The 56,463-nt window shown below is 72.7% G+C and carries 51 protein-coding genes and 1 riboswitch (1 of these 52 only partly in view); of the genes, 25 read left to right on the top strand and 26 right to left on the bottom strand.

The window, feature by feature from the left end:
- Positions 1–1,248, top strand: partial view of an NAD(P)/FAD-dependent oxidoreductase gene (locus ACFW6B_RS18400; protein ID WP_386597222.1) — the 3' portion only. Its footprint begins 159 nt before the window's first position; the window shows 1,248 of its 1,407 coding nt (coding positions 160–1,407); its start codon lies beyond the left edge, outside the window; its stop codon occupies positions 1,246–1,248.
- A 51-nt stretch (positions 1,249–1,299) separates the two neighbouring features.
- Here the strand turns inward: ACFW6B_RS18400 and ACFW6B_RS18395 are convergent, their stop codons facing one another.
- The 3 genes from ACFW6B_RS18395 to ACFW6B_RS18385 all read right to left on the bottom strand — a co-directional run bounded on the left by ACFW6B_RS18395 (position 1,300) and on the right by ACFW6B_RS18385 (position 5,161).
- A complete protein-coding gene (locus ACFW6B_RS18395; protein ID WP_386597220.1) occupies positions 1,300–2,799 on the bottom strand; it encodes an MFS transporter in 1,500 nt (499 codons plus the stop codon).
- A 146-nt stretch (positions 2,800–2,945) separates the two neighbouring features.
- On the bottom strand, positions 2,946–3,926 hold the full coding sequence (locus ACFW6B_RS18390) for a zinc-binding dehydrogenase (protein ID WP_386597218.1): 981 nt from the start codon (positions 3,924–3,926) through the stop codon (positions 2,946–2,948).
- Between the two features lie 68 nt (positions 3,927–3,994).
- Complete coding sequence (locus ACFW6B_RS18385) at positions 3,995–5,161, bottom strand: FAD-dependent oxidoreductase (RefSeq protein WP_386597216.1); 1,167 nt, start codon at positions 5,159–5,161, stop codon at positions 3,995–3,997.
- A 251-nt stretch (positions 5,162–5,412) separates the two neighbouring features.
- Here ACFW6B_RS18385 and ACFW6B_RS18380 point away from each other — a divergent pair, with 251 nt between their 5' ends.
- On the top strand, positions 5,413–6,075 hold the full coding sequence (locus ACFW6B_RS18380) for a pentapeptide repeat-containing protein (RefSeq protein ID WP_386597214.1): 663 nt from the start codon (positions 5,413–5,415) through the stop codon (positions 6,073–6,075).
- Between the two features lie 105 nt (positions 6,076–6,180).
- Here the strand turns inward: ACFW6B_RS18380 and ACFW6B_RS18375 are convergent, their stop codons facing one another.
- On the bottom strand, positions 6,181–6,681 hold the full coding sequence (locus ACFW6B_RS18375; protein WP_386597212.1) for a hypothetical protein: 501 nt from the start codon (positions 6,679–6,681) through the stop codon (positions 6,181–6,183).
- A gap of 118 nt (positions 6,682–6,799) precedes the next feature.
- Between ACFW6B_RS18375 and ACFW6B_RS18370 the strand changes: the two genes are divergently transcribed.
- Positions 6,800–8,209, top strand: coding sequence for a M1 family metallopeptidase (locus ACFW6B_RS18370; RefSeq protein ID WP_386597210.1), 1,410 nt, complete (start codon positions 6,800–6,802; stop codon positions 8,207–8,209).
- Between the two features lie 127 nt (positions 8,210–8,336).
- On the opposite strand, the gene ACFW6B_RS18365 is transcribed toward ACFW6B_RS18370, so the two are convergent.
- Entirely contained in the window at positions 8,337–8,912 is a 576-nt protein-coding gene (locus ACFW6B_RS18365) for a TerD family protein (RefSeq protein ID WP_386597208.1), read from the bottom strand.
- 193 nt (positions 8,913–9,105) lie between these two features.
- Here ACFW6B_RS18365 and arfB point away from each other — a divergent pair, with 193 nt between their 5' ends.
- A complete protein-coding gene (arfB, locus tag ACFW6B_RS18360; protein WP_386597206.1) occupies positions 9,106–9,534 on the top strand; it encodes an alternative ribosome rescue aminoacyl-tRNA hydrolase ArfB in 429 nt (142 codons plus the stop codon).
- A gap of 90 nt (positions 9,535–9,624) precedes the next feature.
- Here arfB and ACFW6B_RS18355 read toward each other — a convergent pair whose 3' ends face one another.
- A complete protein-coding gene (locus ACFW6B_RS18355) occupies positions 9,625–10,107 on the bottom strand; it encodes a flavin reductase family protein (RefSeq protein WP_386597400.1) in 483 nt (160 codons plus the stop codon).
- Positions 10,108–10,685: 578 nt separating this feature from the next.
- Here ACFW6B_RS18355 and cdgB point away from each other — a divergent pair.
- A complete protein-coding gene (gene cdgB, locus ACFW6B_RS18350) occupies positions 10,686–12,407 on the top strand; it encodes a diguanylate cyclase CdgB (RefSeq protein ID WP_386597204.1) in 1,722 nt (573 codons plus the stop codon).
- A gap of 117 nt (positions 12,408–12,524) precedes the next feature.
- Positions 12,525–13,472: a carbohydrate-binding protein gene (locus tag ACFW6B_RS18345; protein WP_386597202.1), complete on the top strand. Its 948-nt coding sequence runs from the start codon at positions 12,525–12,527 to the stop codon at positions 13,470–13,472.
- A gap of 31 nt (positions 13,473–13,503) precedes the next feature.
- Here ACFW6B_RS18345 and ACFW6B_RS18340 read toward each other — a convergent pair whose 3' ends face one another.
- From ACFW6B_RS18340 to ACFW6B_RS18330, 3 genes are all read right to left on the bottom strand, one after another.
- Positions 13,504–14,433, bottom strand: a complete 930-nt coding sequence (locus ACFW6B_RS18340) for a 1-phosphofructokinase family hexose kinase (RefSeq protein ID WP_386597200.1) — start codon at positions 14,431–14,433, stop codon at positions 13,504–13,506.
- Between the two features lie 144 nt (positions 14,434–14,577).
- Complete coding sequence (gene nagA / locus ACFW6B_RS18335; RefSeq protein ID WP_386597197.1) at positions 14,578–15,762, bottom strand: N-acetylglucosamine-6-phosphate deacetylase; 1,185 nt, start codon at positions 15,760–15,762, stop codon at positions 14,578–14,580.
- Positions 15,763–15,769: 7 nt separating this feature from the next.
- Positions 15,770–16,765, bottom strand: coding sequence for an ROK family protein (locus tag ACFW6B_RS18330; protein ID WP_386597195.1), 996 nt, complete (start codon positions 16,763–16,765; stop codon positions 15,770–15,772).
- Positions 16,766–16,928: 163 nt separating this feature from the next.
- Here ACFW6B_RS18330 and ACFW6B_RS18325 point away from each other — a divergent pair, with 163 nt between their 5' ends.
- Both ACFW6B_RS18325 and otsB read left to right on the top strand, forming a co-directional pair.
- Entirely contained in the window at positions 16,929–17,156 is a 228-nt protein-coding gene (locus tag ACFW6B_RS18325) for a DUF3263 domain-containing protein (RefSeq protein ID WP_328669776.1), read from the top strand.
- A 179-nt stretch (positions 17,157–17,335) separates the two neighbouring features.
- On the top strand, positions 17,336–18,190 hold the full coding sequence (otsB, locus tag ACFW6B_RS18320; protein WP_386597192.1) for a trehalose-phosphatase: 855 nt from the start codon (positions 17,336–17,338) through the stop codon (positions 18,188–18,190).
- Positions 18,191–18,624: 434 nt separating this feature from the next.
- On the opposite strand, the gene ACFW6B_RS18315 is transcribed toward otsB, so the two are convergent.
- Positions 18,625–20,082 carry a trehalose-6-phosphate synthase gene (locus ACFW6B_RS18315; RefSeq protein WP_386597190.1) on the bottom strand — a complete coding sequence of 486 codons (1,458 nt, stop codon included), beginning with the start codon at positions 20,080–20,082 and terminating at the stop codon, positions 18,625–18,627.
- A gap of 79 nt (positions 20,083–20,161) precedes the next feature.
- Positions 20,162–21,106, bottom strand: coding sequence for a glucosyl-3-phosphoglycerate synthase (locus tag ACFW6B_RS18310; RefSeq protein WP_386597187.1), 945 nt, complete (start codon positions 21,104–21,106; stop codon positions 20,162–20,164).
- Between the two features lie 205 nt (positions 21,107–21,311).
- Positions 21,312–21,468, top strand: a riboswitch (SAM riboswitch).
- Between the two features lie 17 nt (positions 21,469–21,485).
- On the opposite strand from ACFW6B_RS18310, the gene thrC reads away from it, so the two are divergent.
- From thrC to ACFW6B_RS18280, 6 genes are all read left to right on the top strand, one after another.
- Positions 21,486–22,784: a threonine synthase gene (gene thrC, locus ACFW6B_RS18305; protein WP_386597185.1), complete on the top strand. Its 1,299-nt coding sequence runs from the start codon at positions 21,486–21,488 to the stop codon at positions 22,782–22,784.
- Entirely contained in the window at positions 22,781–23,056 is a 276-nt protein-coding gene (locus ACFW6B_RS18300) for a MoaD/ThiS family protein (protein WP_359024039.1), read from the top strand. The genes thrC and ACFW6B_RS18300 overlap by 4 nt, the downstream gene beginning before the upstream one ends.
- A 441-nt stretch (positions 23,057–23,497) precedes the next feature.
- The gene (locus tag ACFW6B_RS18295; protein WP_005315736.1) at positions 23,498–23,701 is read left to right on the top strand and encodes a cold-shock protein; all 204 of its coding nucleotides are present in this window, start codon (positions 23,498–23,500) and stop codon (positions 23,699–23,701) included.
- 344 nt (positions 23,702–24,045) lie between these two features.
- Positions 24,046–25,668, top strand: coding sequence for a chaperonin GroEL (gene groL / locus ACFW6B_RS18290; RefSeq protein ID WP_386597182.1), 1,623 nt, complete (start codon positions 24,046–24,048; stop codon positions 25,666–25,668).
- A 242-nt stretch (positions 25,669–25,910) separates the two neighbouring features.
- Entirely contained in the window at positions 25,911–27,539 is a 1,629-nt protein-coding gene (locus ACFW6B_RS18285) for a hypothetical protein (RefSeq protein WP_386597180.1), read from the top strand.
- A 265-nt stretch (positions 27,540–27,804) separates the two neighbouring features.
- The gene (locus tag ACFW6B_RS18280; RefSeq protein ID WP_386597177.1) at positions 27,805–28,926 is read left to right on the top strand and encodes an NADH:flavin oxidoreductase; all 1,122 of its coding nucleotides are present in this window, start codon (positions 27,805–27,807) and stop codon (positions 28,924–28,926) included.
- Positions 28,927–29,052: 126 nt separating this feature from the next.
- On the opposite strand, the gene ACFW6B_RS18275 is transcribed toward ACFW6B_RS18280, so the two are convergent.
- The 4 genes from ACFW6B_RS18275 to ACFW6B_RS18260 all read right to left on the bottom strand — a co-directional run bounded on the left by ACFW6B_RS18275 (position 29,053) and on the right by ACFW6B_RS18260 (position 33,114).
- Positions 29,053–29,640: a hypothetical protein gene (locus tag ACFW6B_RS18275; RefSeq protein ID WP_386597175.1), complete on the bottom strand. Its 588-nt coding sequence runs from the start codon at positions 29,638–29,640 to the stop codon at positions 29,053–29,055.
- 34 nt (positions 29,641–29,674) lie between these two features.
- Positions 29,675–31,177, bottom strand: coding sequence for a PTS transporter subunit EIIC (locus ACFW6B_RS18270; RefSeq protein ID WP_386597173.1), 1,503 nt, complete (start codon positions 31,175–31,177; stop codon positions 29,675–29,677).
- Positions 31,178–31,193: 16 nt separating this feature from the next.
- Positions 31,194–32,129: an N-acetylmuramic acid 6-phosphate etherase gene (gene murQ, locus ACFW6B_RS18265; RefSeq protein ID WP_386597171.1), complete on the bottom strand. Its 936-nt coding sequence runs from the start codon at positions 32,127–32,129 to the stop codon at positions 31,194–31,196.
- Between the two features lie 64 nt (positions 32,130–32,193).
- Positions 32,194–33,114 (bottom strand): MurR/RpiR family transcriptional regulator, encoded by a 921-nt coding sequence (locus ACFW6B_RS18260; protein ID WP_386597169.1) that lies wholly within the window; start codon positions 33,112–33,114, stop codon positions 32,194–32,196.
- 56 nt (positions 33,115–33,170) lie between these two features.
- Here ACFW6B_RS18260 and ACFW6B_RS18255 point away from each other — a divergent pair, with 56 nt between their 5' ends.
- Entirely contained in the window at positions 33,171–33,566 is a 396-nt protein-coding gene (locus ACFW6B_RS18255) for a hypothetical protein (RefSeq protein WP_386597167.1), read from the top strand.
- The gene (locus ACFW6B_RS18250; protein WP_386597165.1) at positions 33,563–33,847 is read left to right on the top strand and encodes a DUF4031 domain-containing protein; all 285 of its coding nucleotides are present in this window, start codon (positions 33,563–33,565) and stop codon (positions 33,845–33,847) included. The genes ACFW6B_RS18255 and ACFW6B_RS18250 overlap by 4 nt, the downstream gene beginning before the upstream one ends.
- A gap of 31 nt (positions 33,848–33,878) precedes the next feature.
- On the opposite strand, the gene ACFW6B_RS18245 is transcribed toward ACFW6B_RS18250, so the two are convergent.
- The 3 genes from ACFW6B_RS18245 to ACFW6B_RS18235 all read right to left on the bottom strand — a co-directional run bounded on the left by ACFW6B_RS18245 (position 33,879) and on the right by ACFW6B_RS18235 (position 36,928).
- The gene (locus ACFW6B_RS18245; RefSeq protein WP_386597163.1) at positions 33,879–34,988 is read right to left on the bottom strand and encodes a GNAT family N-acetyltransferase; all 1,110 of its coding nucleotides are present in this window, start codon (positions 34,986–34,988) and stop codon (positions 33,879–33,881) included.
- A 177-nt stretch (positions 34,989–35,165) separates the two neighbouring features.
- The gene (locus tag ACFW6B_RS18240) at positions 35,166–35,852 is read right to left on the bottom strand and encodes a hypothetical protein (RefSeq protein WP_386597161.1); all 687 of its coding nucleotides are present in this window, start codon (positions 35,850–35,852) and stop codon (positions 35,166–35,168) included.
- Positions 35,810–36,928: a helix-turn-helix domain-containing protein gene (locus ACFW6B_RS18235; RefSeq protein WP_386597159.1), complete on the bottom strand. Its 1,119-nt coding sequence runs from the start codon at positions 36,926–36,928 to the stop codon at positions 35,810–35,812. Before ACFW6B_RS18235 ends, ACFW6B_RS18240 begins: the two co-directional genes overlap by 43 nt.
- A 110-nt stretch (positions 36,929–37,038) precedes the next feature.
- On the opposite strand from ACFW6B_RS18235, the gene ACFW6B_RS18230 reads away from it, so the two are divergent.
- The 4 genes from ACFW6B_RS18230 (at position 37,039) to ACFW6B_RS18215 (ending at position 41,265) form a co-directional block, all read left to right on the top strand.
- On the top strand, positions 37,039–38,070 hold the full coding sequence (locus tag ACFW6B_RS18230; RefSeq protein ID WP_386597157.1) for a saccharopine dehydrogenase family protein: 1,032 nt from the start codon (positions 37,039–37,041) through the stop codon (positions 38,068–38,070).
- An 82-nt stretch (positions 38,071–38,152) separates the two neighbouring features.
- Complete coding sequence (locus tag ACFW6B_RS18225; protein WP_386597155.1) at positions 38,153–38,830, top strand: maleylpyruvate isomerase family mycothiol-dependent enzyme; 678 nt, start codon at positions 38,153–38,155, stop codon at positions 38,828–38,830.
- Between the two features lie 185 nt (positions 38,831–39,015).
- Positions 39,016–39,720 (top strand): copper homeostasis protein CutC, encoded by a 705-nt coding sequence (locus ACFW6B_RS18220; protein ID WP_386597152.1) that lies wholly within the window; start codon positions 39,016–39,018, stop codon positions 39,718–39,720.
- 327 nt (positions 39,721–40,047) lie between these two features.
- Positions 40,048–41,265 (top strand): trypsin-like serine peptidase, encoded by a 1,218-nt coding sequence (locus ACFW6B_RS18215; protein WP_386597150.1) that lies wholly within the window; start codon positions 40,048–40,050, stop codon positions 41,263–41,265.
- An 82-nt stretch (positions 41,266–41,347) separates the two neighbouring features.
- On the opposite strand, the gene ACFW6B_RS18210 is transcribed toward ACFW6B_RS18215, so the two are convergent.
- Positions 41,348–43,417 (bottom strand): HelD family protein, encoded by a 2,070-nt coding sequence (locus ACFW6B_RS18210; protein WP_386597148.1) that lies wholly within the window; start codon positions 43,415–43,417, stop codon positions 41,348–41,350.
- A gap of 410 nt (positions 43,418–43,827) precedes the next feature.
- Here ACFW6B_RS18210 and ACFW6B_RS18205 point away from each other — a divergent pair, with 410 nt between their 5' ends.
- On the top strand, positions 43,828–44,022 hold the full coding sequence (locus ACFW6B_RS18205; RefSeq protein ID WP_328451210.1) for a hypothetical protein: 195 nt from the start codon (positions 43,828–43,830) through the stop codon (positions 44,020–44,022).
- 19 nt (positions 44,023–44,041) lie between these two features.
- On the opposite strand, the gene ACFW6B_RS18200 is transcribed toward ACFW6B_RS18205, so the two are convergent.
- Together ACFW6B_RS18200 and ACFW6B_RS18195 are read right to left on the bottom strand one after the other, a co-directional pair.
- A complete protein-coding gene (locus ACFW6B_RS18200) occupies positions 44,042–45,679 on the bottom strand; it encodes a DNA repair helicase XPB (RefSeq protein WP_386597145.1) in 1,638 nt (545 codons plus the stop codon).
- Between the two features lie 74 nt (positions 45,680–45,753).
- Complete coding sequence (locus ACFW6B_RS18195; protein WP_386597143.1) at positions 45,754–48,303, bottom strand: helicase C-terminal domain-containing protein; 2,550 nt, start codon at positions 48,301–48,303, stop codon at positions 45,754–45,756.
- Between the two features lie 249 nt (positions 48,304–48,552).
- Here ACFW6B_RS18195 and ACFW6B_RS18190 point away from each other — a divergent pair, with 249 nt between their 5' ends.
- A complete protein-coding gene (locus ACFW6B_RS18190) occupies positions 48,553–49,560 on the top strand; it encodes a hypothetical protein (RefSeq protein WP_386597141.1) in 1,008 nt (335 codons plus the stop codon).
- Between the two features lie 98 nt (positions 49,561–49,658).
- On the top strand, positions 49,659–50,279 hold the full coding sequence (locus ACFW6B_RS18185) for an HAD family hydrolase (RefSeq protein ID WP_386597138.1): 621 nt from the start codon (positions 49,659–49,661) through the stop codon (positions 50,277–50,279).
- Positions 50,280–50,341: 62 nt separating this feature from the next.
- Here the strand turns inward: ACFW6B_RS18185 and ACFW6B_RS18180 are convergent, their stop codons facing one another.
- Positions 50,342–50,593: a hypothetical protein gene (locus ACFW6B_RS18180; RefSeq protein WP_386597136.1), complete on the bottom strand. Its 252-nt coding sequence runs from the start codon at positions 50,591–50,593 to the stop codon at positions 50,342–50,344.
- A 198-nt stretch (positions 50,594–50,791) separates the two neighbouring features.
- Here ACFW6B_RS18180 and ACFW6B_RS18175 point away from each other — a divergent pair, with 198 nt between their 5' ends.
- A complete protein-coding gene (locus ACFW6B_RS18175; RefSeq protein WP_386597134.1) occupies positions 50,792–51,175 on the top strand; it encodes a cold-shock protein in 384 nt (127 codons plus the stop codon).
- Between the two features lie 22 nt (positions 51,176–51,197).
- Here the strand turns inward: ACFW6B_RS18175 and ACFW6B_RS18170 are convergent, their stop codons facing one another.
- The 4 genes from ACFW6B_RS18170 to ACFW6B_RS18155 form a co-directional block, all read right to left on the bottom strand.
- Complete coding sequence (locus ACFW6B_RS18170) at positions 51,198–52,061, bottom strand: 1,4-dihydroxy-6-naphthoate synthase (RefSeq protein WP_386597132.1); 864 nt, start codon at positions 52,059–52,061, stop codon at positions 51,198–51,200.
- Positions 52,045–52,749, bottom strand: a complete 705-nt coding sequence (locus ACFW6B_RS18165; RefSeq protein ID WP_386597398.1) for a futalosine hydrolase — start codon at positions 52,747–52,749, stop codon at positions 52,045–52,047. The genes ACFW6B_RS18170 and ACFW6B_RS18165 overlap by 17 nt, the downstream gene beginning before the upstream one ends.
- A gap of 20 nt (positions 52,750–52,769) precedes the next feature.
- A complete protein-coding gene (locus tag ACFW6B_RS18160) occupies positions 52,770–53,276 on the bottom strand; it encodes a DUF2771 domain-containing protein (protein ID WP_386597130.1) in 507 nt (168 codons plus the stop codon).
- 76 nt (positions 53,277–53,352) lie between these two features.
- Positions 53,353–54,777: an MFS transporter gene (locus ACFW6B_RS18155; RefSeq protein ID WP_386597128.1), complete on the bottom strand. Its 1,425-nt coding sequence runs from the start codon at positions 54,775–54,777 to the stop codon at positions 53,353–53,355.
- Between the two features lie 401 nt (positions 54,778–55,178).
- Between ACFW6B_RS18155 and ACFW6B_RS18150 the strand changes: the two genes are divergently transcribed.
- Entirely contained in the window at positions 55,179–56,105 is a 927-nt protein-coding gene (locus ACFW6B_RS18150; protein ID WP_386597127.1) for a DUF3027 domain-containing protein, read from the top strand.
- Positions 56,106–56,463: the final 358 nt, after the last annotated feature.

Genomic DNA, 56,463 nt, shown 5'->3' with positions numbered 1-56,463 from the left:
AAGAAGGCGGACCCCTCCCTGAGGGTCACCGTCCTGGAGCAGAAGTTCTGCGGCTACGGAGCCTCCGGGCGCAACGGCGGCTGGCTCTACAACGGCATCGCGGGCCGCGACCGGTACGCGCGGCTGCACGGCGAGGACGCGGCCGGGCGCCTCCAGCGGGCCATGAACGACACCGTGGACGAGGTCGTCCGGGTGGCCGCCGAGGAAGGGATCGAGGCCGACATCCACCGGGGCGGCGTCCTGGAGGTGGCGTACACGCCCGCCCAGCTGGCGCGGCTCAAGGCCTTCCACGCGCACGAGCTGTCGTTCGGCGAGGAGGACCGCGAGCTGTACGGCGCGAAGGAGACCGCCGAACGGATCCGGGTCGCGGACGCGGTGGGCTCGACCTGGACCCCGCACGGGGCCCGGCTGCATCCCGTGAAGCTGGTCAAGGGCCTCGCCGCGGCCGTCGAGGCGCTCGGCGTCACGATCCACGAGCGGACGCCGGTGACCGAGATCCGCCCGCAGCACGCGGTGACCCCGTACGGCACCGTCCGCGCCCCCTACGTCCTGCGCTGCACCGAGGGCTTCACCGCGAACCTCAAGGGCCAGAAGCGGACCTGGCTGCCGATGAACTCCTCCATGATCGCGACGGAGCCGCTGACGGACGGCCAGTGGGCGGAGATCGGCTGGGAGGGCCGCGAGACGCTCGGCGACATGGCCCACGCGTACATGTACGCCCAGCGCACCGCCGACGGCCGCATCGCGCTCGGCGGCAGGGGTGTCCCGTACCGCTTCGGCTCGCGCACCGACAACGACGGCCGCACCCAGGCCGCCACCGTCGACGCCCTGTACGAGATCCTCGTCCGCCTCTTCCCGTCGCTGACCGGCGTCCGGGTCTCCCACGCCTGGTCGGGCGTCCTGGGAGTGCCGCGCGACTGGTGCGCCACCGTCACCCTGGACCGCTCGACCGGCCTCGGCTGGGCCGGCGGCTACGTCGGCTCCGGCGTCGCCACCGCCAACCTCGCCGGCCGCACCCTGCGCGACCTCGTGCTGCGGGACTCCGGCCGGGCGGACGCGACCGAGCTGACCGGCCTGCCCTGGGTCGGCCACGAGGTCCGCAAGTGGGAACCGGAGCCCTTCCGCTGGATCGGCGTCCACGGCATGTACGCGACCTACCGCACGGCCGACCGCCGCGAACGGACCACGCACAGCCCCGGGTCGTCCCGTCTGGCGCGGATCGCCGACCGGGTGGCGGGACGTCACTGACCCGGTCCCGCGAGCCGTAGGCCGACGGCCGGCGGTCCCGGGGTTCCGCGGTCAGGTCACCGACTCCGGGACCGCCGTGTCCGTCGGCGCGTGCCGGGGGGCCTTGGCCGTGACCATGAGGCCCGCGATCAGGCCCGCCAGGAGCATGATCCCGACCGCCCACCAGATCGCCACGGTGTAGCCGTGGACGGTGCCCTCGCGGACGACCAGCGCCTTCTGCGCGGGGTCGCGGAGATGGGCGGCGACGTAGGCGGTGCTGCTGGTGGTGGCGATGGTGTTCAGCAGCGCCGTGCCGATGGAACCGCCGACCTGCTGCGAGGTGTTGACCGTCGCCGAGGTCACGCCCGCGTCCTGCGGGGCGACCCCGGCGGTGGCGGTGGCGAAGACGGGCATGAAGGTCAGCCCCATGCCGAGGCCCAGCAGGAGCAGACCGGGCAGCAGCTCGCCCGCGTAGTCGGAGTCGACGGTGAGCCGGGTGAAGACCAGCATGCCGCAGGCGGCCAGGACCATCCCCGGGACCATCAGCGCGCGCGGGGCCACGCGGGGCAGCAGCCGCGCCGAGATCTGCGTCGAGCCGATGATGATGGCGACGGTCAGCGGCAGGAAGGCGAGCCCGGTCTTCATCGGCGAGTACGCGAGGACGACCTGGAGGTAGTAGGTCATGAACAGGAACACGCCGAACATGCCGATGACGGCGAGCCCCATCGTCAGGAAGCAGCCGGCGCGGTTGCGGTCCTTGACGATGTGCAGCGGCAGGAGCGGGCTCGGCGCCCTGTTCTGCCACCACACGAACACCGCCAGCAGCGCGACCCCGCCCGTGAGGAGACCCAGCACCAGGGCGTCCGTCCAGCCGCGCGACTCCGCCTCGGCGAACCCGTAGACGATCGCCACCAGCCCGCCGCAGCCCAGCACCGCGCCGGGCACGTCCAGCCGGACGTCCTTGTGGCCGGGCCGGTCGCGCAGCAGCCCGAACGCGCCGAAGACCGCGACGACGGCGATGGGGATGTTGACGTACAGGCACCAGCGCCAGTTCAGGTACTCCGTCAGCAGACCGCCCACGATGAAGCCGATCGCCGCGCCCGAGCCCGCCAGCGCCCCGTAGATGCCGAACGCCTTGCCGCGTTCCCTCGGGTCGGTGAAGGTGGTGGTCAGCAGGGACAGCGCCGAGGGCGCGAGCAGGGCGGCGAACGCGCCCTGGAGGGCGCGGGCGGCGAACAGCATGCCGGACGTGGTGGCCGCGCCGCCGAGCCCCGACGCCGCCGCGAAGCCGATCAGCCCGATGACGAACGTGCGTTTGCGCCCCACCAGGTCGGCGACCCGGCCGCCCAGCAGCAGCAGCCCACCGAAGGCCAGCGTGTAGGCCGTGATGACCCACTGCCGGTTGCCGTCGGACATCCCGAGATCACGCTGGGCGGACGGGAGGGCGATGTTCACGATCGTCGCGTCCAGCACCACCATGAGCTGGGCGAGCGCGATGACCACCAGTGCCCACCAGCGGTGCGGGTCGGGACCCGCAGGCGCCTCCGGTTCACCTGTCCGGGTGACACTCATTCGCTCAGAAGACCATGAAACAGAAGGGGCCGCATCTTCGGACGGCACCGGTCCACGGGGTGTGTTCCGTCCGGACGGCACCGGTCCGCGGGCCGTGTTCCGTCCGGACGGCGCGGGTTCGCCGGGCGGCTTCCGCCGGCCCGTGGTCATGGCTCCAGGACCACCTTCCCGGTCGTGGCCCTGTTCTCCAGGGCCCGGTGCGCGGCGGCGGCCTCGGCGAGGGGGAAGCGCGTGACGGCCGGGACGAGACGCCCGGCGGCGGCCTCGGCCAGGGCCCGCAGCTCCAGGGTCCGCACGGGGTCGGGCCCGCCCGCCCCGCGCATCATCACGGGACCGAGCACCTGCTCGGACACCCCTTCCACGAGGTACGCGGAACCGTCGACGAGGCCCGCGCCCGACCAGCCGAAGACGAGGTGCCGGCCGCCGGGTCCGAGCAGGGCGACGGCGTCCCGGGCCACGTCGCCGCCGACCCCGTCGAGCACGAGGGTCGCCGCCCGGCCGCCGAGGTGCGCGCGGACCTTCCCCGGCCAGCCGGGATCGGTGTAGTCGACGGCCGGATCGGCGCCGTTCGCGCGGGCCAGCGCCACCTTCTCGGGGCCGCCCGCCAGGCCCACGACGGTCGCGCCCGCGTGGCGCGCGTACTGCACCAGGAGCGTGCCGATGCCGCCGGCCGCCGCGGGCACGACGACCACGGAGGAGGGGCCGAACTCGGCGAACTGCACGATCCCCATGGCCGTACGGCCCGTCCCGATCATGGCGACGGCCTGCGCGAAGTCGAGGTTCCCGGGAACGTCGTGGAGACGCCCGACGTCCGTGACCGCCAGCTCGGCGTAACCCCCGGGGGCGAAACCGAGGTGGGCGACGACGCGCCTGCCGAGCCAGGACCCGGCCACGCCCTCGCCGACGGACTCGACGGTTCCGGCGACCTCCCGGCCGGGGACGGTCGGCAGGTCGGGCCGCGGGGCCGGGCCGCCCCGCACGCCCGCGCGCAGGGCGGTGTCCAGGAGGTGGACCCCCGCGGCGGCCACGGCGATCCGGACCTGGCCGGGCCCGGGCTCGGGGTCCTCGGTCCGCTCCAGGACGAGGTTCTCGGCGGGGCCGAAGGCGTGCAGTCGGATCGCGTGCATCGGGGGCTCCTCGGGCTGCGGGATCTGCGGGCTGCGGGATCTGCGGGACCGGGGACCAGGGTTCAACCTCAAGCCCGCTTGAGGTCAAGGCGCTCCCGGATGCCCAGGGCCAGCGACACGGCCTCCATCGCGCTGTTGAAGGACACCTCCGAGAGCACCCCGGGAGCCGCGACCTGGTCGCCCACGAGGTAGACGCCGTCGCCCCGGTCGATGCGCGGGCGGTCCCGCCAGGTCGTACCGGGCAGGTCGACCGCTCCCGTACGGCCGTTCGCGACGCTCGTGCGCCGCCAGGTGACCCGCTCACGCCAGCCCTCGAAGGCGAGGTCGAGCAGTTCCTCGGCACGGGCGGCGCCGATCGCCCTGGACTCTCCCGGGGCGATCGGGATCTGCCCCTGGAGCAGCTGCTCCCCGGCCGGGGCGAGGGTGCGGTCCCGGGCGGTGAAACGCTCGATCCAGCCCGGCGCGTCCAGGTCGGAGACCGCGAACGCGTCCCCGCGACGGCTGCGCAGCGCCAGGTCGACCAGGGTGGTGCGGCCGCTCGTCCAGGTCAGCGAGTCGTCCCCCAGGAGACGGCGGGCCGAGTCGAGCGAGGTGGCGACGACGACCGGGCCCCCGCCGGTGGGGACGGTGTCCACCCGGGCCAGCGTCTCCATCCGCACGCCGAGGTTCCACGCCCGCCCCGCCATCCGGTCGATGACGTTCGCCCAGCCGCCCCGGGGGCAGTGCACCTCCGTCGGCACCTTCATGGCCCGGCGCAGCCGCTGCTGCACGAACGCCGCCGACAGCGAACCGGGATCGTGGTGGAAGAGCGCGACGGCCGAGTAGTGGGCCGCGGCCCGCGCGCCCTCCTCCCCGGCCTGCCCGGTCGCCCAGGTCAGGAAGTCGACGTCCGCCGGGGCCTGCTGGCAGGAGCGCCGCAGCAGCTTCAGCATCGCGAACGGCGGGGTGCGGCGCAGCACGCCCTTGTGCCGCAGCCGCAGCCGGGCGGCCTCCAGGGGCGGGATCGGGGCGAGCGCTCCGACCAGGTCCCGCTGCTTGAGCCAGGTCCAGTGCGGGCCCGCGCTGTAGAGGGCGTGCGGTCCCTCGTTCGTCCGGTACGGTCCCTCGGCGGTCCGGGCCCGTCCACCGAGGGTGTGGTGGGCCTCGTACACGGTGACCTCGGCGCCCGCCTCGGCGGCGGTGATGGCGGCGGTGAGTCCGGCGAAGCCGCCGCCGATGACGGTGATGCGGTGCATGGCTGGGGGTCTCCTCTGCTCGCTGTCGGCTGTCCTGTGCCCGGGGTCGCGGCGGTGCTGTGACGACAGGCCTTTTCGCGTGTACGACGGAACGGGGCCCGGGGATGTGACATGCCCGGCGTTCTCGCAGGCCGGGGCGCCGGCCGTCGCGGGCCGGGGCCCGTTGTCGGTGGGGGCGGGCAGGATGGGGGCATGGTGAGGAGAGCGGCGGGCGGGCGCGGCGGGACGGGCGCGAAGGCGCCGGGGCGGGCTTGAGGGCGGCGCGGCGGCCCGAGCTGCGGCTGCCCCCGCTGGAGCCGCACGACGGGGCGGAGCTGGAGCCCGACGGGGACTACGACGGGCTGGAGTTCAGGGAGGCGGACCTCGCCGGACAGGACGGAGGGGGAGCCCGCTTCATGGACTGCGCGCTGACGGGCTGCGTGCTGGACGGGACCCGGCTGCACCACGCGCGCGTGCTGGACTCGGTCCTCACGGGCATCCGGGGCGTGGGCACCGACCTCGCGGAGTCGACGCTGCGCGACGTCGAGCTGACCGACGCCCGCCTCGGCGGAGCGCAGCTCCACGGCTCCGTCCTGGAACGGGTGGTCGTGCGCGGCGGGAAGATCGACTATCTGAACCTGCGCAGGGCGGGGCTCAAGGACGTCGTCTTCGAGGGCTGTGTCCTGGTCGAGCCGGACTTCGGGGGCGCCCGCCTGGAGCGGGTGGAGTTCGTGGACTGCGTCCTGAAGGGAGCGGACCTCACCGGGGCCACCCTCGTGGACGTGGACCTGCGCGCGGCGGCGGAGCTGGACATCGCGCGGGGCGTCGACCGGCTCTCGGGCGCGGTCATCAGCACCCACCAGCTCCTGGACCTGGCACCGGTACTGGCGGCCGCCCTGGGGGTACGGGTGGACGGCGGCGCGGAGGGGGCCTGAGACCCCGCCTGGCCCGGTACCCCACGGGCCGGGGACCCCGCCGGGCCGGGGACCCCGCCGGGCCGGGGACCTCGCCAGGCCGGGGACCCCGCCTGGCCTCAGGCCCTAGGAGACGCGGGGGAAGCGGGCCTGGAGGGTCCAGATCGCCGGGTTCTCGCCGAGGTCCTCGTGCAGGTCGGTGAGGTCCGCGAGCAGGTCGTGCAGGAAGTCGCGGGCCTCGCGGCGGAGTTCGGTGTGGGAGAAGGTCAGCGGCTCCTCGTCGCCCGGCATCCAGTCGGCCTCGATGTCCACCCAGCCGAAGCGGCGCTCGAAGAGCATGCGGTCGGTCGACTCGGTGAAGTCCAGCTCCGCCTGCTGGGGGCGGGAGGCCCTGCTGCCCAGCGGGTCCCGGTCGAGCTGCTCCACGATGTCGCACAGCGCCCACGCGAAGTCGAGCACCGGCACCCAGCCCCAGCCCGTGGACACCTCCCGGTCCGTCTTGGTGTCGGCGAGGTACACGTCCCCGCAGAACAGGTCGTGCCGCAGCGCGCGGACGTCCGCGCGGCGGTAGTCGGTCTGCGGGGGGTCGGGGAAGCGGTTGGAGAGGGCGTAGCCGATGTCGAGCACGAGGTGATGGTGTCACGCCCGGACCGGAGCCCGTCCCGGCCGGACCGGGGGTGTCGGGACGGCCGGGACACGACGTTACGCCCCGCGGCCGACGGAGGGGCGGCCTAGGATCGCGGATGTGCCCCGATCCTCCGTCGCCGCCCCCTTTGCCCTGGCCCTCGCGCTCGTCGCCGGGCTCACCGCCTGCGGCGGGGACGGTGTGCACGGGAAACCCGGCGCGGCCGGGGTCGGCGACCCGTACTTCCCGAGGATGGGCAACGGCGGGTACGACGTCACGCACTACGGACTCACCCTGTCCTACGACCCCCCGAGCAGACGGCTGACCGGGACCGCCGAGATCACCGCGCGGGCCCTGCAGGACCTCAGCGCCTTCCACCTCGACCTGCTGGGGCTGCACGTCTCCGAGGTCACCGTCGGGGGCCGCGAGGCGAGCTGGAGCCGGGCGGGCCAGGAACTGACCGTGCGCCCGCGCGAGGACCTCGACAAGGGGGAGACGTTCCGCACGACGGTCCGCTACTCCGGGGTCCCCCGGACGATCACCGACGCCGACGAGTCCGAGGAGGGCTGGCTGCGCACGGCCGACGGGGCCCTCGGGCTCGGGGAGCCCACGGGGTCCATGGCCTGGTTCCCCGGCGACCACCACCCCTCCGACAAGGCGGCGTACGACGTCGGGATCACCGTCCCGAAGGGCGTCCAGGCCGTCTCCAACGGCGAGTTGACGGGCGAGTCGACCAAGGGCGGCCGGACGACGTACACCTGGCACACCGCGGAGCCGATGGCGAGCTACGTGGCGACGCTCGCGATCGGCAGGTACGACGTCACCCGCTCGACGACGAAGAAGGGGCTGCCGGTCCACGTGGCGGTGGACCCGCTCCAGAAGGAGGCGAGCGAGAAGGTGCTGGGGGAGATCCCTGCGGTCATGGACTGGGCGGAGTACAACTTCGGCCCGTACCCCTTCTCCTCCACCGGGGCGATCGTGGACCGCCCCGACGACGTGGGCTACGCCCTGGAGACCCAGACGCGCCCGGTCTTCCCCGGCGCGCCCGACACCGGCACCCTGGTCCACGAACTGGCCCACCAGTGGTTCGGCGACTCGGTCACCCCGAAGTCCTGGCGGGACATGTGGCTCAACGAGGGCTTCGCCACCTACGCGGAGTGGCTGTGGAAGGAGGACCACGGCGGCGACTCGGCCGAGGAGATCTTCGACGCCCTCTACGAGGGCGACTACTACGAACCCGTCGACAGCAGCGAGATCTGGACCTTCCCGCCCGCCGACCCGCCCGACGCCGCGCAGATCTCCGACCCGCCCGTCTACTACCGCGGGGCGATGGTCCTGCACAAGATCCGTCAACTCGTGGGCGACGACACCTTCTACGACATCGTCCAGGGCTGGGCCGCCGCCCGTCGCCACGCGAACGCGGACACGGCCGACTTCACCGCGTACGTCGAGAAGGCCGCGCCGGACGAGGACTTCGGCGGGATCTGGAAGGACTGGCTGTACGGGAAGGGCAGACCGGAGAACCCGTGAGGCGCCGGTCCCGTCCACCGGGCCCCGGACGGCACATGGACGACCCGGACGGCCCGGGAATGAGAGGAGCCCCCGGGTGAACCGCGGTCCGGGGGCTTCTCTCGTCGCGCGTGCGCGCGCTCGGCCGTCAGACGTTGACGCCGAAGTCCTGCGCGATGCCCGCCAGGCCCGAGGCGTAGCCCTGGCCGACCGCGCGGAACTTCCACTCGGCGCCGTTGCGGTAGAGCTCGCCGAAGACCATGGCGGTCTCGGTGGCGGCGTCCTCGGAGAGGTCGTAGCGGGCGATCTCGGTGCCGCCGGCCTGGTTCACGATGCGGATGTAGGCGTTGCGGACCTGGCCGAAGTTCTGCGTGCGGGTCTCCGCGTCGTAGATGGAGACCGGGAAGACGATCTTCTCGACGTCGGCGGGGAGGCCCGCCAGGTTGACGTTGATCGCCTCGTCGTCGCCCGCGCCCTCACCCGTGCGGTTGTCACCGGTGTGGACGATGGTCTGGTCCGGGGTCTGCTTGTTGTTGAAGAACACGAAGTGGGCGTCGGAGTAGACCTTGCCCTGGGTGTTGACCGCGATGGCCGAGGCGTCGAGGTCGAACTCGGTGCCCGTGGTGGTGCGGACGTCCCAGCCGAGGCCCACGGTGACGGCGGTCAGGCCCGGAGCCTCCTTGGTGAGCGAGACGTTGCCACCCTTGGACAGGCTTACAGCCATTGTTGGGAGTCCCTTCCCTCGTGACGTACGGGCTTCGTACTGGGGACGAAGCTACCGTCACCCCTATGAACGCCCAGGGGGGCGCCCGAGGTTCCGTGTGTCTTTACCTTTTTTACCCGGACTCCCCCTCTTGGCCCCGGGAGACACGGAAAAACGGGTGACGCGGACCGGCCGCGCGGGCGACCATGAACACATGTCCGGTCCCTATGTCATCCGCGGCTCCGTCTCCCTGCCCGAGGCCGAGCTCATGTGGCGTTTCTCGCGCTCCGGCGGGCCGGGCGGGCAGCACGTGAACACCAGCGACTCGCAGGTCGAGCTCCGCTTCGACCTCGCCGGGACCGAGGCGCTGCCGCCCGTGTGGAAGGAGCGCGCCCTCGCGAAGCTCGCGGGACGGCTCGTCGACGGGGTCGTCAGCGTCCGGTCCTCCGAGCACCGGTCCCAGTGGCGCAACCGCGAGACGGCGGCCGTGCGCCTGGCCTCCCTGCTCGCCGAGGCCACCGCGCCGCCGCCCAAGCCGCGCCGCCCCACCCGCATCCCCCGGGGCATCAACGAGCGCCGGCTGCGCGAGAAGAAGGCCCGCTCCGACACCAAGCGCGGCCGCACGGGCCGCGACTGGGGCTAGGGACCGTGTAGCCCCGGGCCTCCGTCGGCCGGGCCCCGCCAAGGCCCCGCCGCGGGCCGGGCGAGTCCCGCCGGCCGCTCCGCGGAGGCTTCAGCCCAGCTGCCGGTAGCGGCCCTTGAAGTACGTCAGGGGGCCGTCGTCCGAGCTCGGCACCCGGGCCGTCAGGACGCGGCCGATGACGAGGGTGTGGTCGCCCGCGGGAATCCGCTGCTCGGTGCTGCACTCCAGGGTGGCCAGGGCGCCGCCCATCAGGAGCGCCCCGGACGCCTCGCCGCGGACGCGGGGGACGTCCTCGAAGAGGAGCCGGTCGCTGATGCGGCCCTTCATCGAGAAACGTCCGGCGATGTGGCGCTGGCTCTCCGCGAGCACGGAGACGCCCCACAGCGGCTGTTCGTCGAGCAGGTCGTCCATCCGGGACCCCTCGCGCAGGCTGACCAGGACGAGCGGCGGGTCCAGGGAGACGGACACGAACGCGGTCGCGGTCATGCCGACGTCCTCGCCGCGCGGCCCGTCCGGGGCCAGCGCGGGTTCGTGCGCGGTCACCAGGACCACACCCGCGGCCAGCCGGGTCATGGCGGCGCGGAACTCGTCGTTGCTCACCCCCTCAGCATGCACGGACGGGGTGGCGGCAAGGGCGGGAGGAGTCGTGAGCACGCCGAAACGCTAGTCTCCGCCCCGGAGGCCGCGCATTGGACCTCGGCCCGAACCGGGACCTAGGTCCGGGGGCGGAGCGGGGCCGGCCGACGGGTTCCGGAAACGGGGGCGGGGGCGGCCGAACGCGCGGGCCGCGCCGGCCGTACTCTCTCTCGTCCGTACCCGTCCGTCCTCGTCCGAGGGAGCCGATTGTGCACAGGTTCTGCACAATCGGCCAATAATGCGTGCGGCGAACGCACACCGAAATGCAGAAACACCGCTCGATTGCTCAGGTTATGCTGTGACTTGAGTCACAGGAGCCATATTTTGTTGACCCTGTGTACCGAGTGGGGAGCGCGCTGTGATTCAGTGGCGGAGGTATTACGCGGGGAAGCTACCAAGCAGTACGGCGTGAAGGAGTTCACGGGGAAGCGCCGGGAAGTCAGCACTGAACCGAAAAAGCACCCAGTACGCCGAGGGAACCCTGGAGTTGCTGCGAGGTCTCGAGGGGAGGGCGAATGGAGACCGAGTCGGAGCCCTACGTCCGTCTTGCGACCCTGCGGCAGCTGCACCAGGTGATGGCGGACATGAACACCGCGCGCAGTCTCGCCGACACGCTGCAGACCGTCGCCGACGGCGTCGTCACCGGGCTCGGCTACGAGCTGGCGTGCGTCAACCTCGTACGCCCCGACGGCGACCTCGTGGTCGCGGCCCTCGCCGGCAACCCCGCCGCCGAAGCCCTCATCACCGGCCGGGTCGGCTCCCGCGAGTCCTGGGAGCGCCGCCTCACCATGGGCGAGGCCTGGGGCGACCTGCGGTTCATACCGCACACCGAGGGCTGGGTCCTCGACGAGGACGACGTGCCGCAGTGGTACACCGACGGCCCCGCCCCCCGCTTCGAGGACGAGTGGCACCCCTCCGACCGCCTCTTCGCGCCGATGTACACCCCGAACGTCTCCGGCAGCGGCAGCGGAACCGGTGGCCACGGCGAGCTGATCGGCGTGCTGTCGGTGGACCGGCCGCGCAACGGACGCAAGCCGGGCGCCTGGGGCCGCGAAGCCCTCCAGATGTACGCCTTCCAGGCCGCCATCGCGATCAGCAACGCGCGTCTACGTGCGAACATGCAGCGCGCCCTGGTCCGCCTCGAACGCGAGCAGCAGGCTCTGCGCGCCAGCGAGGAATCCTTCCGGCAGGCCTTCGAGTACGCCCCCTCCGGCATGGCGATCGCCGAGATGGGCGGCGACCAGCACGGCCGCATCCTGCGCACCAACGACGCCCTGTGCCGGCTCCTCGGCCGGCCCGCCTCCGCGATGCGCCGCTACTCCTTCTCCGACCTCGTGCACCCCGAGGACATCGGCACCCTGCTGCGGACCTCCGCCGAGGGCGGCCGGGCCGAGCTCAGGCTCGGGCGCCGCGACGGCACCTACGTCTGGGTCCACCTGCGCAACTCCGTCGTCGCGGACACCGCCGACGGCCCCCGCTTCCTGCTCACCCACGTCGAGGACATAGAGGACCGCAAGCGCCGGGAGCTCCAGCTCGCGCACCGCGCCTCGCACGACGCCCTCACCGGCCTGCCCAACTCCGCCGAGCTGCGCTCCCGGCTCGGCGCCCGCCTGTGCCGGCGCCCGGCGTCCCTGCCGCCCGGCGCGGTCGCCTCGCTGGACGCCGCGTACGGCCACGCGGACTTCACGGACCCGCTGTCCGGCGAGTACGACGACAACGGCCACCCCGCCTACGACGGGAACGGCCACGGCTTCGACTTCCGGGCCGGCGCCGAGGCGTTCGAGGCCTTCGACCACCACGTGCACACCGTCGCCCCCGAGGGCGAGACGGACGACGGCACCAAGGGGCTCGCGGTGCTCTTCTGCGACCTCGACGGGTTCAAGTCGATCAACGACCGGTTCGGGCACAACGCGGGTGACGAGGTTCTCATCGAGGTCGCCCGCCGCCTCACCCACGGCGTCCGGGACGGCGACACGGTGGCCAGGCTCGGCGGCGACGAGTTCGTGGTGCTCGCCGACGGCCTCGGCCGCGCGGACGCCCAGGACCTCGCCGTACGCCTGAGGAACGCGATCATTCCGCCCATCAAGGTCGACGGACGGGCCGTCCGCGTGGGCGCCAGTTTCGGCATCGGGTGGGCCCACTGCGGAATGACGGCGGACGAGGTGTTGAAATCCGCTGACGAACGGATGTACGTCGAGAAACGTTCTCGTCCCAAACAGCACAGGCGTGCCGGATAACACGCAGGTCAGTGCATCGATGCGGTGAAGGACCCCCGTTCGGCCCAGCGAAACCGGGTAGGCTCGCCATTCATTCGTGTACCGAGTCAGAACCGCACCCGCTGAGGAGACCAAGGGATGACGCCCGGCAACAACGGCGCGAGCACGCCCGAGGAGGACGACCCGTTCGGCTATCTCTACGCCGACGGTCAGGCCAACGGAGCCACGCCGCCCTCTGGAGGCGGTGGCTACGGCTACCCGGGCTCGGTCAACCGGGTGCGGGCGGTCGGCGAGCGCAAGTACGGTCAGCAGGCCCCCACCGCCCCGTACGGCCAGGTGCCGCAGCAGGGCGGCTACGGCCAGCCGAACGCGCACTACGGAGCCCCCGAGACCGTTCCCGGCGGCGCGCAGACGGCGCGGGTGCCGATGCCCGGTCACGGTGACGGCGGCGGGCGCGGCCGTGGCCCCAACACCAAGGGCCTCCTCATCGGCGCGATCGCCGTGGTCGCCGCCGTCGTGATCGGCATCAGCGTCGCCATGATGGGCGGCGGGGACGACGACAAGACCGACGACCAGGCCGACGCGACCCCCACGGTCTCCCAGAGCGCGTCCCCGACCCAGAAGGAGACGAAGGGGCCCGACAAGTCCGCCGGGGAGCTCCCCAAGGCCGAGGCGAAGGCGCTGAACCTCGGCACCGGTGTGACGACGGCCTCCGACATCGACGGCGCCCGGTCCGACGGCGGCGTCTACGTGGCCGGTCTGAACAATCCGGGCGCCTCGGTGACCTGGACGTTCAACGGCATCCCCGAGGACGGCGACTACACCGTCTTCGCGCGCTACAGCGTGCCCGGCCAGGACGCGTCGATGACGCTCACCGTCAACGGCAAGGTCTTCGGCTCCAAGCTGAGCCTGGAGAACTACGCGCGCGCCGCCGAGGGCGACTTCGCCAAGGGCTGGACGACGACCTACGCGTGGCCCACCCTCAACAAGGGCACCAACACGATCACCCTCTCCTGCGGGGACGGCGACAGCTGCAACGTGCTGCTCGACCAGTTCTCGCTGAAGAAGGGCCGGGTCAAGAGCTAGCTCCCGAAGACCGGACCGCGGCGGACAGTCCTCAGGCCGCCGCGGACTCGGCCGTCACCGTGACCCGGCCGAGCAGGCTCTCGTACAGCGCCCGGTCGAACTCGCCGGCCGCGGGTGCCGCCACGGTCGCCGTCGACAGGGCGACGGCGCGGGCGAGGCGGGCCGGCCAGTCGAGATTCTCGACCAGGCCCGACAGCAGGCCCGCGACGGCCGAGTCGCCCGCGCCGGTCGGGTTGCCGCGGGCCCGGACGGGCGGGGCGGCGCGCCAGTGGCCCTCGGCCGTGTGGGCGAGCAGCCCGTCCGCGCCGAGGGAGGCGACCACCGCGTGCGCGCCGCGCCGCCGGGCGTTGCGGGTGGCCTGCAGCGGATCGTGGGAGCCGGTGAGCTCGGCCAGTTCCTCGGCGTTCGGCTTGATGATGTCGGGGCGGGCGGCGACCCCCCGGCGCAGCGGCTCCCCGCCGGTGTCCAGCAGCACGGGGACGGCCGCCGCGCGGGCGCTGCGCACGAGCTGGGCGTAGGCGCCGACCGGGACGCCCGGGGGCAGGCTGCCGCACAGGGCCACCGCGGAGGCGGAGCGCAGCAGACGCTCGTACGTCTCCTGGAAGGCCGACCACTCGGCGGGGGTTATCGCCGGTCCCGGTTCGTTGAGCTGGGTGGTGTCACCGGTCGTCGTGTCGACGACGGCTATCGTGCGGCGCGTCGATCCCCGCACCGGGACGAGCGCGTCCACCACCCCGGCCGTCCCGGCGAGCTGGTCCCGCACGGTGCGGCCGGTCGCGCCGCCCGTGAAACCGGTGACCGTCACCTCGTGGCCGAGCGCGGCGAGCACGCGTGCCACGTTCAGGCCCTTGCCGCCCGGGCGTTCGGTCACCTCGCTCACCCGGTGCGTGCCGTGCGGGCGCAGGGCCCGTACGCGATAGGTGATGTCGAGAGCGGTGTTCGGCGTGACCGTGAGGATCACCTGCGACGACCTCCCCCGAAGAGTTCTGTGACGTGGGCGCCGGTGGGACGCCCGCCGGTGGTTCCGGAGGCTCGATCATGCCAAACGCAACGGCGGTCGGCCCAGTCCCCCCGGGCCAACCGCCGCAAGCAACAAAGGTGTGAATCACCCCAGTTGGGGATCGACCACCCATTCGCCCCCGCGCATGACGCCCTTGAGGGCGAAGTCGGCGTCGAGGACCACGAGGTCCGCGGCCTTGCCCGGCTCCAGCGAACCCACCCGGTCGTACGCGCCCAGCAGGCGGGCGGGGTTGACGGAGATGGCCGTCACGACGTCCTCGACCGGCAGCCGGTCGACCGTGACGGCGCGCTGGAAGGCGCGGTCCAGGGTGAGCGTGGAGCCCGCGATCGAACCGCCCTCCACCAGGCGGGCGACGCCGTCCGCGACCTCGACCTCCAGCGGGCCGAGCATGTAGCGGCCGTCGCCGAAGCCCGCCGCGTCCATCGCGTCGGTGATGAACGCGACCCGGCCGGAACCCGCGTGATGGAACGCCAGCTCCAGCGAGGCGGGGTGCAGGTGCGTGCCGTCGTTGATCAGCTCGACGGTGATCCGCTCGTCCTCCAGGAGGGCGGCGATGGGTCCCGGGGCACGGTGCCCGAGACCCGGCATCGCGTTGAACAGGTGCGTCGCCACGGTCGCGCCCGCGTCGATGGCCGCCTTCGTCTGCTCGTACGTCGCGTCGGTGTGCCCGATCGCGGCGATCACCCCGTGTTCGGCGAGCAGGCGTACGGAGTCGAGGCCGCCCGGCAGTTCGGGGGCGAGCGTGACCATGCTGGCCCGGCCGCGCGCCGCGTCGAGGAGCTTGCGGACGTCCGCCGGGTCCGGATCGCGCAGCAGTTCCTCGGAGTGGGCGCCCTTGCGGCACGGCGAGATGAACGGGCCCTCGAAATGGATGCCGGCGATGTCGCCCTGCTCGGCCAGTTCGGAGAGCATCCCGGCGCGTTCGGCGAGGCCGTGCATGTCGCCGGTGACGGTCGAGGCGACGACGGTCGTGGTGCCGTGCAGCCGGTGGGTGTGGATGCCCCGCAGGACGTCCTCGGCCGTTCCCGAGGTGAAGGACGCGCCGCCGCCGCCGTGGTTGTGGATGTCGACGAAGCCGGGGACCACCCAGTGGCCGGACAGGTCGGTCACGGGCGCGTCCGCGGGGGCTTCCGCGAGAACCTCGGAGGGCCGCGTCCCGGGGGCACCCGCGCCGGCGATCACCGGACCGTCGATGATCACGCGGCCGTCGTGCACGATCCCGGTGGGCAGCACCACCCGGGCGCCGGCGAGAACCTTGCTAGGGGCCATCGGGTGGTTACCTCCGGGGAGTCGTGGGAGTGGTGTTCAGGAGGTCCCGGGCGAGGAGCCCGGCACCGAGGCATCCGGCGGTGTCCCCGAGGGCCGCGGGGACGATGGACGGCAGCTTCTGGAACGTGACGCGTCTTTCGACCGCGGCCCGCAGGGGTGTGAACAAGGTTTCCCCCGCTTCGGCGAGCCCGCCACCGATGATCAGGGTGCGCGGGTCCAGGAGGGTGAGTGCGGTGACCAGGCCGTCGGCGAGCGCGTCGACGGCCTCCTGCCAGACGGCGAGCGCCCTCGGATCACCCGACTCGACGGCCTCGGCGCAGTCCGCCGCGTCCGCGCCGGGGTCGCCGGACGCCTCGGCCCAGGCCTGGCTGACGGCCGCCGCGGAGGCGAACCGTTCCAGACAGCCGCGCTGCCCGCACGGACACGGGGACCCGCCGGGCCGTACGACGATGTGGCCGATCTCGCCCGCGAAGCCGTGCGCGCCCTCCTCGACGCCGCCGTCGATGCCGATGGCGCCGGCGATGCCGGTGCCCAGCGGGACGAACAGGAAACGGTCCGCTCCCCGTCCGGCGCCGATCCGGCCCTCCGCGAGTCCGCCGGTGCGCACGTCGTGCCCGAGCGCGACGGGCACGCCGCCGAGCCGCTCGCCGAGCAGCCGGCGCAGCGGGACGTCGCGCCAGCCGAGGTTGGCGGCGTAGACCGCGACGCCGTTCCGCGCGTCGACGATGCCGGGGACGGCGACGCCGGCGGCCAGCGCGCTCTCGCCGAAGTGCTCCTCGCCGTGGGCGCGCAGTTCGGCGGCGAAGTCGAGGATGTCCTCGACGACGGCGTCGGGGCCGCGCTCGCGACCGGTCGCCCTGCGGGCCTGGTGCAGCAGCGCGGGGTGCCCGGGGGCCTCCGGCCGTGGCGCGTCGGGGCGGTCCGGGGAGGGCTCGGTGTCCACCCCGACGAGGGCGGCCTTCATCCCGGTGCCGCCCACATCGAGGGCGATGACGTGTCTCACGGGGGACAGTGTCGCGCTTTACCCCTGGAAAGGTCTAGTCCACTCACATGTTGGAGACCTCGAATCCGCATTCCGGGACGTGCTCGGGGCGTGCGGGGCCCTGCCGGTCCTCGGGCGGCCCGGGACCCGGCGCCTGTCGGTGCCGGGGGCTACCGTGCTGTCCATGGAAGAGCTGCCCGCGCGCGAACGGAGCATCCTCGCCCTGGAGCGCCGCGGCTTCCCCGGCCCCGGCGCGAAGGAGCGCGCCATACGCGAACAACTGGGCCTGGCGCCGGTCCGCTACTACCAGCTCCTGAACGCCCTCCTGAACGACCCGCGCGCCCTCGCCCACGACCCCGTCACGGTGAACAGACTGCGCCGCGTCCGCGAGGCCCGCCGGGACGAACGCTGAAGCCCGGCGACCCGGCGGCTGCCGAGGCCGAGCGGCGGGACCGGTCCGCGAGGCCGGGCTGCGGGATCGAGGTGTTCCGGAGGAAGGAGGCCTGCTCGGTATGAGTCATCGGTATGAGCCATCGGTATAAGTCATATGAGTCAGGGGTGCGGGAGTCGGCTCCCGGATAGGGTCGCCCCATGGGCAGCCACTCCGAATCCAAGGACTCCTTGCCGGACCCGGTGACCCCCGCCGGGCGCGACGCTCTGGAAGCGATCCTCACGCGCCCCGCCCGGACGGTCGTCGCACTCGACTTCGACGGAACCCTCGCCCCCATCGTCCCCGACCCCGACAAGGCCCGCGCGCACCCCGACGCGGTCCCCGCGCTCTCCGCCCTCGCCCCCAAGGTCGCCTCGGTCGCCGTCGTCACCGGCCGCCCGGCCGGTGTGGCCGTGCGCCACGGCGGCTTCGCGGGCGTGGCCGGTCTTGAGCACCTGGTCGTCCTCGGCCACTACGGCGCCGAGCGCTGGGACGCGGTCAGCGGCACCGTCACCGCCCCCGCCCCGCACCCCGGCGTGGCCGCCGTCCGCGCCGAGCTGCCGGGGTTCCTCGACACGATCGGTGCCTGGCAGGGCACCTGGATCGAGGAGAAGGGCCGGGCCGTCGCCGTGCACACGCGCCGCGCCGCCGATCCCCAGGCCGCGTTCGAGGCGCTGCGGGGGCCGCTGGGCGAACTGGCCGCCCGGCACGGTCTGATCGTCGAGCCGGGCCGTATGGTCCTGGAGCTGCGCCCGCCCGGTATGGACAAGGGTGTCGCCCTCCTGGAGTACGTGCGTGAGGTCGGGGCCGAGGCCGTTCTCTACGCGGGTGACGACCTGGGGGACCTGCCCGCGTTCGCCGCCGTCGACAAGCTTCGCTCCGACGGGGTTCCCGGGCTGCTGGTGTGCAGCGGCAGCTCCGAGGTCGCCGAACTCGCCGAGCGCGCCGACCTGGTGGTCGACGGGCCCGCCGGGGTCGTGCGCCTCCTCTCCGCCCTCGCGGCCGAACTCGCCTGACCCCACTGCTCGTTGGCCGGGCGGGGCGGGGGCGGCAAGCCTTTTTCGCCCCCTCCGCCCCTACCCTTCCCGTCCCCGGGGCTCCGCCCCGGACCCCACTCCTCAAACGCCGGAGGGGCTGGATCGTGCACCCGGCGACTCCCGTACCGGGGGCTCCGCCCCGGACCCCGCTCCTCAAACGCCGGAGGGGCTGGAACGTTCCCCGGAGGGGCTGAAGCGTTCCCCGGCCGGGGCTGAAAATCGCGCCTGCGAGGGACTGCGCCCAAACCACCGCACACCCGCACCCGGGATCCGGCGGGAGGGGCCGTGCCGGTACATCACATGCCCGTCGCCACCGACGGTCACATCTCCGTCCAACGGCGACGGGCGGATGTACCGGCACGGCCCCGACCCACCCACCGGCCCGGCACCGCACCCGCGCCCCCCGCTTCCGCTCAGGCCTCCAGTTTGCGCAGCTGGTCCAGGAACCACTGGGCCGGCGGGAGGGCGGTGGCCGCGGCGGCGAGCCGTTTGGTGCGTTCGGCGCGTTCGCCGGGCTGCATGACGAGGGCCTCGTGCAGCGCCCGCGCCGTGCCGGTGATGTCGTACGGGTTCACGGAGATCGCGTCCTCGCCCAGTTCCTCGTACGCCCCCGCCTCCCGCGACAGGACCAGCGCGCAGCCCTCGTCGGAGACGACCGGGATCTCCTTGGCGACGAGGTTCATGCCGTCCCTGATGGGGTTGACGAGGGCGACGTCGGCCAGCCGGTAGGCGGCGAGCGAGCGCGCGAAGTCGTCCTTCACGTGCAGCACCACCGGGGTCCAGCCGGGCGTCCCGTAGCGGGAGTTGATCTCGTCGGCGAGCCGTTGCACCTCGGCCGTGTAGTCCCGGTACACCGCGAGGTCCTGCCGCGAGGGATAGGCGAACGCCACGTGGACGACCCGCTCGCGCCACTCGGGGTGGTCGTCGAGGAGCCGCCGGTACGCCAGCAGGCCCCGCACGATGTTCTTGGACAGCTCGGTCCGGTCGACGCGCACGATCGTCCTGCGGTCCGCGCCGATCTCCTCGCGCAGCGCGGCCATCCGTTCCCCGACGTCCGCGCGGTGCGAGCGCTCGCGCAGGAACTCGGCGTCCGCGCCGAGGCCGTGCACCCCGACGCGGGTCTCGCGCACGGGAACCCCGGCACCGTCCAGGTGCTCGACCGTCCGGGGGACGCCCGAGGGCCAGGTGGCGCGGTAGTCGCCGGGGTCGGTCGCCTCCGCGCAGCGCATGAACGCCGTCGCCCACCGCCAGGTCAGGAAGGCCACCCGGTCCGCGCCGAGCATGCCCGCCATCAGCTCCGAGCGGATGTCGTCGGGGAGGATCCGGAAGTAGTCCTCCGGCGCCCACGGGGTGTGCGAGAAGTGCCCGATGCGCAGGTCGGGACGTAGCTCGCGGAGCATCCCGGGCACCAGACACAGGTGGTAGTCCTGCACCAGCACGGCCGCGCCCTCGGCGGCCTCTTCCGCCAGCGCCTCGGCGAAGGCGCGGTTGTAGACCCGGTACGACTCCCACTGGCGCCGGAACTCCGTGTCGAAGACCGGCTCCAGCGGGGTCTGGTAGAGCAGGTGGTGGACGAACCACAGCACGGAGTTGGCGACGCCGTTGTACGCGTCGGCGTGCGTGTCCGCGTCGACGGCCAGCATCCGTACGCCGTCCTCGTGGACCCCCCGCCGGACGGCCTCCCGGTCGCCGTCGCCGAGCGCGGAGCAGACCCAGAGGGCGCCCGCGTCCGGCCCGATCGCCGAGAGTCCCGAGACGAGGCCGCCGCCGCCGCGTCCGGCGTCCAGCGAGCCGTCCTCCCGTACCTGGTAGGTGACCGGGCCGCGGTTGGAGGCGACCAGAATCCTGTGGGCACCGTGCGTTGAAGCCATGCCTCGAAACCTAGCCCCGTCTCGAAACGCTCAAACGCGCCCTTCGGCCGTATGCGATGCCCGGCCGTTCAGGGCCTGACTACGCGGCTTCGCGCGCCTGGTACTCGGAGATCTCGCTCATCGGCGGCCTTTCCTCCGTGTCCACGGAATAGGTGCGCGGCCGGAAACCGTCGCGGTCGCGCTCGAACTGGGTGAGGGAGGGGCGGATCAGATGACCGCGCGCCAGCCGGAGCTGCGCGGTGCGGTAGATCGCGGCGGCCATGCGGCCGAGCGCCTGGCCGTCCTGGTGGCGGTGCTTGCGCACCCCGACGTCGACCTGGGCGAGCGCGTCCAGGCCCACCAGGTGCAGGGCGTCGACGAGCATGCCCAGTTCCACGCCGTAGCCGACGGGGAAGGGGAGCTGTTCGAGCAGTGAGCGGCGGGCCGCGTACTCGCCGCCGAGCGGCTGGACGAAGCCGGCGAGCTGCGGCCAGTGCATGTTCAGCAGCGGGCGGGCCATCAGCTCGGTGACCCGGCCGCCCTGCCCGCCCCCGCCGGCCAGCGGGCGGTCGTACATGGCCTTGACCAGGTCGACGCCCGGCTCGGTGAGCAGCGGGCCCACGATCCCGGCGACGAAGTCGGACGAGAACTCCTTGAGGTCCGCGTCGACGAAACAGACGATGTCACCGCTGGTCACGAGCAGTGACCGCCACAGCACCTCGCCCTTGCCGGGCACGGCGGGGATGCGCGGGAGGATGTCGTCGCGGTGCACGACCCGCGCGCCCGCGGCGGCGGCGACCGCGGCGGTGCGGTCCGTCGAGCCGGAGTCGACGACGACGATCTCGTCGACGAGGGGCACCTGCTGCATCAGGTCGTGGCGGATGATCGCGACGATCTCGCCGACCGTCTCCTCCTCGTTGAGCGCGGGCAGCACGACGCTGACCGTCGACCCGGCGACGCGTTTGGCCGCCATGAGCTTGTGGAGCGGTCGGTCGGTCACGGACCAGGAGCGTGTGCTCAGCCAGCTTTCGACTTCTCTCAGCACCGTCTGCGGCTCCTCACTGATTGATCACACGCCGTCATCGGCGTGCCCCGCTGCGGCCAGCGGCAGAACGATTGGCTCGTCTCGCGGTTCGGACGACTATCTCAACTGTCCTGGCCTTCGGTTACAGTCTTGAACAACGCGCATGACCATCGCATGTCCTGGATCGTCGGCGCGTATCGCGTTCAACAGTCCAACAATCAAATACCGCTCATCCAGAGGGGCAGAGGGATACGGCCCGATGAAGCCCCGGCAACCCTCCAGCCGGTCTCGTACCGATCGATGTCGATCGCGTCGCGAGGCTCCCGGCTAGGGAAGGTGCCAAATCCGTCTCACGGCGAAGTGCGTCGTGAGGAAGATGAGGAGAAAGGGCCTCGCCTCCATGGCTGCGCAGACAGTTGCAAGCACCACGAACTCCGCCGACGCGGTAGACCTCGGTCCCGCCGCGGCGCTTTCCTGCCGGGAGTGCGGACACCGCGTCCCGCTCGGCCCGGTCTTCGCCTGCGAGGAGTGTTTCGGCCCGCTGGAGATCGCCTACGACTTCTCGGCCTACGACGCCGAGGAGCTCCGCAAGCGCATCGAAGCGGGACCCGCGAACATCTGGCGCTACGCGCCGCTGCTGCCCGTCCCCGCGGACGTGGCGGACAAGCCGAACATCAACCCCGGCTGGACCAAGCTCGTCCAGGCCGACAACCTGGCCCGCGAGCTGGGCGTCGAGGCCGGGAAGCTCTTCGTCAAGGACGACTCCGGCAACCCGACGCACTCCTTCAAGGACCGTGTCGTCGCCCAGGCCCTCGAAGCGGCCCGCGCCTTCGGGTTCACCACCCTCTCCTGCTCCTCCACCGGCAACCTCGCCGGAGCGGTGGGCGCCGCGGCCGCCCGCGCCGGCTTCCGCTCCTGCGTGTTCATCCCGCACGACCTGGAGCAGGGCAAGGTCGTCATGGCCGCGGTCTACGGCGGCGAGCTCGTCGGCATCGAGGGCAACTACGACGACGTGAACCGTTTCTGCTCCGAGCTGATCGGCGACCCGGCCGGCGAGGGCTGGGGCTTCGTCAACGTCAACCTGCGGCCGTACTACGCCGAGGGCTCCAAGACGCTGGCGTACGAGATCTGCGAGCAGCTCGGCTGGAAGCTCCCCGACCAGCTCGTCGTGCCGATCGCCTCCGGCTCCCAGCTCACGAAGATCGACAAGGGGCTCCAGGAGCTGATCAAGCTCGGACTCGTCGAGGACAGGCCGTACAAGATCTTCGGCGCCCAGGCCGAGGGCTGCTCCCCGGTGTCCGTCGCCTACAAGGCCGGCCACGACGTCGTACGGCCGCAGAAGCCGGACACCATCGCCAAGTCGCTCGCCATCGGCAACCCGGCGGACGGACCGTACGTGCTGGACATCGCGCGGCGCACCGGCGGCGCGGTGGAGGACGTGGACGACGAGCAGATCGTCGACGCGATCAAGCTGCTCGCGCGCACCGAGGGCATCTTCGCGGAGACGGCGGGCGGTGTGACCGTCGGCGTCACCCGCAAGCTGATCGAGAACGGACTCCTCGACCCGGCCCTCACCACGGTCGTGCTGAACACCGGCGACGGCCTCAAGACCCTGGACGCGGTGGCCTCCGACACCGGGCTGACCGCGACCATCCGTCCGAACCTCGACTCCTTCCGAGAGGCTGGCCTCGCATCATGAGCGTCAACGTCCGCATCCCCACCATCCTGCGCACCTACACCGGTGGCGCCGCCGAGGTGAAGGCCGAGGGCACGACCCTCGCCGAGGTCATCGCCGACCTGGAGAAGAACCACACGGGCATCGCCGCGCGCGTCCTGGACGACCAGGGCAAGCTGCGCCGCTTCGTGAACGTCTACGTCAACGACGACGACGTGCGCTTCGAGCAGGGCCTGGAGACGGCGACCCCGGACGGCGCGGGCGTCTCGATCATTCCGGCGGTCGCCGGAGGCTGATCGTTACCCTGGGTAATGTAGAACACATCGCGTTCACAGAATTGCCTCCTCCGTGAGACAAACGGAGGGGGCAATTCTGTTGGGTTGAGCGCGCTAGAGTTGGGGAAGTCGCCTCCATTTGGATGTTGGTTTCATGCCGGACGCATATGAGTGGGCGTTCGTCGGCCGACAAGAAGTAGCCAAAGTGGCTCACCTTTTTGGGCATTTTATGGCATTTATGGGGTCCGACTTGCCCCGAATCCTTGCGCATTCTCCGCATATCATTGATCAGCCATGCCCGGAATTCTCGTCCGATTGACCTGTTGCAGAGGGCAGTTGGACAGATACATTCAGCCGCGGTCGACGCGTTCCGGCGCACACCCCCAACCGTTGGGGGGTGAGGTCTGACCCGGATCCGCGAAGTGTGGATCTGTGCAAGGGCCAGTAATAGGGGAGTTAGGCATGGCTCAGGGCACCGTCAAGTGGTTCAACGCGGAGAAGGGGTACGGCTTCATCGCGGTCGACGGTGGTGCGGACGTCTTCGTGCACTACAGCGCGATTCAGATGGACGGCTACCGCACCCTTGAAGAGGGTCAGCGAGTGGAGTTCGAGATCTCGCAGGGCCAGAAGGGTCCGCAGGCGGACATGGTCAAACTCGCCGTCTGATCGGGCGCGAACGACCACCGACGCACTCACGCACGAGGGGCCCGCATCCCACCGGGGATGCGGGCCCCTCGTGCGTCCTCCGCCCATGTGCCTGCGGGTGCCCTTGCCGCGGGCCCCGCGCAGGGGCGGGCCAGGGGTCTGTTTTCGGGAGGGGCGCTTGCACTCGCAGGGGTCGAGTGCTAATCATTGGCGTTAGCACTCTCCGAGTGAGAGTGACAGAACTTGGATCGGGCCGGCGAGGTCCACGGGCCTGTGGGGCAAGGAACCACAGGGCTCGAGGGCCGTCCGTCGCGGGCGCGGGCGCGATCCGGAGCAATCCACCCCGTCCGGGAGGACCACTTCACATGGCCAAGATCATCGCGTTCGACGAGGAGGCACGGCGCGGTCTCGAGCGCGGGATGAACCAGCTCGCCGACGCCGTCAAGGTCACCCTCGGCCCCAAGGGCCGCAACGTCGTCCTCGAGAAGAAGTGGGGCGCGCCCACGATCACCAACGATGGTGTTTCCATCGCCAAGGAGATCGAGCTCGAGGACCCGTACGAGAAGATCGGCGCCGAGCTGGTCAAGGAAGTCGCCAAGAAGACGGACGACGTCGCCGGTGACGGTACGACCACCGCCACCGTCCTCGCCCAGGCGCTCGTCCGCGAGGGCCTGCGCAACGTCGCCGCCGGCGCCAACCCGATGGCCCTCAAGCGCGGTATCGAGAAGGCCGTCGAGGCCGTCTCCGGTGCCCTGCTGGAGCAGGCGAAGGATGTCGAGACCAAGGAGCAGATCGCTTCCACGGCCTCCATCTCCGCCGCCGACACCCAGATCGGCGAGCTCATCGCCGAGGCGATGGACAAGGTCGGCAAGGAAGGCGTCATCACCGTCGAGGAGTCCCAGACCTTCGGTCTGGAGCTGGAGCTCACCGAGGGCATGCGCTTCGACAAGGGCTACATCTCGGCGTACTTCGCCACCGACATGGAGCGTATGGAGGCCGTCCTCGACGACCCGTACATCCTGATCGCGAACTCCAAGATCGCGAACGTGAAGGACCTGCTCCCGCTCCTGGAGAAGGTCATGCAGTCGGGCAAGCCGCTGCTGATCATCGCCGAGGACGTCGAGGGCGAGGCCCTGTCGACCCTGGTCGTCAACAAGATCCGTGGCACCTTCAAGTCCGTCGCCGTCAAGGCCCCGGGCTTCGGTGACCGCCGCAAGGCCATGCTCGGCGACATCGCCATCCTCACGGGCGGCGAGGTCATCTCCGAGGAGGTCGGCCTCAAGCTGGAGAACGCGGGTCTGGACCTGCTGGGCCGCGCCCGCAAGGTCGTCATCACCAAGGACGAGACCACGATCGTCGACGGCTCCGGCTCCGCCGACCAGGTCGCCGGCCGTGTGAACCAGATCCGTGCCGAGATCGAGAACTCGGACTCGGACTACGACCGCGAGAAGCTCCAGGAGCGTCTGGCGAAGCTGGCCGGCGGCGTGGCCGTCATCAAGGCCGGTGCCGCCACCGAGGTCGAGCTCAAGGAGCGCAAGCACCGCATCGAGGACGCCGTCCGCAACGCGAAGGCGGCCGTCGAGGAGGGCATCGTCGCCGGTGGTGGCGTGGCCCTGCTCCAGGCTTCCTCGGTCTTCGAGAAGCTCGAGCTCTCGGGCGACGAGGCGACCGGCGCCAACGCCGTGCGCCTGGCCCTGGAGGCCCCGCTCAAGCAGATCGCCGTCAACGGTGGCCTCGAGGGTGGCGTCATCGTCGAGAAGGTGCGCAACCTTCCCGTCGGCCACGGCCTGAACGCCGCGTCCGGTGAGTATGTCGACATGATCGCCGAAGGCATCATCGACCCGGCGAAGGTGACCCGTTCCGCCCTGCAGAACGCCGCCTCCATCGCCGCGCTGTTCCTGACCACCGAGGCCGTCATCGCCGACAAGCCGGAGAAGGCCGCCGCGGCCGCTCCGGGCGGCATGCCGGGCGGTGACATGGACTTCTGATCGACCCGGTCGATCAACCGTCCTGACGTTCCGAGGGCGGCACCTTCCCGCGAGGGAGGTGCCGCCCTCGGGCGCGTTCCGGCCCGAGATGTCACGCCGACAGGGGATAAATCTGTCTCCCTGTCAGAATCGCACTAACTTTGCCGAGCCCAACCGCCCTCTGTTGAATCGCCAGTTCGACCCATTCAACTGGCACGACGGAGACGACAGTGGCTCAACTCCCCAGACGTCACAGATGGTTGGTGGCGTGCGCGGCCGCCGGCCTGGCCGCGGCCGGTCTGGCGGCGCCCGCCCGGGCGGACGACCCGGCCCCCACCGCTCAGCCTTCGGCCGGCGCGACGCAGGACACTTCCGGCAACACCCGCGTCCAGGAGCCCAAGCCCACCTACGGGGACGCGAGCAAGGTCGTCCGCGCGCAGGCGGCCGGCGACCCGGGCAGTTCCGCCGACCCCGCGGACTTCCGGCTGGCCCGGGGCAGCGACCTCAGCGGACGCATCGACGACCTGTACGCCTCCCTCTACGAGGAGGGTGTGCAGGACCTGATGGACGACGCCAACCGTGACGCCCCCACCGGCAGCGCCTGCACGACCGACCCCTTCGGGACCGGCGACAACGGCACCCCGTTGGAGCGCGCCAAGAAGTACTGCTGGAAGTCCGACGACGCCACCAGCAAGGAGTGGATCCCGCAGGCGATCAGCGGGGTCTCCGACGCGCAGCAGGACGAGCACTGGGGTGTCAAGCGCCCGATCACCGTCGGCTCGTACGACTCCTGGAACCCGGGGCGGGACGACGCGAACACCGACGGCACCAAGGGCGACGGCGTCTGTCAGGTCGGTGAGCCGGACTCCTGCAACGAGAAGGGTGCCCGCATCACCTTCCTCGACCCGGCCACCAACAAGTACCGCCACGTGCTGCTGGTCTGGCCGTACTACAACGCGTACGACCACATCTCCTTCGACGGGGTGCACGCCGACGAGAACCCGCTGCAGAAGGGCATCCACGCCGGGGGCATGGTCTGGTACGGCAACTACCTCTATGTCGCCGACACGATGGCGGGCGTCCGGGTCTTCGACATGCGCCACATCATCGACCTCAACCCGGACAACGACAGCGCCACCGACGACCCCACCCGGGACGGCCTCACCAGCAACGTCCAGGACACCCGCAAGATCGGCCGGCAGAACAACGTCTGGTACAGCTACGGCTACCGCTACGTGATGCCGCAGGTCGACAGCTGGAAGTTCACGACGTACCAGTACAACAAGGCCAGGTACGGCGACGGCGAATCGATCACCTGGTGCGAGGGCTTCGGCGCGCCCAAGGCCTCCTACCTCTCGCTGGACCGCAGCGCGTCGCCCGACGAACTGGTCATGGGCGAGTACTGCCGGCCCGGTAAGGACAAGGAGAACGGCAACCAGGAAAAGCCCTCCATGGGCCGCATCGCCGGCATCCCCTTGGACGGGGAGACGGGGCAGATCAGCACCGGCAACTACAGCACCGTCTCCATGTGGGGCAACTACCTGCCCAAGGACGGTATCCAGGGCGCCGCGAAGTACAAGAACAAGTTCTATCTGAACCAGAGCCACAAGTACTCCAACGGCACCCTCTGGCGCGCCGCGCTCAACAGCAGCTCCACGCTGACCACCGTCGGCTCGACGCCGACCGCCGTCGGGCCCGAGGACCTGTACATCGAGCACGGCGAAGAAACCCACGATCCGCCGCTGTTGTGGTCGGTCTCCGAGCACCGTGAGAACACCGACGACCCGAGCTGTTACACCGATTCGTCCGACCCGTATCTCAACGGCGCACGCGCCGAGCCGTCCCCGTGCGGCCGGGTGATCTACGCCCACAGGCTCAGCGACGTGCCGTAACGGCGACGGACGCGTTCCCGGGGCGAGGCCGCGGGGAGTCAGGGCCCGTCGAACGGAACGTCCGTTCGGCGGGCCCTTTGTCGCGAGGGGCCGCCGTGAGGGGTGTGGCCCGGATCACGGCGACGGGTGCGGGTCCGGCGGAATGCTTCGCCCGTCGCGGAGGTTGACGACTGAGAGCAGTCGATGCATGTGCACATACCGCACGGAATCTCCTGCCCGCAGACCGCCCGACGTCATACCGCCCACCTCTTCGAGGAGCCCCCACGTGACCGCTGACGCCGCGTCCCGCGCAGCCGAGATCCTGTCCCGTCCCGTCTCCATCAACGGCCTGACCGTCCCGAACCGGATCGCCATGGCCCCGATGACCCGGATGTTCTCGCCGGGCGGTGTGCCGGGGGAGAACGTGGTCGGCTACTACTCCCGCCGCGCCGCCGCGGGCGTCGGCCTGATCGTCACCGAGGGCACGTACGTCGGCCACGACTCGGCCGGACAGAGTGACGACGTGCCGCGTTTCCACGGCGAGGACCAGCTCGCCGGATGGGCGAAGGTCGCCGACGCCGTGCACGCGGCCGGCGGCACGATCGTCCCGCAGCTCTGGCACATAGGCATGGTCCGCAAGGCGGGCGAGCCGCCCTTCGCGGACGCCCCGCCCGTCGGCCCCTCCGGCCTCTACAAGGAGGGCGCCCAGGTCACCGGCAGGAGCATGACCCAGCAGGACCTCGACGACGTCATCGAGGCGTTCGCCAGGGCCGCCGCCGACGCCGAGCGCATCGGCTTCGACGGCGTCGAACTGCACGGCGCCCACGGCTACCTGCTCGACCAGTTCCACTGGGCGGGCACCAACCGGCGCGAGGACGCGTACGGCGGCGACCCGGTGGCCCGTACGAAGTTCTCGGCGGAGATCGTCGCCGCGGTGCGGGCGGCCGTCTCGCCCGAGTTCCCCGTCATCTTCCGCTACTCGCAGTGGAAGCAGCAGGCCTACGACGCCCGGCTCGCCGAGACCCCGGAGGAGCTGGAGGCGATCCTCGCCCCGCTCGCCGCGGCCGGAGTGGACTCCTTCCACGCCTCCACGCGCCGCTACTGGGTGCCCGAGTTCGACGGTTCCGACCTCAACCTCGCCGGCTGGACGAAGAAGCTGACGGGCAAGCCCACCATCACCGTCGGCTCGGTCGGTCTGGACGGCGACTTCATCAAGGCGTTCGTGGGCGAGGGCTCCCCGGTCAAGGGCATCGACGACCTCCTCGACCGCATGGAGCGCGACGAGTTCGACATGGTCGCCGTCGGCCGCGCGCTGCTCCAGGACCCCGAGTGGGCGGCGAAGGTCCTGGCCGGCCGCTTCGACGAGCTGGCGCCCTACGACGCGGCGGCGCTCGGCACGCTGAGCTGACGGCTTCCCGGTGAGGTGACCGGGGGGAACGGGGGAGGGGCGGCGCCCGCCGCGACGCGGGCGCCGCCCCTTTTTTTCGCGCTCTCCCCTTTTTGGCGTTCTCCCCGGCCCGCCCGGACCGCTCGCCTACAGGTTTCCCATGGGTTCGATGTCGACCTTGACCGGGGTGCCCCATATGCGGAGCACCTCGTAGTCGGTGAACTCGTGGACGAGGCGGTAGGCCATGCCGGGGCGGGGGGCCCGGCGCTCGGCGGCGAGGTAGCGCTCGGCCTCCTGGCGGTCGCGGCGGGGGGTGCCGCACAGCAGCCACGTCTGGCCGTTCCACACTTCCGGGAGCCAGCGCTGCTGGGCCTGGGGGCGGTCGCCGCGCACGCCGTAGCGGGACATCGTGCGGTCGGGCAGCTCCTCGGGGGCGGGCGTCCGGCCGTGCCCGTACGCGTCGTTGACCTCGGTGCGGCGGGCGGTGCGGCGGCGGGTCTCGCAGAGCAGACAGCGGTCCGGGGCGCTCTCGTCCACCGGGCCGCTCGGGTGTTCGGGGCAGCGGGTCGTCGGCTTGGCCGTCGTCACCGTCTCGTCGAGCAGGTCCAGGGCCCGCTTCAGGTCCGCCTTGACCTCGTGCAGCCTGGCGTCGGGGGTGTCGGCGTTCAGTGCGTCGCCGTGCTCCCCGAGCAGCCGCAGGGCGCGGCCGAGGGCGGTCAGCTGTGCGTGGTTCATGCTCCCAGCCTCGCACGCGCCACCGACAGCCCGGTCACACGGCGGTCCGTTCCGCCCTGCGGTCCTCCGGTCCGTCGAGGGGACCGCCTCCGAGACCGCCGTCGGCGCCGCCGTCGAGACCGCTGTCGCGGATGCCGCCGAGGCCGAAGAAGTACGTGGCCGCGAAGCCGACGGCGTACCCCGTCAGCAGGCCGCCCGCGTAGATCGCCGCGGTGACGGCGAGGCCCCGGTCACCGGACAGCAGCGGGAACAGGGCCAGACCGGAAGGGCCGATGGCGGTCGAGCCGACGTGGTCGCCCAGCATCGAGAAGAAGCCGATGAAGGCGCCGCCGGCCGCCCCGCCCGCGCAGGCGGTGACGAAGGGCCGGCCGAGGGGCAGGGAGACGCCGTAGATCAGGGGTTCGCCGACGCCGAGGAGACCGGCCGGGAGCGCCGACCTGATCGTCGTGCGCAGCGAGGTGTCGTGGCGCAGCCGGACGTAGACCGCGAGGGCGGCGCCGACCTGGCCCGCGCCCGCCATGGCGAGCACGGGCAGCAGGACGGTGTAGCCCTGCTGCTCGATGAGCGTGGTGTGGATGGGGACGAGGGCCTGGTGCAGGCCCAGCATGACCAGGGGGAGGAACAGGGCGCCGAGGACGAGTCCGGCGAGGGCGCCCGTGGCCGAGAGCAGCCAGGCGGCGGCGGTGCCGATGGCGGCGGAGAGCTCACCGGCGGCGTACATCAGCGCGTACAGCGTCACCAGGCCGGTCAGCAGCACGGTCAGGGTGGGGGTGACCAGCACGTCCAGGGCCGGCGGGACCCAGCGGCGGCACCACTTCTCCACGTACGTCCCGAGCAGGGCCGCGGCCAGGGCGCCCAGGACACCTCCCTGGCCCGGGGCGAGCGTCACACCGAGGACCGTCACCTTGGCGACCCCCGCGTACACGACGACCGCGGCGACCGCGCCGCCGAGGACCGGGGTGCCGCCGAACACCTTGGCCGTGTTGTGGCCCACGAAGACGGCGATCAGCGCCATGAACCCGGCCGCGATGGCGGTCAGCGCGGGCGTGAGTCCGCTCAGCACGCCGAGGTTGACCAGCAGGCCGTTGAGGCCGGCGATCACGCCGCAGCCGATCAGGGCGGGGATCAGCGGCACGAAGACGTCCGCGATCCGCCGCAGGAACAGCTTGAGCGGGGTGGCGTTGCGGCGGGCCCGGGCGGCCTTCAGCTCGGCGCCGCGCAGGGCGAGCCGGTCCGCGGTGGCCGCCGGTCCGGTGCCGTGCGGGGCGGGGGGTGCCGGGGCGTTCGCGAGCAGGGTCTCGAACGCGGGGGTCACCCGGGCGACCGTGCCGGGGCCCAGCACGATCTGGTACGAGCCGCCGTCCGCGACCAGGCCGAGGACGGCGGGCAGGGCCCGCAGGCCCCGCTCGTCCACCAGGCCGGGGTCGCGCAGACCCAGCCGCAGCCGGGTCATGCAGTGGGCGACGGTGAGGACGTTCGCGGGACCGCCCACGAGGGGGAGGATCGCCGCCGCTGTGGTGGAGTCGGGGGTGCTCACCCACCGAGCGTGCTGGTCAGCCGCCCGAAGCCGCCAGCGCGGCGCGCAGATGGCCCCCCGACTCCTCCAGAAGGCGGGCGGCGGTGGGCCCGTCGACCCCGCCGAGGATCATCAGGACGGCGTTCTTCACCCGGCCGTCGGTGGCGGTGAGCGCGTGCTCGATCTCCTCGTCGGAGGCCCCGGTGGCGAGGTCGACGATGCGGTGGGAGCGGGCCCGCAGCTTCTCGTTCGAGGCCCGTACGTCGACCATCAGGTTCCCGTACGTCTTGCCGAGCCGGATCATCGTGATCGTCGAGAGCATGTTGAGGACGAGCTTCTGCGCGGTGCCGGACTTCAGCCGGGTGGAGCCCGTGAGCAGCTCGGGGCCGACCACGATCTCGATGCCGTGGTCCGCGGCGGCGGCGAGCGCGCTGTTCGCGTTGCAGGCCAGGCCGATCGTGAGCGCACCCTGCTTGCGGGCGTGCTCGACCGCGCCGACGGCGTACGGGGTGCGGCCCGAGGCGGAGATGCCGACCACGGTGTCGTCGGCCGTCAGGGCGAGCGCGTCCAGGTCGGCCGCCGCGAGTTCCCTGGAGTCCTCGGCACCCTCGATCGAGCCGACCACGGCGCTCGGCCCGCCCGCGATCACGCCGACGACCCGGGACGGGTCGGTGTTGAACGTGGGCGGGCACTCGGAGGCGTCCAGGACGCCGAGGCGGCCCGCGGTGCCGGCGCCCGCGTAGACGAGGCGGCCGCCGCGGGACATGCGCTCGGCGACGGCGTCGATCGCGGTGGCGATGCGCGAGAGCTGCTCGGCGACGGCCGCGGGCACCGTCGCGTCCTCGCCGTTCATGATCCGCGCGATCTCCAGCGTGGACAGACGGTCGATCTCCGACAGCTCGGGGCGGAACGCCTCGGTGGTCAGCTTCTCCAGCTCTGCTCGAAGGTCGCCGTGGTCGGACAGGGATGTCATGGGGAGGCGGCTCTTTCCGGTGGGGGAGTGCGGAGCGGTTACCGGACGCGGGCGCGCGGAGCGGCTACCGGCCGCCGCGCGGGGAGTGGCGGTGCGCCAGTGCTTCGTACGAGGCGGACAGCGCGGGTGCCGCCGTCTCGTACGTGCGTTGGGCGACCCCCACGAACAGACAGTCCACCACCAGGAGCTGGCTGGTGCGCGACGACATGGCCGCCGGGCGCAGCTCGCTCTCGCGGGCGGTCGAGGTGGTGAGGACGTGGTCCCCGTACTGGGCGACCGGTCCGCCGGGACGGCCGGTGATCGCCACCGTCGTCGCCCCGTGCTCGAAGGCGACCCGCAGCGGTTCGATGACGTCGCCGGTCGAGCCGGAGTGCGTGATGGCTATCGCCACGTCCTTGGCGCGCAGTTGCACCGCGCTGGTCACCGCGAGGTGCGGGTCGCTGTGCGCCTGGGCCATGATCCCGATCCGCATGAGCTTCTGCTGGAGGTCCTGGGCGACGAGCCCGGACGCTCCGACGCCGTAGACGTCGACGCGGCGGGCGGTCGCGATGGCGGCCACCGCGGCACCGAGCTGGACCGTGTCGAGCGCGGCGGCGGTGTCGGCGAGGGTCTGCTGCTCGTCGTGGGCGAGCTTGGCGACGACGTCGGCGATGGGGTCGTCGACCGCTATGTCGGCGGTGACGGCGGGGGCCCGGCCCGACTGCTGCTGGGCGGCCAGCCCGGCCAGCGCGAGGCGCAGGTCCCGGTATCCGGGGTAGCCGAGGAGACGGGCCGTGCGCACGACCGTGGCCTCGCTGGTGCCGGTGAGCTCGGCGAGTCCGGTGACCGTGAGGGCCGCGCAGCCGGCCGGGTCGCCGGCGACGGCCTCGGCGACCCGCTGCATGGAGCGCGTCATCGAGGGGGCGAGCGTCCGCACCTTGGCCGCGAGGGCCGCCGGTGCGGGAGGCGCCCCGTCAGCGAAAATTTCCTTCACTCCATCGGTCACGGTATGAAAGATATTTTCCTTTGGGGTGCACGGTCAAGGGTGCGCACAATGGGGACATGGACCCCACCGGCAGCCCCCTCAGTCCCCTGGAGCAGGCGCTGCACGCGGCGCGCGCCCGTGTGCTCGCCGATCTGGTCGCGGGCCGGGTGGCCGAGGCGGACGTCGTCTCCCTGGTCGAGGACTCGGTGGTGCAGCGCCGCTGGTGGGTCGAACAGTGGCCGGAGGGCGTCGGGTTCGTCGCCGGTCTCGTCGCCCAGGACGTGCAGGACGCGCTCCTGGAGCGGCACGGACGGTGGCCGCTGTGCCCGGTGTGCTCCAGCGGCGACCCGCACGCCCTGGACGTCGAACCCGAACTCGGGCCCGACCCGCACTGGGTGTGCCACCAGGCGGGCGTGAAGATCTCCCCGGTCGGCTCGCTCGGCTCGGCGACCGGCACGAACCGGCCCTCGTGACCGTCTACATCGACCCGCCCGCATGGCCGGGGCACGGCCGTGTCTGGTCCCATCTGATCAGCGACGTCTCCTACGACGAACTCCACGCGTTCGCCGAGGAGTTGGGCGCGCCACCGCGGGCCTTCGACCGCGACCACTACGACATCCCCTCGCACCGCTACGCCGACGCCGTCGCCGCCGGAGCGGTGGAGGTCGGCAGCCGCGAGGTCGTACGGCTGCTGCACGGGGCGGGACTGCGGCGGCGCAAGCGGACGCGGCGGCCGGGCGGGACCCTCTCGTAGGGTGCCCGGCCCGGCCCGGCCCGGCACGGTCTCAGGCCTCGCGGGAGTACATCCGCAAGGACTCCTCCAGGCCGTGCAGTTCGCGGGCGGCCTTCTCCACCTCCTCGCTCGCCCGGGTGAACCCGGCGCGGGCGACGACCCGTTGGGAGGGGGCGTTCTCCCGGTCGATGGTGGCGAACAGGAGCTTGACCTCGTCGCGGGCGAGGGCCGCTTCGGCCAGGGCGCACAGGGCCTCGGTGGCGTAGCCCCGGCCGCGGGCGTCCTCCGAGAGGTCGTAGCCGACCTCGGCGCGCGCCTCCTCGTCGGGCGTGCCGTGGAAGCCGATCGCGCCGACCGCGAGGCCGTCCTCGCGCCGTACGAGCACGAACATGCCCCATTCCGGCCGGTGCACCCCCTGCTCGTAGGCGCTCGCCAACAGCCCGGCGGCCTGCCGGGTGCCGTCGAACGGGCCGCTCCCGATCCACTCGAAACCGCCCGTGCCGCCCGCGTGCAGATCGGCGGCGGCGTCCGGGGTGACCCCCTGGAGGGTGAGCCGCTCGGTGCCGATCACCAGGTTGTTGTTCCAGCGCCACTCGGTGACCGGCTCCCGGCCGGGCAGGTCGCCGCGTCCGGTGGCCCACAGGAGCGTGCGCCACGGGGTGTCGGGCTCGGGCCGTACGTGCGGGAAGATCCGGGCGAGGACCCGGGCGCACAGCTCGGCGGGCGGCTCGTAGGGCAGGCCGAGGCCCTCGGCGATGTCGTGCGTGTGCAGCAGGATCTCGGCGATCCCCATCGCGGCGAAGCCCTCGCGGTTCGCGCTGCGGAACGGGTACGGGTGGAAGGCGCGCACCTCGCGCGGGGTCGTGCGGACGGCGGCCGCGAGCAGGGCGCCGGTCGTCTCGATCACGTCGACGAGCCCCGCGTCGTCGGTGCCCTCGTCGATCGCGATGTCGAACGGCACGTAGGCCGTGGTGGCCCGTCCGGCCAACTGGCCCGCGTACGCGATGAGGTCACTGGCGATGTGCTCGGCGGTCCGGCGGCAGCTCCACTCCAGGCGTCCCGCCCGTACCCCGTCCCAGTCGCGTCCGGCCGCCGCCGCGCGCAGCAGCGTGGCGCAGCTCGTGACGGCTTCCTCGACCTGATCCCCACCCATGTCTGTCATACGGCCGAGAATAGGGCGGATCGTCCGGGCGGGCCTATGGGATTCCTCGCCGTACCGGGGTGCCGGCACCACAGGCTTCTTCCGCCCCCTCCGCCCCTGCCCTCCCCCAAGGTCTCGGCTCCGCTCGACCAGGGGGGACCCCCATCGTCCCCGGGGCTCCGCCCCGGACCCCGCTCCTCAAACGCCGGAGGGGCTGATTCCTGCCAGTTCGGTCTCCATGTTCGTGCGGGCCGGGGCGGTCCAGGTCTGTTTCCCGTAGGCGGTTCTGAACAGGCTCGGCAGGTCGAGGAGTTGGCGCAGGACCGCCGCGCGGCCGGTGCGGAAGGCGTCGTCGGGGACGAAGGTGTACTCCTCGCGGACGGCGGCCGCGTAGGCGGCGTACGCGGCCGGGGGCGAGGCCAGGACCGCGAGGTCCGCGTCGCACAGGACGGCGCCGTCGGTGTCGTCGCCCGCGGGGTCGTGGGAGACGGTGAGGCGGACGAGCCGGGCGACCTCGGCGGTGCGGGCCGGGGCGACGCCGAGCTCGGCCAGCGCGCGTTCGGCGAGCCGGGCGGAGCGCTCCTCGTTCTCCGAGCGGTCCGGGAGGTACACGGCGTCGTGGAACCAGGCGGCCAGGCGCACGGCCGCCGGATCGCCGGCGCGCTCACCGTGGGCCTCCAGCACGTCGATGCGGTCGAGGACCGCGAGGAGGTGGTCGGTGGTGTGGTACCGGCGCTGCGGTTCGGCCCAGCGGTCCAGGAGGTTCGCCGCGTAGGGCCCCGGCGCGGGTCCGGACCCGTCGCCGTCCCGTGCGGCCAGGACGGTGTCCGCCCAGCGCCTGGTCAGTTCCGCGTGGGCCGGGTGGCGGGTGCTCTCTGCTGCCATGGCGCCATTGTCCCCGCCGCGGGACTGCCGGTCGCGGGACTTCCGGCGGCGGGATTCCCGGCCGTGGGGCCCCCGGTCGCGAGGCTCTCCGCCGCGGGACTCCCCGCCATGGCGCCGTCCGCCGCCGGGCCGGGGCGGGGCCGTGAGCGGAAGGTGCGCCGGTAGGCGTCCGGCGGCACGCCCACCGCGCGGTTGAAGTGCCGGCGCAGTGTCGTGGCGGTTCCCATGCCGGTGGCCGCGGCGACGGCGTCGACACCCGCGTCGGTGGTCTCCAGCAACTCCTGTGCGTGGCGGATCCGTTGGGTCAGCAGCCACTGGAGCGGGGTGGTGCCGGTCACCGCCTTGAAGTGGCGGCCCAGGTTGCGCGAGCTCATCCGCGCCCGGCGGGCCAGGTCCTCCACGGTCAGCGGACGGTCCAGCCGCTCGATGACCCAGGGGAACAGCTCGGCGAGCGGGTGGTGGTCGGGGGCGGGCACCGGGGTGCTGACGAACTGGGCCTGTCCGCCGTCCCGGTGCGGGGGCACGACCAGGTTGCGGGCGACGGTGTTGGCGACCGAGGAGCCGTGGTCGAGACGGACGAGGTGCAGGCACAGGTCCATGGCGGCGGCCTTGCCCGCGGAGGTGAGCACGCGGCCGTCGTCCACGTAGAGGACGTCCGGGTCCACCATCACCCCGGGATGGCGGGCGGCCAGGGCCCGGGTGTGCGCCCAGTGCGTGGTCGCGCGCCTGCCGTCCAGCAGCCCGGCGGCGGCCAGGACGAACGCGCCGGTGCACAGGGAGGCCACGCGCGCGCCCGCCTCGTGGGCCGCGCGCACCGCGTCGACGAGGGCGGCGGGCGGCTCCCGGTCGATGTCGGCCCAGCCCGGGACGATCACCGTGTCGGCGCCCGGGAGCCGGTCGAGGGCGTGGTCGGGCTCCAGCCGGAACGGGCCGACGCGCACGGCCTCCGTCCCGCAGACCGCGAGGTCGTACCAGGGGACCTTCACGGCGTCCGGCGCGGAGCCGAACACCTCGCAGGCCAGGCCCAGTTCGAAATGCAGCATCCCGTCGGTGACGGCCAGCGCGACAGAGGTCATGTCCGGAATTGTACGGGGCACGTCGTTCCGGACACTCGTGCGGGACGCCGGGGCTCGCCAGGATGTCCTTACGGATCAAGGCAGTTCACTTCGAGCACGGGGGAGAACCCATGAAGTCTGGTCAGACGGTCACGGTGTTCGGCGCGTACGGCCACACCGGCCGTTTCGTGGTGGCCGAACTGCTGGAGCGCGGGTTCACCCCGGTCCTCTCCGGCCGGGACGCCGGCAAGCTGAAGGACCTGGCGGACTCGTGGCCGGGCCTGGAGGTCCGTCCGGCCACGGTCGACGACCCGGCGTCCCTCGACCGCGCGCTGACCGGCGCCGCGGCGGTGGTCAACTGCGCGGGACCCTTCGCCACCACGGCCGCTCCCGTGATCGAGGCGGCCCTGCGCGCCCGGATCCCGTACGTGGACGTGGCGGCGGAGATCGAGGCCAACCTCGACACGTTCACCGGCTTCGCGGACCGGGCCGAGGCGGCGGGAGCGGTGATCGTCCCGGCGATGGCGTTCTACGGCGGCTTCGGCGACCTGCTGGTCACCGCCGCGATGGGCGAGTGGACGGCGGCCGACGAGGCGCACATCGCGTACGGGCTGAGCGGCTGGCACCCCACCGCCGGGACGCGTGCCGCGGGCGCGGTCTCCCGGGAACGGCGCGGCGGCCGGCGCGTCCGCTACACGAAGGGGCGGCTGGAGTACGTCCAGGACACCCCGCCCACCCTGAAGTGGCCGTTCCCCGGACCGATGGGCCCCCGCACCGTCATCGGGGAGTTCTCGATGGCCGACGTGGTGACCGTGCCCAGTCACTTCGACGTCCCCGAGGTGTGCACCTACATGACCGTCGAGGCGGCCGGGGAGCTGGCGGCCCCGGACACCCCGGCTCCGCGCGCGGTCGACGACCGCGGCCGGTCCGGGCAGACCTTCGTCGTCGACGTCGTGGTGCGCTCCGGAGGCGCCGAACGCCGGGCCGTGGCGCGGGGCCGGGACATCTACGCCGTCACCGCGCCGCTCGTGGTCGAGGCGCTGGACCGCATTCTCACCGGACGCACCGGGGCGACCGGCGTCGTCTCGGCCGGCGAGATCTTCGACGCCCCGGACTTCCTCCGCGCGCTGTCCCCGCACATCTCCGTCGAACTGCCCGGGTAGCGGACGACGGACGACGAGCCCCCGCGGACGCCGGTTCCCGTGGACACCGGTTCCCGCGGAGGCGAAGCCCTAGCGTGGAGTCATGATTCCTCAAGACGCACACGATGTACGGGACCCGGAACTGCCCGGTCTGCTCCTGCGCACCGAGCGCGACGCGCTGATCCCGCTGCTGCGGGCCCGCCCGGAGGACGACTTCTCACGTCTGACGGCCGGGTGCCCGGAGTGGACGGTGCGGGACGTGCTGGCGCACTGCTCGGCCGTGCTGACCCGGGTGGTCGAGCGCCGTTTCGAACCGGGGGTGTTCGAGCCCGAGTCCAACGACCGCGACATCGCCGAGCGCGCCGACTGGCCGGCGGCGCGGGTGATCGACGAGCTGGAACGCGGGATGACCGAGGCGGGCCCGGCCATCGCCCGTACGGGCGGTGTCCTCGACGCGGTCGCGCTCGGCGAGTGGATCCACGCCGGGGACGTGCGCGAGGCGCTCGGTGAACCCGGCGCCTACGAGGGCGAGGGGCTTCCGCACGCCCTCGCCCTCCTCGTCCGCCGCAGCCGCGAGAAGGGCCGGGTGCCGCTGCACGCCGACCTGGACCAGCTCGACGACCCGCTGCTCCTGGGCGGCCTCCCCGGCGACCGTCCCCCGGCCCGCTTCATCGGCGGCGCCGCGACCCTCGTACGGCTCTGCTCGGGCCGGCCGGTCCCGAAGACGACGGTGTACGAGCTGGTGGGGGCGCGGGAGGAAGAGCTGAACCTGTTCGGGTGAGGCGGGCGGCCGGTCCGTCCCGACGGGGTGGACCGGTCCTCCGGTCACGTGAGGCGGACCGGCCCGTCGGCCGTGACCGCCGGCCGGATCGATCAACGCGGCGCGGCGCTCTCCTCGCGCCCCCGCCCCCACCCGCGTACTGTTGGATTGGACTAGACCTATAGCGGCTCAGGAGAAGAGATCCGATGAGTGAGCGGAAGAGCGCGGTCCTGGAGGTGATCGCCCTCGGCGTGGAGGACGCGGTCGCCGCTCAGGCCGGCGGCGCGGACCGGCTGGAGCTGGTCACGGACATGGCGGCCGACGGACTGACCCCGTCGGCGGAGACCTTCACCGGGATCCGCGCCTCCGTCGACATCGCGCTGCGCGTGATGCTGCGCCTGTCCGACGGCTTCTCGGCGGGTGGCGCAAAGGGCGTCGACGCCCTGGTGCGGGCCGCGGGGGAGCTGCGGGACGCGGGCGCGGACGAGTTCGTGCTCGGTTTCCTCGACGAGCACGGCGGTCCCGACCTGGCCGCCGTCGAGCGGGTCGTCGCCGCGCTCGACGGCTGCCGCTGGACCTTCCACCGCGCGGTCGACCGCGCCGCCGACCGTGACGCCCTGCGCAAGCAGCTCGCGGACCTGCCCGGCCTCGACACCTATCTGACCGCGGGGTCCCCGGCGGGCGTCGACGACGGACTCCCCGTCCTCGCCGCCGAGGCCGCCCGCCGCGGTGAACCGGGGTACGAGCCGCAGATCCTGGTCGGCGGCGGGCTGCGCCTCGACCATCTGCCGGAACTGCGCGCCGCGGGCCTCGACGCCTTCCACATCGGCGGTGCCGCCCGTCCGGGCGGCTGGACGGGGCCGGTCTCCGCGGAGTCGGTGCGCGAGTGGCGGACCGCGCTCGACGCGTAGACGGCCGCTTTCCCGCTCCTCCATGCCGGGCCCGGTTCTCCGGGCCCGGTTCTTCGTGCCGTGCCCGGGTCCCGGCTCCGGTCCGCGCGGCCGGTTCCGTGTGCCGGTCATGTGTGTGCGGTGGTGCGGGGCGGCCGGGTCCGGCAGGTCACGGATCCATCTCCGCCGCGTAGTTGTTGTGTTGTGAGAGTCACGCGCCGATCAACCGGCGGCCTTTTGCGTGCATATTTGGTCGTGCCCCGATCGGCCGGGGCATGACAATCACATGGATGTGCGTGCCGACGGAAGTGGGGCGGCAGCACAGCAGCATCAGGGGGACAAGGCTTCATGCCATCCATACGCAGCCGCACGCTCGCGGCGGCCGCCGCCGTGATCGCGGCCGTCATGATCACCACCACGGCCTGTAGCGGCAAGAAGGACGACGAGGGAGCCGCCGCCCGGCCCTCGTCGTCCGCCCGGGCCGACAAGGGCGTCGACACCGGTCAGGACGACGAGGGCGCCGTCTCGATCGGCGGCTACGAGCTCCCCGACGGCATTCCCACCGACCTCGGCGGCGAGGCCCTGGAGAAGTGGAAGAACGGGGGGTGGCAGGACTACAGCGACTGGGCGTCCAAGGCCCAGGACTTCGCCAACCCCTACATCGAGGACTTCTGGACGCCGGAGAAGATGGCCCAGGCCAAGGCCCAGCTCCCCATCGCCCAGGCGGGCAGCGCCAGTTCGGGCTCGGGTGGCGGCGCCACCTCCTACCTGCCCGACGGCACGGTGAAGAAGCAGACGGCCGCCAAGGTCAAGGCGACCTACCACCGCTACGCGCCGCCCGTCGGCAAGCTGTTCTTCTCCTCGCCCCAGGGCAACATGGTCTGCTCGGCCGCCGTCGTCACCGACCCGGCGCACCCCGGCAAGTCCAACCTGGTGTGGACCGCGGGCCACTGCGTGCACGCGGGCAAGGGCGGCGGCTGGTACCGCAACATCGCCTTCGTCCCGTCGTACAACAACAACGCGAACCTGAGCAACCGCCAGATCACCAACCCGCGCGCCAAGGCCGTCTCCCCGTACGGCATCTGGTGGACCGACTGGGCCACCACCTCCGGTGAGTGGATCAAGGGTGGCGGGCACCAGGGCAACGCGGCCGCCGGATACGACTACGCAGTGCTCCACGTCAAGCCCGAGAACGGCGGCAAGTCCCTCCAGGAGCGCCTCGGTTCGGCCCTCCCGGTGTGGTTCAACGCGCCGGCCGCCAATAAGGCCAAGAACATGCAGGTCCGCGGCTACCCGGCCGAGGCCCCCTACGACGGTTCGAAGATGTACGACTGCCACGGCTCGAGCAAGCGGTTCGTGCTCGCGAAGAACGTCCCCGCCCAGTACATGATCGGCTGCACCATGAACGGCGGCGCGTCCGGCGGCCCCTGGTACATGAGCCACGACGGCCGGACCTACCTGGTCTCCAACAACTCCCTGAGCGACCGCAAGACGTTCATCACCGGGCCGCGCCTCGGCGCGAACGCCAAGCAGGTCTACCTGGCGACCAGCAGGAAGTTCAAGTAGTCCTTCGCGCAACGCGGTTCACGGCCCCCGGCGTCCGCGCCGGGGGCCGTCGGCGTCCGTGCCCGGCCCCGCCGGGACGGCGTCAGGCCAGTTCGGCCGGGAGCGGCGCCGCGTGGGTCACGATCAGCCCCGAGACCGCACGGGTGAGGGCCACGTACAGGCGGCGCAGCCCGGTGCGCTCGTCCGGCTCGCCGTCGACGACGGCCCGCGGCTCGTCCAGGACCACGTAGTCGTACTCCAGGCCCTTCGCGAGCGAGGCCGGGACCAGCGTCAGCCGGGTCTCGGCCGTCGTCTCCTCGCCCGGACCGAGATACGTCCGCCCGGCCGCCGCCAGCGCCTCGGCGAGCACGGGGATCCGGGCGTCGGCGGCGATCAGCCCGACCGACCCCTCGTGGCCGAGCAACTCCTCGACCGCGCCCAGGACTTCGGCGTCCTCCGAGCTCGCCCGCACCTCGAAGAAGCCCGGGTTCTCACGCACCGACGCGACCGGCGCGAGACCGGGCGCGATGTGTGGCAGCAGCCGGGACGCGTAGGTGATGACGTCCGTGGGGACGCGGAAACCCGCGGTCAGCTCCTCGACGACCGCGTCGCCCTTGCCCAGGTGGCCGAGGGCCTCCTCCCAGCTCCGGGTCGCCCACGGGGTCGTCCCCTGCGCCAGGTCCCCGAGCACGGTCGCCGACCCCGTCGTGCAGCGCCGGCCCACGGCGCGGTACTGCATCGGGGAGAGGTCCTGCGCCTCGTCGAGCACCACGTGCCCGAGGGAGTGGGTGCGCTGGACCAGGTCCGTCGCCTCGTCGATCAGCACGGCGTCGGCGGCCGACCACTTCGCGCTCTTCACGCTGCGCACCGGCTTCGCCCAGAGGATCTCCTTCTGCTCGGCCCCGTCCAGCAGCCCCTCCGCGTGCGCGGCGAGGAAGTCGGCGTCGGTGAGCAGCCGGAGCACCAGCTTGGCGGGGTCGACCTGCGGCCAGATCGCCTTGACGGCGGCCTTCACGGCGGCGTTGCGGGCGACGGAGTCCTGCACCCGGTCGTCCGGCGCCTCCCCGGAGCGCTCCATCTGGACCAGCACGGCGTGCGCGATCCGCTGCGGGAGGGCCTGGTGGGCCGCGCCGTACCGGATGTCCCGGTCGAGCAGTTCCCGGACGATCTCCTCCAGCTCGTACGCCGGTACGCGCCAGCGCCGTGACCCCCTGACCACCACGACCGGCTCGGCCGGGACCGTCACGTGCGAGCGCACGGCCCGGCGCAGCACCTCGGCCATCCGGGCGTCGCCCTTGATCACGGCCGCCGCCGCGTCGTCGCTCCCGCGCACCTCGACGTGCGCGACGAGGTCGTCGACGGTCGCCTGCCTGACCTCCAGCTCGCCGAGCGCGGGCAGGACCTGTTCGATGTAGTGCAGGAAGGACTTGTTCGGCCCGATCACCAGGGTGCCGGTGCGGGCCAGCCGCTCCCGGTGCGCGTACAGCAGGTACGCGACCCGGTGCAGGCCGACGGCGGTCTTCCCGGTGCCGGGGCCTCCCTGCACACAGACCGAGCCGGACAGCCCGGACCGGACGATCTCGTCCTGCTCCGGCTGGATGGTCGCCACGATGTCGCGCATCGGGCCGACGCGCGGGCGCTCGATCTCCTGCTGGAGCAGCTTGCTGGTGGCCGCGGTCTCGGCCGGGTCGGAGAGGTGCTCGTCCTCGTAGGCCGTGAGGTCGCCGCCGGTGTAGCCGAAGCGGCGGCGCAGCCCGATGTCCATCGGGTCCTTCTTCGAGGCCCGGTAGAACGGCTGGGACACCGGCGCGCGCCAGTCGATGACCATCGGGTCGCCGTCGGCGTCGTGGACGTGCCGACGCCCGATGTAGAACCGCTCGCCCTCCGCGCCCTCGGCCAGGTCGGAGCCCGGGGCGTGCAGGTAGTCGAGCCGTCCGAAGAACAGCGGGGTGTGGCTGAGGTCGGCGAGGGCCTTGATGCGCTCGGCGATCTGCCGGTGCAGCACCTCGGCGTTCACCCAGTTCGCGGTGACGTCGCGGATGTCGAGGTTCTCCGCGTCCTCGCGCATGGCGCGGAGCGCCGAACGGGAACCGGCGAGGTGGGAGCGCTCGCGGGAAAGGGGGTCGTCGGACGCGGACGGGGCGTCGGCCGGACGGTCGGACAGGGTGGACACGGGGAATTGCCTCCGGGAAACCTGCTGTGGGGGTGCTGCGGGAGTGCCGCGGTGTTCTGGCGGTGCTGCGCGGGTGGTGCAGATCGTGATCCGCTGCGGATTCCGTCGGGAATCCACCGGGAATCCCATCGGAATCCGCTGTGATTCCGGGTGCCGTCCGGTTTCCGGCCGGGCGGCGGCACTCCGTGAAGGGAGGCGGGCAAGGCCGAGGATTCTATGCGAAGGGCGGATGCGGGGGCCAACGGTTTTCCCGTCGCCCGTGCGTCGTTTCAGGGCCGGGCCCCGGGATCCCTAGGGGGCGGGGTCCGTCGTGAGGCGTACGGCGGACGGGCCGGAGCCGTACCTGAGGGGTGGCGAGGTTCGGTCCGGAGACCGACGCCGTTCGGGTCGGGTGCCTGCACCATGGAGATATGAGCGCAGTCACTTTCACCCCAGGTCCTGCCCATCCCGGGTCCGTCGCGCACGGCGCGACGGCCGTCACTTCCGTCGACCACCGCCACCGTCTCGGCGACGCCCTGAAGGCCGTCAAGGTGTTCGGGCGCGCGGCCATCGGGGTCGTCCTGCTCGGCGAGTACGGCGAGGAGGCGGGCGTACGGCGTCACTGACGCCCACGCCCGCCCTCGTTCAGCTCAGCACCTCGTCCGCGTCCATGATCCGGTAGGCGTAGCCCTGTTCCGCCAGGAAGCGCTGGCGGTGGGCGGCGAAGTCCTGGTCGATCGTGTCGCGGGCGACCACGGAGTAGAAGTGGGCCTGGTGGCCGTCGGCCTTCGGGCGCAGGACGCGGCCGAGGCGCTGGGCCTCCTCCTGGCGGGAGCCGAAGGTGCCCGAGACCTGGATGGCCACCGTCGCCTCCGGCAGGTCGATCGAGAAGTTCGCGACCTTGGACACGACGAGCACGCTGATCTCGCCCTCCCGGAAGGCGTCGAACAGCTTCTCCCGCTGCGCGTTGCTGGTCTCGCCCTTGATCACGGGCGCGTTCAGGTGCTCGCCCAGCTCGTCGAGCTGGTCGATGTACTGGCCGATCACGAGGATCTGCTGGCCGGCGAACCTGCGGACCAGCGCCTCGGTCACCTTCCGCTTGGTCGCGGTGGTGGCGCAGAAGCGGTACTTCTCCTCGTTCTCGGCGGTGGCGTACGCGAGCCGCTCGGAGTCGGTGAGGTTCACCCGCACCTCGACGCAGTCGGCCGGCGCGATGTAGCCCTGCGCCTCGATCTCCTTCCAGGGCGCGTCGAACCGCTTGGGCCCGATGAGCGAGAAGACGTCCGACTCGCGCCCGTCCTCCCGCACCAGCGTGGCGGTCAGCCCCAGCCGGCGCCGGGCCTGGAGGTCGGCGGTGAACTTGAAGACCGGGGCGGGCAGCAGGTGGACCTCGTCGTAGAGGATCAGGCCCCAGTCGCGGGAGTCGAACAGCTCCAGGTGCGGGTAGACGCCCTTCCGCCGGGTCGTCAGCACCTGGTAGGTGGCGATGGTGACCGGACGGATCTCCTTGCGGGTACCGCTGTACTCGCCGATCTCGTCCTCGGTCAGCGAGGTCCGCTTCACCAGCTCGTGCTTCCACTGCCGGGCGGAGACGGTGTTCGTGACGAGGATGAGCGTGGTCGCCTTGGCCTCGGCCATGGCACCGGCGCCGACGAGGGTCTTGCCCGCGCCGCAGGGCAGGACGACCACGCCGGAGCCGCCGTGCCAGAAGTTCTCCACGGCCTGGCGCTGGTAGGGCCGCAGCGCCCAGCCGGTCTCGTCGAGCTCGATGGAGTGCGCCTCGCCGTCGACGTACCCGGCGAGGTCCTCGGCCGGCCAGCCCAGCTTCAGCAGGGTCTGCTTGATCTGGCCGCGCTCGGAGGGGTGCACGGCCACGGTGTCCGGGTCGATCCGGGCGCCGACGAGCGGGGTGATCCGCTTGGAGCGCAGGATCTCCTCGAGGACGGGCCGGTCGGTGGTGGTCAGGACGAGCCCGTGGGCCGGGTGCTTGCTCAGCGTGAGGCGCCCGTAGCGGTCCATCGTCTCGGCGATGTCCACGAGCAGCGCGTGCGGGACCGGATAGCGGCTGAACTCCACCAGCGCGTCCACGACCTGCTCGGCGTCGTGCCCGGCGGCCCGCGCGTTCCACAGGCCGAGCGGTGTCACCCGGTAGGTGTGGATGTGCTCGGGCGCCCGCTCCAGTTCGGCGAAGGGGGCGATGGCCCGGCGGCAGGCGTCGGCCCGCTCGTGGTCGACTTCCAGCAGAAGCGTTTTGTCGGACTGGACGATGAGGGGTCCGTTCACAGCCGTCCTTTCTGCGTGGCGGCACCCGGCGCGGGTGCTCGGCCAAACGTCCAGTGTGCCCTACCGGCGGGCAGTCACGGCTGGTCGTCCGCGAGCTCGGCGACCCCCGTGACCCGGTGCAGCGGATAGGTGCGGACCTCGTCCGCCGTGTGGTCGTACGCCGTGACGAAGCCGCCCTCGACCCGGATGGGGGCGATGACGCGCTGGCTGGCCGCGCCCTCGGCGTTGACGTAGCCGATCCACACCGCCTCGCCCGTCATCACGGCGGCCTGCATGGTGGCGAGCGTCTCGGCGGAGCTGGTGCGGGGCAGGGAGCCGTTGCCGGGACGCCCGGTGGCGGAGTCGTCCTTGCGCGGGGCCGTGGAGGCGAGGTCCCCGGCCCGGATCGCGCGGAGCGCGGCACCGAGGAGCGTGGCGTCGGGGACCGGCGGACCGTCCGGGACGGGCTCGGGCGCCGTGCGCGGCGGGGTGCGGTGGGCGTGCGCCCTGCTGATCAGCACGTCGCCCTCCGCCGACTCGGCGGCCGGCGCGAACCCCATCGTCCGCAGACCGGCCAGGAGGGTCGTGGGGTCGGACTGCGCGACCAGCACCGTCGGCGCGATCCGCCGCAGCCCGAACTCCTGCGAGCGCCTGTCGGCGAGGATCTCGTTGAGCACCGACTCGTCGTCGCAGCGGACGTACGCCGACGCCGCCCCGATCCGCAGGTGGCCGTGCCGGCGCGCCATGTCGTCGATCAGGTAGGCCAGCGGCTGCGGGACCGGCGTACGGGAATGGGCCGCGAGGAAGGCGTGCAGGTCGGACGCCGAGCGGCCCGCGTCGAGCGCCCGGCGCACCGAGGCCGGGGTGAAGCGGTAGACCGTCGCCCCGCCCTTGGACTCGACGTCCGCGAGCACCCCGAGGGCGTCGGCCAGCGGACGCTCCAGCGGGCCGGGCGCGACCGCCGTCAGGTCCGCCTGGAGCAGGACGTGGTCGAGCGGCTCGGGCAGCAGCGGCGCGAGGAGTCCGGCGGCCCTGGCCGCCGCCGCGGCCTGCTCGGCGGGGGAGTGCGGCACGGGGGCGGCCACGGCGGCGGCGTGGTGCCGCTTGTGCGCGGGAAGCCTGTCGCCCGGGCCGGACGGCTCCGCCGCCCGCGCGCCCGCCGGGGAGGGCAGGCCGAGGAGCGCCCGCCCCTGGGCGGACAGCGCGCCCCGGCCGGTCACCCCGAGCAGTTCCGCCTCGGACAGCGTCCAGTGGGCCAGCCCGGCCCGCAGGTCGGCCGACGAGGGCCAGGCACCGCGCGAGGGCCGTTCCCAGCGCAGCCGGGCGAGGAGCGAGTCCGTGTCGGGGGAGGAGCCCTCGGGGAGCTCGGCGAGCAGGGCGAGGACGCGGTGGCGGACCTCGGGCGCCGGTGAGCGGTCGAGGCCGGGGCCGAGCGCCGAGAGCGTACGGTCCTTCGCGTCCCGTCCGCCGACCAGAGCGGTCGTGCGGGTCGCCGCGAGCCACGCCGAGGCGAGCCGTGCCCAGCGCTCCGCGGCGGGCAGCTCCAGCCAGGTGTCGTAGGCCGGTGTCGCGGCGTACCGTTCGTCCGCCTCGCCGTCCGACGCCACCAGGCCCGCCGCGTAGGCGAGTTCCACCCAGAACGCGGCGACCGGCTCGGGGACGTCGAGCGCCACCGCCGTCCGCTTCAGGTCCCGCACGCTCAGGCCGCCCGCGCGCAGCACGGCGGGACCGCCCTCGTGCCAGTCCTTCAGCAGCTCCTCGACGGTCGCCAGCGCCGTGTACGCCTGGCCGGCCGCGGCGGCGTCCACGGCCTGCGGGCTGCGGGCCGTCGCGGCCCCGACCGCGGGGGCCACCGGCTCCGTCACCCGGTGCGCGCGGCCCGCCCGCAGGTGCAGGGCGACCTCCCGCGGCAGGACGACCGTGCCGGGCGCCGTCGGCAGCAGCAGTCCCCGCGCGATCAGCCAGCGCAGATGGGGCGCGGGTTCGGCCGTCACCTGCCCGTACGGCGGCCCCCACACCAGCCGGGACAGCACGTCCACCGCCTCGGCGGGCGCCTCGTCGAGCAGCGCCGACATCCGGCTCCGGTCGGAGAACAAGGCACTGAGCGAGGCGACCGCCGACACGGAGTCATGGGTGGTGGCCAGCCCCGCCGAGGCCACGATCTCCTGGATGCGCCCCGGCGACATGCCCGCGGTGGCCTCGCCGACCGTCGGCCCGAGCCCCGTCGGGGACGGGTGCTGCGGGGACGGCGCGAGCAGCTCACGTGCCGTGCGCACGAGCCGGAGGCGGTCGTCGCCGCCCCACAGGAGGGCCTGCTCGCGGAGCGTGGCGAGCGCGTGCGGGAAGGCCGCCGTGACCGCCGGGTCGCCGTCGTCGCCCGCCATCAGCCCGAGCAGTTCGTCGTACGTCGCCGGATCCCGCGCCACCGCCAGCGCCTCCGCCGTCTGCAGCGTGAAACGGTCCAGACGCTCCAGGGCGCGCACGACCGACGCCCGGGTGCCCGCCCGCGTGGCCAGTTGGGTGAGGTCCGTGGGGACGGGGGTGATCAGGTCCGGCCGGGACCGCAGGAGGGCGGACAGCGAGGCGTCGTCCCGCGCGCGGAGTTCTTCCGCCAGGGACCGCGGGGCGGTCGTCTCGGGGCTCATCCTGCCAACGGTAGCCGGTGGCACGCCCGCAGGGACCGGCCCCCGGCCGACGGACCGTCCGGCGGCCCCGCCATCCCGCCGACGGGCGCACCTCGTACGACGGACACACCCCGCCCGGCGGGCGCACCTCCTGCGACGGGCACGCCTCGCACGGCGGGCCGACCCCCGGACCGGACGCCCCCGGCGGCGGGAGAACCGGTACCTTCGTCCCCACGGGGTATCCAACGCACCCGCCCCGGAGGGGACTTCGTGGGGATCGAGAGCGACCAGCTGGTCTTCGACTACCTGAGCCGGGTCGGTGACCTGGCCCAGCAGCGGCAGTTGCCGTCGGCCACCCGCATGCGGCTGGTCACGGAGCTGCGCGAGGAGATCGGCCGCCGCCGGGCCGGATCCGGTGCCGACACCCCCGCCGCGGTCCGCCGCATCCTCGACCGCCTCGGCACCCCCGACGAGATCGTCGCCGCCGCGGGACACGACACCCCGGGTGCCGGGGCGGGCCCCCGGACCCGGTCCGCCGTGCCCTCCCAGCGCGCCGCCGAACCGGAGGAGCGGCCCGGAGGACTGCGCCGCGTCGTCCCCCGTCCCCGTCCGGCCCGGGAGGAGACCGCCGGGGACACCGGGACCGGGGCGCCCTCCCCGCCCCATCTGGCGAGCGCGTCCGAGCTGGGCGACAGCGTGACCCGGCCCGACTGGTGGCGCGCCACCGAAAGTCCCTTCGGCCTCGGTGACAGCCTGCCGGGATTCGTCGGCGGCGTGGAGATCCCCGAACTGCTCAAGCCGCCCCCGGCGGACGAGGACGGCGGCGTCGAGGAGGAGGCGGGACCGGCCGGGGAGAAGGCGGCCCCGGGTCCCGAGGACGAGCCGGCCGCCGGGGCCACCGCCGTGCGCCGTCTTTCCCGCCGTCTGCTCCCGCGCGCCGGCGGTTACACCAATCCGCTGCTCCTGCTCGCCGCCGCGCTCCTCGTCGCCGGCGCGGTCCTCGGCAACTGGTTCGCGCTCGGCCTCGGCTGGCTGATCGCCTACGGCTCGCGCCGGCTGACCCGGGCGGAGTCGAAGTGGGCCGTCCTCGTCCTGCCGGGACTGTCCGCCACGGCCGGCGTCGTCTGGATCTGGGGCCGCGCGAACGGCCGCTGGGGCGCCCCCGTGGCCGAGGGCCACATGAACGAGGCGCTGGCCCAGACCTGGCCCTTCGTCGTCCGCGGCGCGGCGCTCGCCTCGGCCCTGTACCTGGTCTGGCGCTCCCAGCGCAAAGGCTGACGCCCGCCCCGCGAAGAGCCCCGGTGCCCGCGCCGCGAGAAGCCCCCGGTGTCCACCCCGTGAAAAGTCCCCGGCCGGGCCCCGGGCCCCCGGGCACAATGGCCCATATGACCTCACCAGCGCTGACCGTCGGCTTCGACCTCGACATGACCCTGATCGACTCCCGGCCCGGGATCCACACCTGCTTCGAGGCGCTGTCGGCGCGGACCGGGACGTACATCGACGCCGATCTCGTGGTCACGCGGCTCGGACCCCCGCTGGAGCAGGAACTCGCCCACTGGTTCCCGGCCGAGGAGATACCGGCGACGGCCGACCTCTACCGCGGGATGTACCCCGAGCACGCGATCACCGGCGCCCTCGCCATGCCCGGCGCGCGGGAGGCCGTCACGGCGGTGCGGGCGGCGGGCGGCCGTGCGCTCGTCGTGACCGCGAAGTGGGAACCCAACGCCAGGCTGCACCTTGAGCACCTCGGCATCGAGGCGGACGAGGTCGTCGGCAACCTGTGGGCCGAACAGAAGGCGGTGGCGCTGCGCGAGCACGGCGCGAGCGTGTACGTCGGCGACCACACCGGCGACGTACGCGGGGCGCGCACCGCGCGGGCCTACAGCGTGGCCGTGGCGACCGGGCCGTGCGACGCCGAGGAACTGCGAGCGGCGGGCGCGGACGTCGTCCTCGGCGACCTCACGGAGTTCCCGGCGTGGCTGGAGAACCACGGCTGAGGGCAGGCCGAACCGGGCACCGGCCCACCGCGGGGGACGGCCGCCGTCGGGAACGAGCCGGTTCAGGAACGGGCGGCGCGGGCCCGGCGGCGTCCCTGTGCGGCCGACTGGAGCACACCCGCCGCGGCCAGCAGGAATCCCACACCCATGAGCATGCTCAAGCCGAACATGTAGAACGGAAAAGGTTTCGCGCCGAGGAACAGCGGGGCCACGGTGACCAGTGTGGCCAACGCTCCGATGAAGAACACGATGGCACCGGCACGGATCAGCCCGTCACCGGCTCCGGCGGAATTCGCTTGGGTTTTGTCACGCACCCCACCAGGGTAGTTCCCTGCGCGAAGGAACAATCCAGCGACGTCTTGTCACGAGCCGACGGACCATTAGCCTTGGTACCGGCGGGTCGGCTGACCCGCTGTAGTTCTCTCCAGAGGCGTTTTTTCGGGCAGTTGCCCCCGCGACCGCCCGAGCCGTTCCCCGAGAAGTTTCCGACGAGTACGAGGACGAGGACAGACGTGCCCACCGGCAAAGTCAAGTGGTTCAATATCGAGAAGGGCTTCGGCTTTCTCTCCCGCGACGACGGCGGCGACGTCTTCGTCCATTCCTCGGTCCTGCCCGCCGGAGTCGACGCCCTCAAGCCCGGCCAGCGTGTCGAGTTCGGTGTCGTCGCCGGTCAGCGCGGCGACCAGGCCCTCTCGGTGACCCTCCTGGAGCCGACCCCCTCGGTCGCGGCCGCCCAGCGGCGCAAACCGGACGAACTGGCGTCCATCGTCCAGGACCTGACGACCCTCCTGGAGAGCATCACGCCGACCCTGGAACAGGGCCGCTACCCGGACAAGACCTCAGGCAAGAAGATCGCGGGCCTGCTGCGCGCGGTCGCCGACCAGCTCGACGTGTGACCCCCGGCCCTCGCTCCGGGGGTCAGGGGAACGCCAGCGCGTCCGGTCCGAGGGGCGGCACCAGCCCCTCGGCCGCCGCACGGGTGAGCAGTCCCCGGACGGCCGCGTATCCGGGCTCGCCCAGATCGGCCGTGAACTCGTTGACGTACAGGCCGATGTGCTGGTCCGCGACGTCCGGGTCCATCTCCTGGGCGTGCTCCAGGACATAGGCGCGGGAGGCTCCGGGGTCGTCCCAGGCGGCGTGGACCGAGGCGCGGGTGGCCTCGGCGAGCTCCTGGAGCCGCTCCGCCCCCAGCGACCGCCTGGCGATGATCGCGCCCAGCGGGATCGGCAGCCCGGTGGTCCGCTCCCAGTGCTCGCCCATGTCGGCGAGCTGGTGCAGCCCGTAGTTCCGGTACGTGAAACGCGCCTCGTGGATGACGAGTCCCGCGTCGACCTTCCCGTCCCGCACGGCCGGCATGATCTCGTGGAACGGCATGACCACGATCTCGCCGACCCCGCCGGGAACCGTGTCCGCCGCCCACAGCCGGAACAGCAGATACGCCGTCGACCGCTCGCTCGGCACGGCGACCGTACGGCCCACCAGGTCGGTTCCCGCCTCCTTCGTCAGCACCAGCGGACCGCAGCCCCGCCCGAGCGCGCCGCCGCACGGCAGCAGCGCGTAGTCGTCGAGGACGTACGGCAGCACGGCGTACGACACCTTCAGCACGTCGAGCTCGCCGCGCTCGGCCATGCCGTTGGTGATGTCGATGTCCGCGAAGGTCACGTCCAGCGGGGGTGCCCCCGGGATGCGGCCGTGCGCCCAGGCGTCGAAGACGAACGTGTCGTTGGGGCAGGGCGAGTAGGCGATCCGCAGGGTCTCGGCGGATTCAGGCAGTGCGCTCATGCGGGTTCCAACTCTCCAGGAGGGGCCCCAGCTTCCCGAACGCCCCGGTGAGGGCGGTGAGGGCTTCGCCGATGCGCCACGCGGCGCGGTCCCGGGGGCCGACGGGATTGGACACCGCGCGGATCTCCAGCACCGGCACGCCGTGCGCTCCGGCCGCCTCGGCCACCCCGAAGCCCTCCATGGCCTCGGCGAGGGCACGCGGGTGCCGGGCGCGCAGTTCGTCGGCGCGTGCGGCGCTGCCGGTCACGGTCGACACCGTGAGGACCGTGCCGACACCGGCGCCGGTGACGGCCGCGACCTCTCGTACGAGTGATTTCGGAGGTTTGTGGCTGACGGTCCCGAAGCCGAGTCCGGTGACCGGCACGAACCCCTCGGGCGTCTCGGCGCCCAGGTCCGCCGCGACGATGTCGTCGGCGACCACGAGCGATCCCACGGGCGCGCCGGGCTGGAACCCGCCGGCGATGCCCGCGCAGACGACGAGCCGGTAGGGCGCGCCCCCGAGCGCGGCGGCCGTCAGTGCGGCGGAGACGGAGGCGGCGGCGAGGGCGGGGCCGACACCGGCGGCGAGCAGGTCGTGCCCGCCGGCCCGGTGGAGCGTCACCCCCGGGAGCCGTGTCTCCCGCGCCGTGCCGGACGACGCCGCGGCCACCGCTTCCCTCTCCGCGGAGACGGCGGTGGCCACGAGCACCCTCGGCCCGGCGGCGGCGGTCAGTTGTCCGTGTCCTTCTTGAACTTGAAGGACCACAGACCCTTGACCGTCTTCTCGCCCTGCTTGATGGAGACGAGCGTCGAGTTGCCGCTGGCGCCGTACTGCTGGTTGAAGAACACGCTGCCCGGAATGGTCAGGTACGTCTTCTTGGTGAACTCGGGAAGCAGCTGCTGCCCGTTCATCAGGATCGTCCAGCTGCTGTCGGCGATGTCCGGGTCCACGCCGAACCGCACGGTCGAGTCGGGGTCGACGGTGATGCTCTTGATGTCCTTGGACCGCAGGCAGCCCGTCAGGTCCGCGGTCTTCACCGCGTTGCCGTCGTTGTAGCAGTCGGCCTCGGAGCTCACCGACTTGTCGCCGACCGTGACGGTGGCCATCGGGGTCGGCTTGTCACAGGCGGACAGGACGAGGAGTCCGGCGGAAACGGCGCCGACCGTGGCGACGGCGCGGCGACGGCGCGCAGCGCTTTGTCCATTAGCGGCTCTGCCGCGGGGCAGGGAGGTCATGACCGAAGGCTATCGGGCACGTCCACCGGTGCCCCCACGTGGGGGTGCGGCGTGCCGCGCGCGGCCCCCGCGCGGCTCAGGTGACGCGGCCGCGGACCGAGCCGCCGCGCCGTGCCGCCCGGAGCAGCCCCCGCACGGTCGTCAGCCACCCGGTGGCGACGATCCCGGCGGCCACGGAGAGGCCGAGCGGGCCGTTGAGCGGCATCGCGATGCCGATGGCCCCGCCGAGCACCCAGGCCATCTGGAGCGTGGTCTCGGAGCGGGCGAAGGCCGAGTTCCGGACGAGTTCGGGGACGTCGCGCTGGATCAGGGCGTCCAGGGACAGCTTGGCGAGGGCCTGGGCGAAGCCCGCGATCGCCGCGAGGCACGCCACCATCAGGGTGCCGAAGAAGAGCGCCGCCGTGACCGCCGCCGCCACCACGACCGCCACCACCGTCACGATGATGATCTCCGGGGCGCGCTGCTTCAGCCAGGCCCCGACGGCCGTGCCGATCGCGTTGCCCACGCCCGCCGAGACGACCACCAGGCCGAGCGAGACCGCCGCGCTCTTGCCGGTGAGCGGGTGCTCGCGCAGCAGGAAGGCGAGGAAGAAGATCAGGAAGCCGGACAGGCAGCGCAGCGAGGCGTTGGCGCCGAGGCCGTGGGTGACGGCCGTGCCCACGGTCCGCAGATTGGGGCGCGGGGGTTTCTTCAGGTGCGGGCCGTGCAGATGGTCCGCGTCGGCGGCCAGCAGCGCCGTGTCCTCGCCCTTGGCGGAGTCGACCTTGGGCGGCAGCGTGAACGACAGGAAGGTGCCCAGGATGAAGATCGTGAAGGCGCCGTAGAGCGGATACCGCGCGCCCAGCGACTGGAGCAGGGCGGCGATCGGCGCGGCCACACCGGTGGCCAGGAGTCCACCCAGAGTGACCCGGGAATTGGCTTTGACCAGGGAGAACGTGGGTGGCAGGAGCCGGGGTACGACGGCGCTGCGCACCACGCCGTACGCCTTGGACGCGACGAGCACGCCGAGCGCGGCGGGATACAGCTCGAAGGTGCCGGTGACGACCGCGCTCGCCAGCATCAGGGCGAGCATCGCCCGCGCGAGCATCGAGCCCGCCATGGCGGCCCGCCGGCCGTGCGGCAGACGGTCGAGCAGCGGGCCGATCACGGGGGCGAGGACGGCGAAGGGCGCCATGGTGATGCCCAGGTACAGGGCGACCCTTCCGCGGGCCTCGTCGGTCGGCACCGAGAAGAACACCGTCGACGCCAGCGCCACCGTGATCATGACGTCGCCCGCGCCGTTCACCGCGTGCAGTTCGATCAGTTTCCCGAGGCCCGACTCGCCCGCTCCGTGCGCGTGCGTCGCCTTGCGGATGCCGCGGGCGGTCCGTGAGACCGGGAAGTGCAGGGCACGCCCCACCGCACGGACGGATCCGGTCACCCGGCCCGATCCGCCACTCCGGTTGCTCCCCTTGGAGCCGCCGACACCGGTTGCTCCCTGGGGTGACCTTGCGGACGCCACTCCGTCATAGTGCCCCGAGTTCGGGGTGCATAGTGCGGTTACCGCGCGTACGGGGGGCGAGTGTGGACCGATCGGACCGGGGGGGACGAATCCGGAGGGCGGAAAACTTCCCGCGCGAAGCGGCGGGTCACGTAGGTCGCGGAGCGGCAAAGATCCCGGCGCGGGGCAGCGAAGACGGCCGCCGGTGTGGGCCCAGGCGCCAGGAGAAGGTAGCGTGCGTAACGCGCCTGCGGCGATTGTTCTCGGCCGCGCGCCTCTCGGTCATCCCGCAGAATGGATGGCGTAGGTGCGCCCGAGTGCGATCGGGAGCGGACGTCGACGCGGCCCATCGGTCCGCTCCGTCCGCACCCCTGCCGAGGCAGGGCGCACCCGTGAGACGGCGTAGGAGAGAAGCGATACCTGTGAGCGCAGCGACAACGCGAAGCCGCACCCCTGACCGTCTGTGCGCCGAGGCCGTCGACCTCGCCCGCGCGGCCGCCGAGGAAGCCGCCTATCCCGGCGTCGTCGGCGAGCACCTCGGGATGGTCTCCGAGGGGGACCGCGTTGTCACGCACTACTTCGAGTGCAAGGAACCCGGGTACCGCGGCTGGCGCTGGGCGTCGACCGTGGCCCGCGCCTCACGGGCGAAGGTCGTCACCCTCGACGAAACGGTGCTGCTGCCCGGCGCGGACGCCCTGCTGGCCCCGGAGTGGGTGCCGTGGAGCGAGCGGCTGCGCCCCGGCGACCTGGGCCCCGGGGACCTGCTCCCCACCGACGCCGAGGACCTGCGGCTGGAGCCGGGCTGGTCGGGCGAGGACGAGCCCGCGCCGAACTCCGCGGTCTCCGAGGACATGGCCGAGCTGGCGGAGGCGGAGGACGCGGAGGTGACCGCGGGAACGCCCGCGCACCTGCCGGTCGCTCCGCGCCGGGGGTCGATCGCCGCCGTGGCCGAGGAGCTGGGGATGCGCCGGGCCCGGGTGCTCTCCCGGTACGGGCTGCACGTCGCGGCCGACCGCTGGGAGGACTCGTTCGGCGCCAGGACGGCGATGGCGCAGGCCGCGCCCGCGACGTGCGTGAGCTGCGGCTTCCTGAACCGGATCGGGGGTTCGCTCGGACAGGCGTTCGGTGTCTGTGCGAATGAGTTCTCGCCGGCGGACGGGCGTGTGGTGTCGTTCGCGTACGGGTGCGGGGGGCACTCCGAGGCCGCGGTCATGCCGGCGCCCCCGCGGCCGCCGCTTCCCGTGATCGACGAGACCCAGGTGGACCCGTTCCCGCTGCGGCCGTCTCCCGACTCCGGCTCGGTCCCGGCGACCACGGACGAGTCCACGGAGGAGCTGGGCCACTCCTAGCTTTTCCCTGGCCCCGGGGCCTGTACCGGCGCTGCCACCTGTCCCCGGCGCGGCCCCGAGCCTCAGCTTGTTTTCGCCCCCTCCGCCCCTACCCGACCCGTACCCGGGGGCGCCGCCCCCGGACCTCCGCTCCTCAAACGCCGGAGGGGCTGGATTTTCCCGGCCGGGGCTGGAACGTTCCCCGGAGGGGCTGAAGCGTTCCCCGGCCGGGGCTGAAAAATCGCGCCTGCGAGGGACTGCGCCCAAACCACCGCACACCCGCACCCGGGATCCGGCGGGAGGGGCCGTGCCGGTACATCAGATGCCCGTCGCCACCGACGGTCACATCTGCGTCCAACGGCGACGGGCGGATGTACCG

This window comes from Streptomyces sp. NPDC058751, assembly GCF_042746485.1.
In the GTDB taxonomy this organism is placed as follows: domain Bacteria; phylum Actinomycetota; class Actinomycetes; order Streptomycetales; family Streptomycetaceae; genus Streptomyces.
This window is presented reverse-complemented; position numbering and strand designations above follow the sequence as displayed.

Coding starts and splice junctions, on each gene's coding strand:
- thrC (WP_386597185.1), top strand. CDS start 21,486: ATGGCTGCGCAGACAGTTGCAAGCACCACGAACTCCGCCGACGCGGTA.
- ACFW6B_RS18255 (WP_386597167.1), top strand. CDS start 33,171: ATGGACCCCACCGGCAGCCCCCTCAGTCCCCTGGAGCAGGCGCTGCAC.
- ACFW6B_RS18160 (WP_386597130.1), bottom strand. CDS start 53,276: ATGACCTCCCTGCCCCGCGGCAGAGCCGCTAATGGACAAAGCGCTGCG.
- groL (WP_386597182.1), top strand. CDS start 24,046: ATGGCCAAGATCATCGCGTTCGACGAGGAGGCACGGCGCGGTCTCGAG.
- arfB (WP_386597206.1), top strand. CDS start 9,106: ATGTCCGGTCCCTATGTCATCCGCGGCTCCGTCTCCCTGCCCGAGGCC.
- ACFW6B_RS18205 (WP_328451210.1), top strand. CDS start 43,828: ATGAGCGCAGTCACTTTCACCCCAGGTCCTGCCCATCCCGGGTCCGTC.
- otsB (WP_386597192.1), top strand. CDS start 17,336: ATGGGCAGCCACTCCGAATCCAAGGACTCCTTGCCGGACCCGGTGACC.
- ACFW6B_RS18355 (WP_386597400.1), bottom strand. CDS start 10,107: ATGACCCGGCTGGCCGCGGGTGTGGTCCTGGTGACCGCGCACGAACCC.
- ACFW6B_RS18185 (WP_386597138.1), top strand. CDS start 49,659: ATGGCCCATATGACCTCACCAGCGCTGACCGTCGGCTTCGACCTCGAC.
- ACFW6B_RS18345 (WP_386597202.1), top strand. CDS start 12,525: ATGACGCCCGGCAACAACGGCGCGAGCACGCCCGAGGAGGACGACCCG.
- ACFW6B_RS18220 (WP_386597152.1), top strand. CDS start 39,016: ATGAGTGAGCGGAAGAGCGCGGTCCTGGAGGTGATCGCCCTCGGCGTG.
- ACFW6B_RS18325 (WP_328669776.1), top strand. CDS start 16,929: ATGGAAGAGCTGCCCGCGCGCGAACGGAGCATCCTCGCCCTGGAGCGC.
- ACFW6B_RS18230 (WP_386597157.1), top strand. CDS start 37,039: ATGAAGTCTGGTCAGACGGTCACGGTGTTCGGCGCGTACGGCCACACC.
- murQ (WP_386597171.1), bottom strand. CDS start 32,129: ATGACATCCCTGTCCGACCACGGCGACCTTCGAGCAGAGCTGGAGAAG.
- ACFW6B_RS18245 (WP_386597163.1), bottom strand. CDS start 34,988: ATGACAGACATGGGTGGGGATCAGGTCGAGGAAGCCGTCACGAGCTGC.
- ACFW6B_RS18385 (WP_386597216.1), bottom strand. CDS start 5,161: ATGCACCGCATCACCGTCATCGGCGGCGGCTTCGCCGGACTCACCGCC.
- nagA (WP_386597197.1), bottom strand. CDS start 15,762: ATGGCCCCTAGCAAGGTTCTCGCCGGCGCCCGGGTGGTGCTGCCCACC.
- ACFW6B_RS18215 (WP_386597150.1), top strand. CDS start 40,048: ATGCCATCCATACGCAGCCGCACGCTCGCGGCGGCCGCCGCCGTGATC.
- ACFW6B_RS18240 (WP_386597161.1), bottom strand. CDS start 35,852: ATGGCAGCAGAGAGCACCCGCCACCCGGCCCACGCGGAACTGACCAGG.
- ACFW6B_RS18225 (WP_386597155.1), top strand. CDS start 38,153: ATGATTCCTCAAGACGCACACGATGTACGGGACCCGGAACTGCCCGGT.
- ACFW6B_RS18300 (WP_359024039.1), top strand. CDS start 22,781: ATGAGCGTCAACGTCCGCATCCCCACCATCCTGCGCACCTACACCGGT.
- ACFW6B_RS18395 (WP_386597220.1), bottom strand. CDS start 2,799: ATGAGTGTCACCCGGACAGGTGAACCGGAGGCGCCTGCGGGTCCCGAC.
- ACFW6B_RS18365 (WP_386597208.1), bottom strand. CDS start 8,912: ATGGCTGTAAGCCTGTCCAAGGGTGGCAACGTCTCGCTCACCAAGGAG.
- ACFW6B_RS18195 (WP_386597143.1), bottom strand. CDS start 48,303: ATGAGCCCCGAGACGACCGCCCCGCGGTCCCTGGCGGAAGAACTCCGC.
- ACFW6B_RS18295 (WP_005315736.1), top strand. CDS start 23,498: ATGGCTCAGGGCACCGTCAAGTGGTTCAACGCGGAGAAGGGGTACGGC.
- ACFW6B_RS18275 (WP_386597175.1), bottom strand. CDS start 29,640: ATGAACCACGCACAGCTGACCGCCCTCGGCCGCGCCCTGCGGCTGCTC.
- ACFW6B_RS18315 (WP_386597190.1), bottom strand. CDS start 20,082: ATGGCTTCAACGCACGGTGCCCACAGGATTCTGGTCGCCTCCAACCGC.
- ACFW6B_RS18235 (WP_386597159.1), bottom strand. CDS start 36,928: ATGACCTCTGTCGCGCTGGCCGTCACCGACGGGATGCTGCATTTCGAA.
- cdgB (WP_386597204.1), top strand. CDS start 10,686: ATGGAGACCGAGTCGGAGCCCTACGTCCGTCTTGCGACCCTGCGGCAG.
- ACFW6B_RS18390 (WP_386597218.1), bottom strand. CDS start 3,926: ATGCACGCGATCCGACTGCACGCCTTCGGCCCCGCCGAGAACCTCGTC.
- ACFW6B_RS18170 (WP_386597132.1), bottom strand. CDS start 52,061: ATGAGCGCACTGCCTGAATCCGCCGAGACCCTGCGGATCGCCTACTCG.